The sequence below is a fragment of the Mediterranea sp. An20 genome (genome assembly GCF_002160055.1).
GTDB lineage: Bacteria > Bacteroidota > Bacteroidia > Bacteroidales > Bacteroidaceae > Bacteroides > Bacteroides avicola.
On record NZ_NFJV01000027.1, the window covers coordinates 1 to 48,118 of the forward strand.

The 48,118-nt window shown below is 52.3% G+C and carries 57 protein-coding genes and 1 pseudogene; 36 read left to right on the forward strand and 22 right to left on the reverse strand.

What is annotated here, in order from left to right; all coding sequences use genetic code 11:
• The first annotated feature begins 262 nt into the window (after window positions 1-262).
• Entirely contained in the window at window positions 263-1,324 is a 1,062-nt protein-coding gene (locus B5F34_RS13570; RefSeq protein WP_087340199.1) for a DUF1848 domain-containing protein, read from the forward strand.
• Window positions 1,325-1,379: 55 nt separating this feature from the next.
• Here B5F34_RS13570 and B5F34_RS13575 read toward each other — a convergent pair whose 3' ends face one another.
• Genes B5F34_RS13575 through B5F34_RS13640 form a run of 14 tightly spaced genes read right to left on the reverse strand, consistent with a single transcriptional unit; the run spans window position 1,380 to window position 12,662 of the window.
• Entirely contained in the window at window positions 1,380-1,874 is a 495-nt protein-coding gene (locus B5F34_RS13575) for a glycoside hydrolase (protein WP_087340083.1), read from the reverse strand.
• Window positions 1,871-2,416, reverse strand: a complete 546-nt coding sequence (locus tag B5F34_RS13580; protein ID WP_239448977.1) for a DUF3872 domain-containing protein — start codon at window positions 2,414-2,416, stop codon at window positions 1,871-1,873. The genes B5F34_RS13575 and B5F34_RS13580 overlap by 4 nt, the downstream gene beginning before the upstream one ends.
• A 60-nt stretch (window positions 2,417-2,476) precedes the next feature.
• Window positions 2,477-3,352: a toprim domain-containing protein gene (locus tag B5F34_RS13585; RefSeq protein WP_087340088.1), complete on the reverse strand. Its 876-nt coding sequence runs from the start codon at window positions 3,350-3,352 to the stop codon at window positions 2,477-2,479.
• 6 nt (window positions 3,353-3,358) lie between these two features.
• Complete coding sequence (locus tag B5F34_RS13590; RefSeq protein ID WP_087340201.1) at window positions 3,359-3,931, reverse strand: conjugal transfer protein TraO; 573 nt, start codon at window positions 3,929-3,931, stop codon at window positions 3,359-3,361.
• Between the two features lie 2 nt (window positions 3,932-3,933).
• Window positions 3,934-4,914: a conjugative transposon protein TraN gene (traN, locus tag B5F34_RS13595; RefSeq protein ID WP_087340091.1), complete on the reverse strand. Its 981-nt coding sequence runs from the start codon at window positions 4,912-4,914 to the stop codon at window positions 3,934-3,936.
• A gap of 20 nt (window positions 4,915-4,934) precedes the next feature.
• Window positions 4,935-6,227: a conjugative transposon protein TraM gene (gene traM / locus B5F34_RS13600; protein WP_087340093.1), complete on the reverse strand. Its 1,293-nt coding sequence runs from the start codon at window positions 6,225-6,227 to the stop codon at window positions 4,935-4,937.
• A gap of 4 nt (window positions 6,228-6,231) precedes the next feature.
• Window positions 6,232-6,525, reverse strand: a complete 294-nt coding sequence (locus tag B5F34_RS13605) for a TraL conjugative transposon family protein (RefSeq protein WP_087340096.1) — start codon at window positions 6,523-6,525, stop codon at window positions 6,232-6,234.
• An 11-nt stretch (window positions 6,526-6,536) separates the two neighbouring features.
• A complete protein-coding gene (gene traK, locus B5F34_RS13610; RefSeq protein WP_087340099.1) occupies window positions 6,537-7,160 on the reverse strand; it encodes a conjugative transposon protein TraK in 624 nt (207 codons plus the stop codon).
• Between the two features lie 27 nt (window positions 7,161-7,187).
• Window positions 7,188-8,192, reverse strand: coding sequence for a conjugative transposon protein TraJ (gene traJ, locus B5F34_RS13615; RefSeq protein WP_087340102.1), 1,005 nt, complete (start codon window positions 8,190-8,192; stop codon window positions 7,188-7,190).
• A 17-nt stretch (window positions 8,193-8,209) separates the two neighbouring features.
• Window positions 8,210-8,848 carry a DUF4141 domain-containing protein gene (locus tag B5F34_RS13620; RefSeq protein WP_087340105.1) on the reverse strand — a complete coding sequence of 213 codons (639 nt, stop codon included), beginning with the start codon at window positions 8,846-8,848 and terminating at the stop codon, window positions 8,210-8,212.
• A gap of 43 nt (window positions 8,849-8,891) precedes the next feature.
• Window positions 8,892-9,527: a hypothetical protein gene (locus B5F34_RS13625; RefSeq protein WP_087340110.1), complete on the reverse strand. Its 636-nt coding sequence runs from the start codon at window positions 9,525-9,527 to the stop codon at window positions 8,892-8,894.
• A gap of 15 nt (window positions 9,528-9,542) precedes the next feature.
• Window positions 9,543-12,050, reverse strand: coding sequence for a TraG family conjugative transposon ATPase (locus B5F34_RS13630; RefSeq protein WP_255376973.1), 2,508 nt, complete (start codon window positions 12,048-12,050; stop codon window positions 9,543-9,545).
• Window positions 12,028-12,363: a DUF4133 domain-containing protein gene (locus B5F34_RS13635; protein WP_087340116.1), complete on the reverse strand. Its 336-nt coding sequence runs from the start codon at window positions 12,361-12,363 to the stop codon at window positions 12,028-12,030. Before B5F34_RS13635 ends, B5F34_RS13630 begins: the two co-directional genes overlap by 23 nt.
• 2 nt (window positions 12,364-12,365) lie before the next feature.
• Window positions 12,366-12,662 carry a DUF4134 domain-containing protein gene (locus B5F34_RS13640; RefSeq protein WP_087340119.1) on the reverse strand — a complete coding sequence of 99 codons (297 nt, stop codon included), beginning with the start codon at window positions 12,660-12,662 and terminating at the stop codon, window positions 12,366-12,368.
• Window positions 12,663-13,036: 374 nt separating this feature from the next.
• Here B5F34_RS13640 and B5F34_RS13645 point away from each other — a divergent pair, with 374 nt between their 5' ends.
• Both B5F34_RS13645 and B5F34_RS13650 read left to right on the forward strand, forming a co-directional pair.
• Window positions 13,037-13,573, forward strand: a complete 537-nt coding sequence (locus B5F34_RS13645) for an SLOG family protein (RefSeq protein ID WP_087340122.1) — start codon at window positions 13,037-13,039, stop codon at window positions 13,571-13,573.
• A gap of 32 nt (window positions 13,574-13,605) precedes the next feature.
• The gene (locus tag B5F34_RS13650; protein WP_087340123.1) at window positions 13,606-14,208 is read left to right on the forward strand and encodes a hypothetical protein; all 603 of its coding nucleotides are present in this window, start codon (window positions 13,606-13,608) and stop codon (window positions 14,206-14,208) included.
• Window positions 14,209-14,279: 71 nt separating this feature from the next.
• Here the strand turns inward: B5F34_RS13650 and B5F34_RS13655 are convergent, their stop codons facing one another.
• The 5 genes from B5F34_RS13655 to B5F34_RS13675 form a co-directional block, all read right to left on the reverse strand.
• Window positions 14,280-14,612 (reverse strand): hypothetical protein, encoded by a 333-nt coding sequence (locus B5F34_RS13655; protein ID WP_087340126.1) that lies wholly within the window; start codon window positions 14,610-14,612, stop codon window positions 14,280-14,282.
• Between the two features lie 71 nt (window positions 14,613-14,683).
• Window positions 14,684-14,926, reverse strand: a complete 243-nt coding sequence (locus tag B5F34_RS13660; protein WP_087340129.1) for a hypothetical protein — start codon at window positions 14,924-14,926, stop codon at window positions 14,684-14,686.
• A gap of 2 nt (window positions 14,927-14,928) precedes the next feature.
• A complete protein-coding gene (locus tag B5F34_RS13665) occupies window positions 14,929-15,705 on the reverse strand; it encodes a DUF4122 family protein (RefSeq protein ID WP_087340132.1) in 777 nt (258 codons plus the stop codon).
• A 5-nt stretch (window positions 15,706-15,710) separates the two neighbouring features.
• A complete protein-coding gene (locus tag B5F34_RS13670) occupies window positions 15,711-16,127 on the reverse strand; it encodes a DUF3408 domain-containing protein (protein WP_087340203.1) in 417 nt (138 codons plus the stop codon).
• 5 nt (window positions 16,128-16,132) lie between these two features.
• On the reverse strand, window positions 16,133-16,885 hold the full coding sequence (locus tag B5F34_RS13675; RefSeq protein ID WP_087340136.1) for a ParA family protein: 753 nt from the start codon (window positions 16,883-16,885) through the stop codon (window positions 16,133-16,135).
• A 596-nt stretch (window positions 16,886-17,481) separates the two neighbouring features.
• On the opposite strand from B5F34_RS13675, the gene mobA reads away from it, so the two are divergent.
• The 10 genes and pseudogenes from mobA to B5F34_RS13730 all read left to right on the forward strand — a co-directional run bounded on the left by mobA (window position 17,482) and on the right by B5F34_RS13730 (window position 25,515).
• On the forward strand, window positions 17,482-17,952 hold the full coding sequence (gene mobA / locus B5F34_RS13680) for a conjugal transfer protein MobA (protein WP_087340138.1): 471 nt from the start codon (window positions 17,482-17,484) through the stop codon (window positions 17,950-17,952).
• Window positions 17,942-19,195: a conjugal transfer protein MobB gene (gene mobB, locus B5F34_RS13685; RefSeq protein ID WP_087340141.1), complete on the forward strand. Its 1,254-nt coding sequence runs from the start codon at window positions 17,942-17,944 to the stop codon at window positions 19,193-19,195. The genes mobA and mobB overlap by 11 nt, the downstream gene beginning before the upstream one ends.
• Before the next feature lie 33 nt (window positions 19,196-19,228).
• Window positions 19,229-20,218: pseudogene (locus B5F34_RS13690) on the forward strand (YWFCY domain-containing protein); the annotation flags it as partial.
• A gap of 565 nt (window positions 20,219-20,783) precedes the next feature.
• Complete coding sequence (locus tag B5F34_RS13700; protein ID WP_087340147.1) at window positions 20,784-22,589, forward strand: reverse transcriptase domain-containing protein; 1,806 nt, start codon at window positions 20,784-20,786, stop codon at window positions 22,587-22,589.
• Window positions 22,576-23,739: a TraM recognition domain-containing protein gene (locus B5F34_RS13705; protein WP_087340149.1), complete on the forward strand. Its 1,164-nt coding sequence runs from the start codon at window positions 22,576-22,578 to the stop codon at window positions 23,737-23,739. The genes B5F34_RS13700 and B5F34_RS13705 overlap by 14 nt, the downstream gene beginning before the upstream one ends.
• Window positions 23,740-23,965: 226 nt before the next feature.
• Window positions 23,966-24,283: a hypothetical protein gene (locus tag B5F34_RS13710; protein ID WP_239448974.1), complete on the forward strand. Its 318-nt coding sequence runs from the start codon at window positions 23,966-23,968 to the stop codon at window positions 24,281-24,283.
• A 20-nt stretch (window positions 24,284-24,303) separates the two neighbouring features.
• The gene (locus B5F34_RS13715; RefSeq protein ID WP_087340152.1) at window positions 24,304-24,570 is read left to right on the forward strand and encodes a hypothetical protein; all 267 of its coding nucleotides are present in this window, start codon (window positions 24,304-24,306) and stop codon (window positions 24,568-24,570) included.
• Between the two features lie 12 nt (window positions 24,571-24,582).
• Window positions 24,583-24,837 (forward strand): hypothetical protein, encoded by a 255-nt coding sequence (locus tag B5F34_RS13720; RefSeq protein WP_087340155.1) that lies wholly within the window; start codon window positions 24,583-24,585, stop codon window positions 24,835-24,837.
• Between the two features lie 10 nt (window positions 24,838-24,847).
• On the forward strand, window positions 24,848-25,204 hold the full coding sequence (locus B5F34_RS13725) for a hypothetical protein (RefSeq protein ID WP_087340205.1): 357 nt from the start codon (window positions 24,848-24,850) through the stop codon (window positions 25,202-25,204).
• 20 nt (window positions 25,205-25,224) lie between these two features.
• Window positions 25,225-25,515, forward strand: a complete 291-nt coding sequence (locus B5F34_RS13730) for a DUF4120 family protein (protein WP_087340158.1) — start codon at window positions 25,225-25,227, stop codon at window positions 25,513-25,515.
• A 285-nt stretch (window positions 25,516-25,800) separates the two neighbouring features.
• Here the strand turns inward: B5F34_RS13730 and B5F34_RS13735 are convergent, their stop codons facing one another.
• From B5F34_RS13735 to B5F34_RS17960, 3 genes are all read right to left on the reverse strand, one after another.
• Complete coding sequence (locus tag B5F34_RS13735) at window positions 25,801-26,313, reverse strand: hypothetical protein (RefSeq protein WP_087340160.1); 513 nt, start codon at window positions 26,311-26,313, stop codon at window positions 25,801-25,803.
• 2 nt (window positions 26,314-26,315) lie between these two features.
• The gene (locus B5F34_RS13740) at window positions 26,316-26,987 is read right to left on the reverse strand and encodes a DUF3800 domain-containing protein (RefSeq protein ID WP_087340162.1); all 672 of its coding nucleotides are present in this window, start codon (window positions 26,985-26,987) and stop codon (window positions 26,316-26,318) included.
• Between the two features lie 334 nt (window positions 26,988-27,321).
• Window positions 27,322-27,627 carry a hypothetical protein gene (locus B5F34_RS17960; protein ID WP_239448975.1) on the reverse strand — a complete coding sequence of 102 codons (306 nt, stop codon included), beginning with the start codon at window positions 27,625-27,627 and terminating at the stop codon, window positions 27,322-27,324.
• Between the two features lie 106 nt (window positions 27,628-27,733).
• Here B5F34_RS17960 and B5F34_RS13750 point away from each other — a divergent pair, with 106 nt between their 5' ends.
• The 23 genes from B5F34_RS13750 to B5F34_RS13865 all read left to right on the forward strand — a co-directional run bounded on the left by B5F34_RS13750 (window position 27,734) and on the right by B5F34_RS13865 (window position 47,490).
• The gene (locus B5F34_RS13750; protein WP_087340164.1) at window positions 27,734-29,509 is read left to right on the forward strand and encodes a DUF3945 domain-containing protein; all 1,776 of its coding nucleotides are present in this window, start codon (window positions 27,734-27,736) and stop codon (window positions 29,507-29,509) included.
• A gap of 48 nt (window positions 29,510-29,557) precedes the next feature.
• On the forward strand, window positions 29,558-29,818 hold the full coding sequence (locus B5F34_RS13755) for a DUF4099 domain-containing protein (RefSeq protein WP_087340166.1): 261 nt from the start codon (window positions 29,558-29,560) through the stop codon (window positions 29,816-29,818).
• 93 nt (window positions 29,819-29,911) lie between these two features.
• On the forward strand, window positions 29,912-32,014 hold the full coding sequence (locus tag B5F34_RS13760; RefSeq protein ID WP_087340208.1) for a type IA DNA topoisomerase: 2,103 nt from the start codon (window positions 29,912-29,914) through the stop codon (window positions 32,012-32,014).
• A gap of 195 nt (window positions 32,015-32,209) precedes the next feature.
• Window positions 32,210-32,446 (forward strand): hypothetical protein, encoded by a 237-nt coding sequence (locus tag B5F34_RS13765; RefSeq protein WP_087340210.1) that lies wholly within the window; start codon window positions 32,210-32,212, stop codon window positions 32,444-32,446.
• A gap of 351 nt (window positions 32,447-32,797) precedes the next feature.
• Complete coding sequence (locus B5F34_RS13775) at window positions 32,798-33,013, forward strand: hypothetical protein (protein ID WP_087340212.1); 216 nt, start codon at window positions 32,798-32,800, stop codon at window positions 33,011-33,013.
• Window positions 33,014-33,046: 33 nt separating this feature from the next.
• Window positions 33,047-34,042: a PRTRC system protein E gene (locus B5F34_RS13780; protein ID WP_087340168.1), complete on the forward strand. Its 996-nt coding sequence runs from the start codon at window positions 33,047-33,049 to the stop codon at window positions 34,040-34,042.
• A gap of 4 nt (window positions 34,043-34,046) precedes the next feature.
• The gene (locus B5F34_RS13785) at window positions 34,047-34,268 is read left to right on the forward strand and encodes a PRTRC system protein C (protein WP_087340170.1); all 222 of its coding nucleotides are present in this window, start codon (window positions 34,047-34,049) and stop codon (window positions 34,266-34,268) included.
• A gap of 5 nt (window positions 34,269-34,273) precedes the next feature.
• Window positions 34,274-34,444, forward strand: coding sequence for a hypothetical protein (locus B5F34_RS17965; protein WP_229094842.1), 171 nt, complete (start codon window positions 34,274-34,276; stop codon window positions 34,442-34,444).
• On the forward strand, window positions 34,441-35,415 hold the full coding sequence (locus B5F34_RS13790) for a hypothetical protein (RefSeq protein WP_239448976.1): 975 nt from the start codon (window positions 34,441-34,443) through the stop codon (window positions 35,413-35,415). Before B5F34_RS17965 ends, B5F34_RS13790 begins: the two co-directional genes overlap by 4 nt.
• Entirely contained in the window at window positions 35,402-36,100 is a 699-nt protein-coding gene (locus tag B5F34_RS13795) for a prokaryotic E2 ligase family D protein (RefSeq protein ID WP_087340173.1), read from the forward strand. The genes B5F34_RS13790 and B5F34_RS13795 overlap by 14 nt, the downstream gene beginning before the upstream one ends.
• A complete protein-coding gene (locus B5F34_RS13800) occupies window positions 36,097-36,885 on the forward strand; it encodes a PRTRC system ThiF family protein (RefSeq protein ID WP_087340175.1) in 789 nt (262 codons plus the stop codon). Before B5F34_RS13795 ends, B5F34_RS13800 begins: the two co-directional genes overlap by 4 nt.
• Window positions 36,886-37,509: 624 nt before the next feature.
• A complete protein-coding gene (locus B5F34_RS13810) occupies window positions 37,510-37,998 on the forward strand; it encodes a hypothetical protein (RefSeq protein WP_087340179.1) in 489 nt (162 codons plus the stop codon).
• On the forward strand, window positions 37,985-39,571 hold the full coding sequence (locus B5F34_RS13815; RefSeq protein WP_087340181.1) for an ankyrin repeat domain-containing protein: 1,587 nt from the start codon (window positions 37,985-37,987) through the stop codon (window positions 39,569-39,571). The genes B5F34_RS13810 and B5F34_RS13815 overlap by 14 nt, the downstream gene beginning before the upstream one ends.
• A 4-nt stretch (window positions 39,572-39,575) precedes the next feature.
• Window positions 39,576-40,550, forward strand: a complete 975-nt coding sequence (locus tag B5F34_RS13820; protein WP_087340183.1) for an ankyrin repeat domain-containing protein — start codon at window positions 39,576-39,578, stop codon at window positions 40,548-40,550.
• A 58-nt stretch (window positions 40,551-40,608) separates the two neighbouring features.
• Window positions 40,609-41,622 carry a DUF1266 domain-containing protein gene (locus B5F34_RS13825; protein WP_162609341.1) on the forward strand — a complete coding sequence of 338 codons (1,014 nt, stop codon included), beginning with the start codon at window positions 40,609-40,611 and terminating at the stop codon, window positions 41,620-41,622.
• A 5-nt stretch (window positions 41,623-41,627) separates the two neighbouring features.
• Window positions 41,628-42,194, forward strand: coding sequence for a LemA family protein (locus tag B5F34_RS13830; RefSeq protein ID WP_204245611.1), 567 nt, complete (start codon window positions 41,628-41,630; stop codon window positions 42,192-42,194).
• Between the two features lie 8 nt (window positions 42,195-42,202).
• Window positions 42,203-43,246 carry a DUF3137 domain-containing protein gene (locus B5F34_RS13835; RefSeq protein WP_087340186.1) on the forward strand — a complete coding sequence of 348 codons (1,044 nt, stop codon included), beginning with the start codon at window positions 42,203-42,205 and terminating at the stop codon, window positions 43,244-43,246.
• A gap of 20 nt (window positions 43,247-43,266) precedes the next feature.
• Window positions 43,267-43,920 carry a hypothetical protein gene (locus B5F34_RS13840; RefSeq protein ID WP_087340188.1) on the forward strand — a complete coding sequence of 218 codons (654 nt, stop codon included), beginning with the start codon at window positions 43,267-43,269 and terminating at the stop codon, window positions 43,918-43,920.
• A 39-nt stretch (window positions 43,921-43,959) separates the two neighbouring features.
• On the forward strand, window positions 43,960-44,418 hold the full coding sequence (locus B5F34_RS13845; protein WP_087340189.1) for a hypothetical protein: 459 nt from the start codon (window positions 43,960-43,962) through the stop codon (window positions 44,416-44,418).
• Window positions 44,419-44,432: 14 nt separating this feature from the next.
• Entirely contained in the window at window positions 44,433-45,008 is a 576-nt protein-coding gene (locus tag B5F34_RS13850) for a hypothetical protein (protein ID WP_087340191.1), read from the forward strand.
• Window positions 45,005-45,811 carry a hypothetical protein gene (locus B5F34_RS13855; RefSeq protein WP_087340193.1) on the forward strand — a complete coding sequence of 269 codons (807 nt, stop codon included), beginning with the start codon at window positions 45,005-45,007 and terminating at the stop codon, window positions 45,809-45,811. The genes B5F34_RS13850 and B5F34_RS13855 overlap by 4 nt, the downstream gene beginning before the upstream one ends.
• A gap of 11 nt (window positions 45,812-45,822) precedes the next feature.
• Window positions 45,823-46,938 carry a site-specific integrase gene (locus B5F34_RS13860; RefSeq protein WP_087340195.1) on the forward strand — a complete coding sequence of 372 codons (1,116 nt, stop codon included), beginning with the start codon at window positions 45,823-45,825 and terminating at the stop codon, window positions 46,936-46,938.
• Between the two features lie 66 nt (window positions 46,939-47,004).
• Window positions 47,005-47,490: an SMI1/KNR4 family protein gene (locus tag B5F34_RS13865; protein ID WP_087340197.1), complete on the forward strand. Its 486-nt coding sequence runs from the start codon at window positions 47,005-47,007 to the stop codon at window positions 47,488-47,490.
• The last annotated feature ends 628 nt before the right edge of the window (window positions 47,491-48,118 follow it).

The following is a 48,118-nucleotide window of genomic DNA, read 5'->3' on the forward strand; positions in this document are numbered from 1 at the left end:
AGTCTGCACTTTCATTTCCGCTTTCATTTTTCTTTACCAGCGAGATGAAGACATTCTCCGCATAGGGTTCAAGGTCCATATACGGGGCGATGGCGGAGCTCCTGCTCTCCCGGCTGCCGGAAGAGGTTGAAATACAGGAAGCGGTTCCATTGGACATGTAAGCCATCCATGCTACCTTTGCATGGGCAAAGAGAAACATAAAAACAGTCAGGACAGGCATCCGCAAGGATGTTTGTCCTTTAACCCTATAAAACAGATTACCATGGCCTGGAAAAAAGTCACATTGAATATAAACGGCCTGAGCGTGGAAGCCCAGGCTCCTGAAATCATATCCGCGAGCAGAAGCACCGACATCCCCGCTTTCTACGCGGACTGGTTCTTTCACCGGCTTGAAGCCGGATATTCCGTCTGGAACAACCCTTTCAACGGGATGAAAAGCTACGTGTCCTTCCAGAACACGAGATTCATCGTCTTCTGGTCGAAAAACCCGAAACCGCTCCTGCCTTACCTGCCTGTCCTGAAAGAAAAAGGCATCGGCTGCTATGTCCAGTTCACCCTGAACGACTATGAGGAGGACGGGTTGGAGACCGGAATCCCCCCGTTGGAGGAACGTATCGGTACTTTCAAGGCCCTTTCCGAAATACTGGGTAAGGAAGCGGTCATCTGGCGGTTCGACCCGCTGATACTGACGGACGGCATTTCCATAGACACCTTGCTGAAAAAGATTGAGCGGATAGGAACGGAGATACACGGCTGCACGGAAAAACTCGTGTTCAGCTTCGCGGACATAGCCACCTACCGGAGGGTCAAGGCCAACATGGATGGCAGCGGTATCCCGTACCGTGAATGGGACAGGCAGTCCATGGAAGAACTGGCCGGAAGACTTTCCCGCCTGAACCGCGACAAGGGCTGGCGCCTGGAACTGGCCACCTGCGGCGAGAACCTGGACCTTGGCAGATACCGGATATCGCGCAACCGGTGCATAGACGGAGACCTGATCGCGCGGCTGGCGTGGAAAGACAGGGAGCTGATGTCGGCAATGGGAATCTGTGTCCAGGAACAGCCCGGACCGGACTTCGACATGAACGCCCTGCCTTACGGCGCGGTGCTGCTCCCCGGCAACAGATATTTCATCAGCAACCACCGGAAAGACCCGGGACAGCGGACGGCTTGCGGCTGCATGGTCTCCAAGGACATCGGGGAATACAACACCTGCCCCCACCTTTGCGAATACTGCTATGCCAACGCAAGCAAGCGGGCGGCGACGGACAACTGGAAGATGCACCTGAAACATCCGACAGGTGAAACGATTACGGGAAAATGACCTGAAAAACAAGGGAGAACCAGACGGCCGCAACCGCCAGGTCCTCCCTTTTCTTCTACTCCTCAAAAAGCAGCATGTATTCCACCTTTCTTCTGCGTTCGATGCTCGGTACCACCTTGCCCCGGTAACACCGGAAGGAAACATACTCCCTGTAGATGTTCCGGTCTCCGGCTTCCAGCTTCTCCAACAGCCGGCTTTTGGGCATCTTCCCGTACCCCTTGAGGCGGTAAGCCCCCACATTGTAGGCCAATACGCTGACGAGCAGGGAATCGCGCCCCAGATAACTGAACATGCGGCACAGCTTGTGCAAATCCGCCCTCAGAATAGAATCACCCTGGGCTTTGGTGATGCTGTTGGTGAACTTTTCTCCGGGCAGTACCTTGTGTCCCCAACCTACGTAAGGCCAATGCTTCTTTTCACCATGCCAACCCTCGAACCGCTTGATGCACTCGACGGCCAGATTGAACTTGTCCTGTCCTTCCTTTACCGGATTTTCTGCCCGTAACGGCATACTCAAAAGGCAGACGGCAGCCAGTATTCCGATCCTCATGGCAGCACGGGTTTGCTTATCAGGCCGGCGGCAGGATGAAGGACAACGGCCGTATCGCCGGGCTGCACCATGACCTGGGTGCCGGTGTCCCCTTTGCCGGCGGCATCCCCGCCTTCCTCTCCGTCATCGCTCTCATTGTTGAAGTCGAAAGTCAGCAGGCAGAGCTGCGCGGGCTCGCTGTTGTCCTCGAAATAGATGTCGATGCTCTGCTGGTCCTCGCATTCCGAAGTATAGTACATGCGGAACACCTCCCTGTCCAGCGGATAGCGGTCGTTGGGCAGCAGCACCATCCCGTCGTCCATGCGCAACGTGCCCTCGCCGTCCGGCTGGAAATAACGGACGGTATAGCGGGCATCTTTGAAGCGCCCCTCGCGCTTGAGCTCGCATCTGATTTCCACGGTCTCGCCTTTCACGATACGGGCAGGAACCGGCATGGTCTCCACCGTAAAGGGGTATGACTGCTGCACGTCAAGGCTGTCCTCGCAGGAAGCGAGCAGGCACACCGCCAGCCCCGTCAGGGCCAAAAGGGCCAGAAGCCCCATCTTCTTGTTGGTCTTTTTGTCCATAATGATTCTTGTTTTAACGGTTTGTAAACTATTGTCTTATTCAATCGGGAAATTCTTCCGGAGGTATTCGTTCAGGTCCTTGCAGCCGGCATACATGTCGGAACAGTCGTCTATACGGTCTCCATACCGCTTCTGCAAAGCCTTCAGTGTCCTCCTCCCCGCATCATCGTTGTCAAGGTAGCATCTTATCTTTCCATACCTGTCAAGATAGGGATACGCCCGTTCAAGCAGCGCCACCGAATTGAGGACGATATAGTCCTCGCCGCAACTGATGCCGAGCACCATCCACGAGAGGTAGTCCATGAAGCCCTCGAACAGGTTGCAGGTGGCGGATCCGTTGAATATGCCGGACAGGTCCTTGGGCGGCAGGCACCATTTCATGAAGCGTGTCCGCAGCTCGTAACCGCCGCCCAGATTCCGGAACCCCACGGCAAAATACTTCTTTCCGTACAGCCGGAACCGCACCTCCTCGCAGTGCGGAAGGGCGATGTCCGCAGGAATCCCGCGTTCCTTCAGGTAGCCGAGCAGGGCACGGCTGTACAAAGGCCCGCAGGCTACCTCCTCGAACCGAGGGGACTCTTTCCGTTTTGCCGTCCCCGTCCCTTTCCCCGGTCCGGGCAGCTTGGAGAGAGCCGGCAGCGAACCTCCATATACTCCGGCGATGAATCGGGCCTGCTCCATGAAGCCGCCACAGCCCGCAAGTTCCCGGGCAAGGGTGAAGATATCACCGCCACGTCCGGTCCCGAAGTCATGCCAGACCCCCTTGCGGGTGTTCACATGGAACGACGGCGTCCTTTCCTCCCGGCAGGGTGACGAATACCAGCACTCGTCCCCGTGCCGTCTGACAGGCTCATGTCCCAGACGGGACAGGAATTCCTCGATGGGAATGCCTCTTATCATCTCTATGTCCATAGGCTTTTAATTGATGATGAATTTCAGTCCCAGACCGAACTGCGTCGTGAACACCCCGAGCGAGCTTCCCCACAGGGCACGCTCGCGGACATTCGCAAGCAGCACGATACGGTCCGTAATGTAAGTCTCAAGCTCCAGCGTCAGGGCACCGCCATAGACAAAGGCATCCCTGTCAAGCAGCATGGAGCCGTCGGGCATCATCCTCCCGCCCCAGTTCACCGTCTCATAGCCGGCCAATGCCGAACCGCCGACGGACAGGAAGAATGTCCTTGTCGGGTCGGACAGGAACTTCAGATAGTAACCGCCCTCCGCCGTGAAATGCGCACGGGGAATGGAATTTCCACGGTAATCATAATTCCTCTGCAGGTATTCGGCGCCGGCTACCCACCGGTCGGCCTTCTTCGTATATCCTGACACGGCGAATCCCGTGTACCAGTTCATCGGGGATTTCGAGCCCCCGGCAAAGCCTCCCCTGAGTTCCACGCCCTTCATCCCGGGCAGGTACCGTTGGGCGTATGCCTGCCCCGAGGACAGGGCAAGCGATACGCAGACGGCAAGCAAAAACAGATATCTCTTCATGGTCATCTCACTTTAAGTTCGTTGATGACCCTCGCTCTCACGATATCCTCACTCTCCACGGTGAAGGTCTGGTGCCGTCCTCCGCTCTTCTCGTGCATCTCCACCACCAGCATCTTGTCCGCCGGGATGGTGAACTTGTCGAAGACGAAGACGGTGCGCTCCTCCTTTTTCCCGGCTACGACGGTGGCATAGTTGTAGGCACGCAGCGGGAAAATGACCTGTTCCTGGATGGCCGTGCGCTTCATCACCTTCTTGTCCACGATCTTGAACGTGATGAAATCCACGTCATAGGGCACATTCGAAGTATTCCTGACCTGCGTGTGGAAATAGAGCAGGCCGTTGTGCGTGTAAAGCCCCCGCAGCAGGTACTGGATGCCGAAAGCCTGGCTGCCTACATGCTTGACGTGACGCCTGTTGTCCTTGTGGATGGCCTTGGCGATCAGGTGCACCAGCTTCGGCGACTCGCTGCCGAGCTCCTTCAGATAGATGTCCATGGCGTTGTTCGGACGGTTCACTTCACTGCCGTCATGGATGAAGTCCTTCATCTCGATGTTCAGCAGCAGCGGCTCGTCGGCATACTTCACATTGAACGTGTAGAAACTGCCGCTTTCCGTAATCACCGACATGTTGGTCTCTTCCCGGAAGTTTTTCACCGTGGCCTTGACGCGGATGACATTCTCCGCACCGTCTGCCTTGCCAGCGATCAGGTTCGGGGAACCGAGGTCCACATAGCGCACCGCCGAGGGGAAGATGATGTGGGTGGTCTTCCCGTATGTCACTTCCAGGCCGTAAGGCGGGATCATGCGGTCATAGGTGAGTTTCCGTGACAGGCCGTGGTAGATGTCCCCGTCCTCCTGTCCGGGATAGATGTCCTCCACGAGGGTGATACTGTCCGCAGCGGTCTGCGTAGAATCCGCCGTTTCCTGTGCGGAAGCGGCCGTGGCGCCCGAAATGAGGGCAAGCATTACAAAAATCTTTTTCATGTCCGTTGAATTTTAATTGGTTATTGATTATTGTCCTGATACAGCATCAGCGTATATCCAGACTTGAGATGCACCTTCTCTTCGCGCATCTTCCTGGAAATGTATTGCGACACGCCCTGTATGGCGCCCCTCCCGAGTTCGGACAGGAGCTGGTCTCCCGCCGACTGGTTGGTGATGGAGATGGTCGTGCCGAGGTTCTGTCCCAAGTTGGCGGCCACTTCCCTGACCGCGTCCGCTTCCATCGAGCCGGGAATGAATATCCCCGCCTGTCCGTCGCTGTCCAGCACGGCCAGTTCCACCGGAATGACGGTGCCGCCATACTCGACCTGGAGAATCCGGATGTCAAGGCGCTCTCCCTGGATGCGTCCTTCACCCGTGAGCAGGGTGTTCCGTGGCAGGACATGCCCGCCGACACGCATGGCCTCCAGCAGCCTGAGGCGCACGCTCTGCCCGCTGATGACGGTCTGGTCGCCGTGCACACAGGCACGGATGGTGTTCCTGGCCGCTTGTGTCCCGGCATCGCCCACAGCCGTGTGGAAGCCCGCATCCGCTGCGGAAAGCAGTCTCGTAAGCTGTACCGAATCAGTGACAGGCTGAAGAAGGAATGACACCACCGGAGCGGAGACCAGCCCTACGGGAACGGCTTCCGCCTTCCTGCCCTTTGACGGACTTTCCTCCTCAGGGTTGTCCGCAGTTCCCGTACTGCCGCCCGCCGGCATGTACCTGGCGGCCAGCTCGTAGGACTTCTCCAGCAGGGCCACCTGCTCCTCGTAGCTCGGTCCGGCGTTCTGCTGCGCAGCCGCCTGGCGGAGCTGTTCCACCTCGGCTTTCAGGGCCTCCTTCTCCGGATCTTCCTCCGGACTCTCGTAAAAACTTCCGAGCGTGGCGTTGATGTCGTTGTAGGCCGAGGCGGAAGAAGCGAAAGCTTCCGCCCTGCCGTTCCCGCCGCCCCGGTGCTGCCGGCTTCCGCTTTCACGGACGGCATCCTCCGCCATATCCGGTTCCGGGACATTCTCCTGCCTGCGTTCATCTGCCAGGGCGGAGAAGTCAGCCAGCGTGCGCATCTTCTCCTCCTGCCTGCGTCTCATGTCATCCAGTTCGTAGGCGGCCATCTTGTCCGCCTCGATGCCGGTGCCCCTCGGGGCGGGAAGCTCGGCATTGAAGCCCGTCTTCCTTTCCTCTTCCTGCCTGTCCTTTTCCGACGGTGCGAAAATCAGCCACATGCATCCGAGGAACAGCAGGAACATACCGGTGAAAACCAGATATTTCCTGACTTTCTGCTTCTGTTTCAATCTTTCTGCGTCCGTACTCATGGCCTTACCTGTTGAACTGGTTAAAGAATTCCTCCATCTCCCGTATCCGCCCGTCGGAAAGGGAATCGGCCGGGACAATATCCGGAATGTCGAGAGGCTCTATCCTGATGACCTCCCTTCGGGCATCCTCCCGTCCGATGTCATATACCGCACGGAAAATCATATAGAAGTTGCCCAGTGCGAAAAGTGCGGCCGCCACGAGAACGGTCGCCGTTCTCTGCCGGGGGCTGAGCCTGTCGCACAGGCCGCGCAGCCTGCCCCCGATGAAATCCTTGATTCTTACATACATTTTTCCCATGATTCTTGATTTTATCTGTCATACATTCTGATATCCCTGTTCTCCAGCACGCGGAACGCCTCCAGGATGAACCCGTGCGGGTTGTTGTCGCTGCGTGTGGAATTGAGCAGCCGTCCCTGCGTCACGAGGCTCCGCTCCGTGACGCTTTTCTCCCTGATGATGAAAAGCCGGGCATAGGTAGTGACGCCATACGGGTAGGCGTTGAAGTCGCACCTGACGCTGTCCACCTTGATTCGCTGGTTCACATTGCCCGAGATGACGCGGTTGTAGTACCCCTGTTCCGCCAGGTCCACATAGTGGGTATAGGCTGAACGGTCGCTCAGGAACATGGCCCGCTGGATGTTGCTTTCGATGGCATCCTTGTCGGGCGCGAGCGAGTAGAACAGCTCATGAAAGCGTCTGACATGCTCCCTCGCTTCGACGGGACGGTTCTGTTCCAGGTCCTGCGAGAGGGCGAGCATGAGCGACTTTCCCTCGTCCAGCACATAGATTTTCTGACGCTGGGCTTCGGCGAAACTGTAAGCCTTCCATACGGAGAAGCCCACAAGCAGGGTGCATACACCCAGATAGACGATTCCGAAAAGGCGCAGATGCCGGAAGCTGGTCTCGATATTTGTCAATGATTTGAATTCCATTCTTTTGCTGTTTTAGATTGTTTGTCATTACTTGAACAGCCTTCCTGCCACGTTGCCCACGGCGGCACCGGCGGTGCCCGCCACCACGGCCCCCGTCTTGGATGCAGTCTGGCTCACGTTCTTCCCATAATTGCCTGCCCCTCCGCCTGCCTGCACGATCCAGTTCGCCACGGTCGGGATGGTGAAATACCCGATGATGCCGATGATGAGGAACGTGATGTACACGGCGTTGGAGCCGTCCGGTATGAATGTGGGGTCGGACAGCTGCTCGATGTCCTTCTGGAGCATCAGCACCTGGATGCGGGCCAGGACGCTGCTGAACAGGTCAGAGACGGGCAGCCACAGGTAGATGCTGATGTAGCGCACGAACCACTGGGAGAGCGAGGCCTGGAAGCCGTCCCAGCAGGACAGGGCGAACGAGATGGGACCCAGTATGGAAAGCACGATCAGGAAGAATGTCCTGAGCGTGTCGATGACCAGCGCGGCGGCATTGAACATCAGTTCCAGCAACTCGCGGAAGAAATTCTGCACGGACTTCTTCATGTTGTACATCGCGCGGTCCACATACATCCCGCAGGCCTCAATTGCGTCCAAAGCTCCCAATTCGTCCAGCTTGTTGTCGAACGCCTCCTTGTCCACCAGGTAGGCCGTCTCGGGATTCCTCCGCATCGCCTCGAACTCCAGCCTGTCCTTCTGCTCCCTGTACTCGTTCATGTCGAAGGTCTGCGTTTCCAGTATCCTGTGCGTTCCGGTCACAATGGGCGACAGGACGCTGTTGAGCGTGCCCAGCACGATTGTCGGGAAGAACATGATGCAGATGCCCAGGGCGAACGGACGGAGCAGCGGGAACACGTCCACCGGCTCGGCCCTCGCCAGCGACTGCCAGACGCGGTACGCCACATAGAACAGGGCGCCCAGTCCGGCAAGGCCCTTGGCCACTCCGGTCATCTGCGAGCAGAGCGGCATCATGTCCGTGTACAGGCTCTGCAGGATCTGGTGCAGATTGTCAAAACTCACAGCCAACAATACCATAAGCCATACATCTTGAATTACCAATAGCGTTCATTGGGTGAGCCGTAGAGGGCCATCACGCGGTCCAGGTCGTTCTGCTTCTTGGCACGCAGGTAGGACACGCCGATGTTCTTGTTGGTGTAGTACTGCACCAGGCTGCGGTATTGCAGCATGTCCGTATAGCACCGGTCGATGATGTCCATGCGTTCCTTGTCGTTCATCGAGAGGCCGTTCTCGTTGACCACCGTCTTCAGGTCCGTCAGCAGGTGGGCGCTCTCCTCCAGAAGCTTCGTGTAGCCGAGGGCGATGGCGCTCAGCTCCTCCGGCGTGAAATAGGGGTCACTCAGCATACGCTCATAGCTGGTCACGTAGATTTCCGTGATGTCGCCGACCATCAGGATGGTCTGCTGCACCTTGCGGGCGTCCCGCACGAGGTTCTTCACTTTCCTCAGCCCGTCATAATACTCCTTGCCCTGCTGGTAGATTTTCACGGTCTCCTGAAAATTCTTCAGCATGTTTCCGGCCGTCGAGGATGTGTGCACGATGTTCTTGGCGGCGTTGATGATACCCTGGGCAAGATTCCCGGGATCTGTCACCACCCACTGGGCGTGCGCCCTGCCCGCCGACAGCAGGCAGAACAGGCATAATGCCGTAATGATTCTTGTTTTTGTATTCATTGTCATCTGATTTTAATTGTTGGTAAATCGGTTTGCTGTAAATTCATAGTCCCCGTTTCCGCCCTTTCGTCCCGGGCCTGATGAAAATCCGGGGTTTCCTGCGCGGGGCGGCGTCACGGGATGCGGACTGTTCCGCCTTGGCCCGTTCTCCTTTGAGCAGGTGGAAGAACTCGTCGGCATACGGCCTCCGGCCGGTCATCTTCACGAAGCGGGCGTCCAGTTCCCGGTACGCCTTTTCCGCCTGGCGGGATACGGCATCTCCCGGACTTCCCTTGTCAATGCCGTATTTGGCAAGAAAGGACGGGGTGACATGGATGATGTCGTGGACGGAATCCGGAGAGGCGGCAATCCTTCCCAGACATTCCAGTTCCTCGTTCAGCCTGTCAAGATACGGGTCGGGAGGACGGCGGCAGACGCTCTCGAAGGCTTTTTCCACCGCGCTGGTCAGCCTCGCGTCCACCTCCAGCACGTCCGGGAGCCGGCCTTCCTGCCACTGCCTGCGGTATTCGTCGCAGTCCATCCCGTTGATCTTTTCATAGAGCAGATAGTCCCCGTCGAACCCGAAATGTTTCCGGACCGGTTCCGGGATTCCAGCTCCCATTGTCAGATACGCATAAAGATATTCCGCAGCGTTCCTGTCAAGCCATTTCCATGTGTCTTTCTTTGAATTGTTGTCCATAGTTGAATTTCCTTTTTAATGTTTGTCATTCCGTCTGTCAGCCGCCAGTTGCCTGATGGCCAACTCTATGTTGCCTCCAAGTTTTCGGGTAAGCCGCACCAGCTCAAGCTTTTCCGTTTCCTCGGTCGTGTACGTATAGTACTCTTCGGGCGATACTTCGGTGGCATAGACCGCCGATTGCGTCCCGCCCAGCCCGATCCACACTTCCTTGTATTTCCGGGAAGGGCTGTTGGCCATGTTGATGGAGAGGATCTGTGCCCGTTCCTTGTCGGTAAGGCCGAGCAGGGACTGGATCTCGTCAAACTTGTTCATATACTTACGCTGGTCCAGCAGGATCTTGCAGTCGCTGTTGTTGATGATGGTGCCCTTGACGATGGGAGACGAGATGATGTCCTCCACCTCCTGTGTGACCACCACAGCCTCGCCGAAGAACTTACGGACCGTCTTGAACAAATAGCGGATGTAGTTACTCATATTAGCGGATGCCAATGCCTTCCAACATTCCTCAATAAGAATCATCTTCCGGATTCCTTTCAGTTTTCGCATCTTGCTTATAAAGGTTTCCATGATGATGATGGTGACAACAGGTAGCAGTACTTTGTTGTCACGGATGTTGTCCAGTTCGAAAACGATGAACCGCTTTCCGAGCAGGTCGAGCTGTCTGTCGGAATTTAACAGGAAGTCATACTCGCCGCCCTTGTAATAAGGCTCCAGCACGTTCAGGAATCCCCACACGTCAAAGTCCTTCTCGCGGGTGCGTTTGTTCTTCAGGATTTCCTGGTACTCGTCACGGATGAACTCATAGAACGTGTTGAAGGACGGGATGACCGTACTGTCCGTGCGTATCTTTTCCAGAAAGAGATTGACCGCATTCGAGAGCGCCACCTCCTCGGCGCGTGTCGGCGGCTCGTCGTCCCGTTTCCACAGGGTGAGGATAAGCGTCTTGATTGACTCCTTCTTTTCGATGTCGAAGACCCCGTCCTCTACATAGAAAGGATTGAAGGCGATCGGGTCGCTCTCCTCGTAGGTGAAATAGATGCCGTCCTCGCCGTGTGTACGCGCATGGATAAGGTCGCAGAGCCCCTGGTAGGAGTTTCCGGTATCCACCAGCAGCACATGGGCTCCCTGCTCGAAATACTGGCGCACCATGTGGTTGGTGAAAAAAGACTTCCCGCTGCCGGAAGGCCCGAGGATGAACTTGTTGCGGTTGGTGATCGTTCCGTTCTTCATGGGCAGGTCGGAGATGTCCAGATGCACGGGCTTTCCGGTCAGGCGGTCCACCATACGGATGCCGAAGGGCGAGAGCGAGTCCCGGTAGGAAGTCTCCCCGACGAACAGGCACAGGGCCTGCTCGATGAAGGTGTGGAAACTCTCCTCCGAGGGGAAATCGCCCGCATTGCCCGGTATCGCCGCCCAGAACAGGGCCGGCACGTCCACGGTGTTGTGGCGGGGCTTGCACTCCATCAGGGCGAGCTGGCTGCCCACGTCGTTCTTGATGCGCTTGAGCTTCTCCCTCTCGTCGCTCCAGGCAAAGACGTTGCAGTGCGCACGCACGGAAGTGAGTCCCTTGCTGTGCGCCTCGTTCAGGTATTCGTCTATCCATTCCTTGTTGATCTGGTTGGAACGGCTGTAGCGGGAAAGCGAGTGCATGTTCCTGGCGGTCTGCTCGAACCTTTTCAGCGTGTCGGCGGAATTGTCGATGAAGACATACTGGTTCACGATGTGGTTGCACGTGAGCAGGATGCCTATCGGCGCGGCAAAGGAGAGGCGGCAGTCGCTGCGGTCCGTGGACAGCCGTTCATACCGGCTGTCCGTACCCACGGACGACGGCAGGTCTTCCGTCCCGGACAGCGTGTGCAGGCAGAGCAGGCTGTCCCCGACCTTCATTTCCCCCGCTCCGAGGGTGATGTCCTGCAGGCAGGCCGTGTCGTCCTGCGAGAGCGAGAAATACTTCTCGATGATGCCCGCCGAAGTTTCCGTGCCGGTAATCTCCCTGTCTGTCAGCCGGACCATGCGGACCAGGCCGCTGTCGTTCACGATGCGCTCGAACTGCCCGCAGCATTCCAGGAACCGTGTCACGGTATCCTTGTCCTGAATCTCCTTGGGGATGATGAACCCGCGCGTGAGGGCGTTGAAGCTGCTTGTCGTGCGGCTGTGCTCCTTCGTGGTCTTGGTCAGGAACAGGTAGCAGGTGTGGTTCAGGTATGGCCGCTCATTGAAGTGCCTTTCAAAACTGCGGCTGAGGAAACTCCGGTCCTCCCCGCAGGTGTCCGGCCTGTAGCTCTCCTCGATGAAGATGTCCTGCTTGTGCACGATGCTGTAGTCCGGCAGGACCTTGACGGCCTTTACCCAGGTGGAATGAAGGGCCTCATACTCGGCGCGGGTCAGCGTGAACACCTCCGGAAGCTCCACCCTGTAGGCCACGGTGATATCCGCGTCCTTGCTGATGATGCACCCGTGCTCGACGGCCATCAGCGGGAAGCGGCTTTCATGATGTTTCTCATACGTTTCTTCTTTTTTGATGGTTCGGGAAAAACAGCCGGAAGAAACTCCTCCGGTTGATGATGTAGCGGGGATGGCGGCGCAGCGCCCGGAGCTTCATCAGTCCCCATTCACCGTACTTCGCGTTCAGGCGGAAAGTCACCCATACGAGCGCCGAGGCGCAGACGGTGCCGAAACCGATGCACACCCACTGGTCGATGCCCGCCATGTACATGATGACGAACACCACGAACAGGGCGAGCAGCCCGCCGGCGAAGATGAACAGGTACTGGCTTTTCAGCCCCTTGAACTCCGGGCTGCGCCCGATCCCCTTGTTGACCGTGTACTCCGACATAATCACAGGAAGAATGAGCGGAGGATGGTGGCCGCCACGATTAAGAATATACAGGCACCGAACCATGAGGCCGCCGTCTTGGAAGTGTCCGGGTCGCCGGACGAGAACTTGGAATAGACCTTCACGCCTCCGATAAGGCCGACCACGGCTCCTATCGCATAAATCAGCTTGGTTCCCGGGTCGAAATAGGAAGTGACCATGTTGGTGGCTTCCGTGATGCCACCGATACCGTTACCCTGGGCGAAAGCCCCTGTCGTTGCAAGCAGCAGCGCGGCTGCGAAAATGAATCTTTTTTTCATGCGTCGAAACTTTTAATTGGTGAGACAAAAAATGATTTCGACTGCGAATATATAGCGTGTAATTTGTTGATTTACAAGTCTGTCGATATGTGTCACCAGGTGTCGTCACGTTACACCGACAGGGTACTCCCGGCAGGAGAAAACAGTATGTAAGACGTCCTTTAATATCCTTACCGCAAAGGTATCCCCGTGTCCTGACGGATGCGGCAAGGCGGACCGGTACCCGGCTGCCTGGGAGAAAATCTTCCGCGCTCCGCTTACGGTATTTTCTCCCGCCAGGCCTTGCCGCATACCGGACACGGGGCTGTAGGGCCGGTAAGGAATTAAACTCCGGCAGACGCCGGGGCAGGTTAAACTAAAAATAACAGAAGCGTATGAACATGGAAGAAAGGAAAGTGGCGGCGTTTACAGGCCACAGGACGAAAAGGATGCTGCGGGGCGATGCGGACAACCGGGTCCTGGCCGGGCAAATCAGGGAAAAAGTCGCGGACATGGTCATGTACCTGTACGGACAAGGATTCCGGGAATTCTATTCGGGGTTTGCCGAAGGGTTCGACATGACGGCGGCGGAAGCGGTCATAAAACTGAGAGAACACTATGAAGATATAGTGTTGGTGGCGGCGATTCCTTTCAGGAGCCAGCCCGCATGGTTTGACCCGCAGGACCAACTGCTTTACCGTGAACTGCTCGGACAGGCGGACAGGGTGGTCATGCTCTCCGAAAATTACTACAGGGGGTGCTACCTGCGCCGGGACGAGTACATGGTCAGCCGTGCCTCCCTCGTGATAGCCTATTGGGACAATGTCCGTGAGGGCGGCACTTACCATACCGTCAGGAAGGCTGTGGAAAGGGGACGTACAGTCATCAACCTGTACACGGGCGAGGAAATAACCAAAGTGACGGACTTGTAAACCGGAAAAACATGAATAAATACTGTGTAAATATGAGAAGAACAGGCAATCGGAAATTCATACATCCGCAGGAACTGCTCCGGCAGGTGGAAAAACAGCTGGTGTCCGCACTCTGTCGCATTGGGAAAAAGCCCGAAGGATGGCTGCCGCATACCGTATTCGTGGAAGAGGAAGGCGACAGTCCGGTATATACCATGTACCGCCTGCTGGACATCCGGAAGGACGGAAACTGTACATTGTACAATCCGCAGACGGGGGAACGCTTCACTTCCAGACACCTGCGTGAAATCAATATCGAATGGCTCGTCACCCTTTGGGAGAGGTATCTTGAACTGTGCCCGGAAGAACGTGAGGGTTCCGTTGCGGAAACTTGGCCGGAGAAAGGGACGGACATCCGTGCCTTTGTATGGAGTTGCGGCCTGGCGGGACGGGATGTGCCCGATGAAAAGTTGGTCCGGATGTGGCAGGAGTCACCGGTCCGCAATACGGACGACCCGGAAGACGGGACGCTTTATGAGGTGGAATGCCTGACACCGGATGAACTGGCGGAACGCATCAATGATGACGGTTTCGCCTATGCGGAGGATTATGTCCGCTTCATCGATATGGGACACCTGCAAACCGACGTGGAATGACATGAAAATCCCCCTGCTTTTCTTGGGCTAAAAAACAGGGGGATGAAGTCAGCATTTTCCACATACGCGGCTTATTCTGCCGCAGCGGAAGAGGCGGCATCCCGTTCCTTGCGCCGTCTGTCCTTTTCCTTTTTCCGCTGCTGTTTCTTGATCTCCATATCCTTTAACATCTGCTTCAGCGGCCTGACCGTTTCCGGCTCCTCACGCTTGAAGCGTTTCAAATAGATACTCTCAATGAACTGCGGCAGGGGAGCTTTCCACGGCTCCTGCCTGTGGTTATCAATCTTCCCGAGTTTGTCAGGATTCAGACCAAGTTCACGTGCCATCTGCACATGCCTGTCCGACAGACGGTGATGCTTCTGAGCAACCACCCATTTTTCCAATATCGCTTTTGTTACTGCCATAAACCTTTCTTTATCTGATTGCAAAATAACGACAAATTATCCCGAACCAATGATATATAGGGCTATTTAACTTAAACATATTTTCCAATATCAAATGACTCATCCGAATTGTCCGTGACATATTCCGGTACCTTATTGATTTGATCCATCATATTGTCCAACGACACTCCTATTTTCTGCATATTCTCCTTTTCCTTTCTGACAAAATCCTGAATATCATCATCCGACAATATCAAGACAGCTCTATGTCCGGCTGAATTTTCTGACGAAGGGTTTTCAGAACCTGTGCCTTTACGTTTAACAGTCTGTTCCATATTTACATATACTTGTTCCAATCAATGACATTCCTTTTTGAATTCCGCTTTGAAACTTCCGTTTCAGACAGCAGTCGTCCAGAGGAGTCCAGATGCTCCTTCAGCAATTTTTCGACCTGGGCGGTTGTACTTATCTCAGTGGAAAAGAATCCGAACAGATCCGTATCCTGAAGACGGTACAGGGTTTCTGCGGCAGCCTGAATGTTTTTCCGGTCGTCCGTGGCGGACATCAATACCTCTGCCACATTATTCAGTTCCTCAAAAGTAAGAGGCTTGGAGAACTCAGGGTCAGGTATGGAATCCTCGGAAGCCATGAGGTCCTGTCTGTCCGATTCCGTCAATCCGTTACCGGGACCGATTCCGTTTTCCACGTCATCCGGGTTAATCTCTTCATCCTGGTCGATTGCGACCTTCTCCAGTTCCATAGTACGTACAGGTATCCTGCGGGCCATATCCGGGTCCTCCAGATATACAATGTTTGTCTTTCCGATCACGTCATCGTTCGTATCATTGTCCACCCGTGCAGGCGAGCCTGTATCATCCTTTACAGCCGCACCCCGGCTGTCTCCGGCAAAGGTTTTCCCGGAATTCTTTCCCGCTTTCTCCACGATGCGCTTTTTCCGTTTCCTCCACAGTCCAACACGTATACGGCGGACATGACGAAGAAGCCTGTCCCAGAAATCATACGACACAGGGCAGAAAATGATTGCCCACACTTTATGCAATATGTAGATGGCTGATACCAACTTTACTGAAAAATAAATTACTGACATTTCCATAACTTTCAAATTTTAGGGGGTGAAAAACGTTCCTTATACATTTGGGTAATTTCATCTATGTTAAGTTCGATATGCTCCGCAATGATATTGCTGATATAACTTGAAATGCTAACCTCCGGAGCTATAACATGAAGATAGTTCTTTATCTCGTCGTACAGCTTACGGTTAAGATACACCTGAATACGTCCCGGCATGGGGGTATTCACCAGATATTTCTGTCGGAAGCCACTGTCCGACTCACGTTTCCTGCGCGTCTTCGGTCTGTCCGGCACGGTATCCCCGACAGGTTCCGGCCCGGACTCCACATCAGAAGATGTATCCTCTTCCCTGGCATTGTCATTCCTGCCGGGCTTGTCGGTCATGGCGGCTACCATATACCCACGGACAGCATCCTCATCCACTTTCACGATCTTCTTTGCCATATTCATTAAAAATTAAGTTTTACAATCAATTCGTCGGCCAGTTCCTGCAAACCGCTGCCCTTGAGCTGTCCTGCCGGAGGAGGCAGAAGAGAACAACGGAAAAATGTCCTGGAGGACGAGGAAAGCTCCTTCTCATAACGACACAAATCAGGGATGGTGGAATCCAGAACTTTAAGTCCCTGTTTCTTCATCAGTGCCATGTAATTGTTGAGCACTTCGGTATTGCTTCTCCTTCGGACCTTGGTCCAGAACAGAAATACATCTTTCAAGGGAATATCCTTCCGTTCCCTCGTGAACTTCATGACACTGCTTGCAAAACTGAAACTGCTGTCCATGACAAAATTGTCGGCGGCAATGGGAGTCAGCACATAGTCCACATTGAAAATGGTCTGCAAGACACCTGACACATCCATTGTCCCTGGCAAGTCTATGAAAATGATGTCATAATCACCGGTTTCCGCAAGTTCTCCGGCAATCTGACGTGCATCCTCCGGCCTTGCCCTTCGGATAGGATAAATCCTGCGGCCTCTAAGCCTCTGCTCATCAAGCTGGACCATATACCTTTTGTTCTTCTCCACCATTTCCATATCACGTTCCCTCAGATTGAACAGGCTGCGCTGGGTGGAATCACAGTCAACGATGGCGATATTCCTGTCCATCGAATAGTTCAGGAGACTGGCAAGCGTTACAAGCATCGTACTTTTGCCTACTCCTCCTTTCTGGTTGCTCACGGCAACGAATAACGGGTTCTTCTTCATAACTGATTGTTTTAATTGTTTGTTACACGGTTGTCTTATCTGTCTGTTGTCTGCTTGCTTGGTGATACGGTTGTATGGTGCGCACCAACCGACAAACCAAACGTCATCGGTTGCAACAGACCAATAACCCGATCAATGTCTGTCTGTGCACTGCAACAGCCGGTTACACAAACCGACAGAACAACAGGGAAACAGGTACTGACCTGTCTGTTGCAACCGTCCGCACTGCAAATAAAAGGGGATTTTTCCGAATAACCACCATCATCCGGAGGTGGTGACGACCTGTGTCACCATATGACATTATATTACATATAACACGCTATTTTACAGCAAGATAAACCGCCATAACTTTGCACCGGAAACGGAAATGGATACCGCTGCGGGGCAATCCCGAAGCCGAAGAATGAGGCCGAGGGTCAAAACTCAATTTGACTTCAGGCAAATTCATGTTCAAGCGAACATAGCAAGTTGTGTTTCGGGCAGCCCGAAATGATTCGGGCATCCCGAAACAAACTTGCCGCTCGCCTGGCGGCTCGGGAGGGATTTCCTCCAAAGTCGGAAATCCATGACGGAAGATACAGCAACAGAAAACACCAATGCGTATGGAAGAAAACAGTAAAAGAAGGACAAGAAGAAGCACGGGCCGGAAGCCGAAGACCGACCCGGCAGTATTCCGTTACGGCATCAAGCTGACCTCGGAAGAGAACGGAAAATTCGAGCTGCTGTTCGAGAAATCGGGCATGAAACAGCGGGCAAGATTCATCAAGGCGATGATTTTCGGACGCGAGATGAAGATTGTCAGAATCGACAAGGCGGCGATGGACTACTACATCCGCCTGACGAATTTCTACCATCAGTTCCAGGCCATCGGCAACAACTACAACCAGACGGTGAAGGCCGTCAAGTCCAATTTCGGGGAAAAACGGGCGTTCGCCCTGCTCCGCAATCTGGAGAAGGCCACCATCGACCTGGTGGTGCTGGGCAAGCGGATCATCCTGCTGACCCGGGAATTCGAGGAGGAGTACCTTATAAAAAGAAAAAAGGAGGAACAGCGGGATGGTGGCTAAAATCAACAGGGGTGTATCGCTCTACGGGGCGGTCGCCTACAACCAGCAGAAAGTGGACGATGCCACCGCCCGCATCATCGCGGGCAACCGCATGATTACCGACCTCACCGGAAATCCCCACAATGTCATGCAGCAGACGCTGTGGGCTTTCGACAGCTACCTCGCCGCCAACAGGAACACGGAGAAGCCGGTGCTGCACATCTCACTGAACCCGTCCGTGGACGACCGCCTCACGGACGGGCAGTTTGCTGAACTGGCCCGTGAATACATGCGGAAGATGGGTTACGGCGACCAGCCCTACATCGTCTATCTGCACGAGGACATCGGCCGCAGGCACGTCCATATCGTCTCCACCTGCGTGAAGGAGGACGGCGGGAAAATCAGCGACGCCTACGAATGGAACCGCTCGATGAAGGCCTGCCGGGAATTGGAAAGCAAATTCGGGCTCAAACCCGTGGCGGACAAGCGGAACGAACTGCTGGAACCGTATCTTAAAAAGGCGGACTATAGGGACGGGGACGTGAAACGGCAGATTGGCAACATCCTCAAAAGCGTGTTCTCCGCCTACCGCTTCCAGACATTCGGGGAATACAGCGCCCTGCTGTCCTGCTTCAACATCGAGGCGAAGCCAGTCAGGGGCGAGTTCGAGGGTATGTCTTACAACGGTGTCGTCTATACCCTGACGGACGACGCGGGCAAACCGTTGTGTACGCCTGTCAAGTCTTCCCTTATCGGCAAGCGCTTCGGCTACGAAGGCATAGAGAAACGGATCGCCCACAATGTCCGCGATTTCAGGAACCGGAAATGGCAGCCGAAGATACGGGACGATGTGACACTGGCCATGCACGGCTGCCGGGGCAACCGGGAGGACTTCATCCGGCTGCTCGGAGAAAAGGGCATTGATGCAGTGTTCCGGGAGAATGAGGAGGGACGCATCTACGGCGTGACCTTCATCGACCACAGGAACAGGGAAGTTTATAACGGCTCGCGTCTGGGAAAGGAGTTTTCGGCCAATGCCTTCGAACAGCTCTTTAACAGGCCACAGGAGTTTCCCGGGTCGGAAGTCCACGGACAATATGCCGGCGAACGGGAGAGCCTTTCCGACAGTATGGAGAGTGCCATCGAGCAGGCTTTCGGGATCTTCAGTCCCGATATCAACGGCCCCGACCCGCAGGAGGAGGCACTTGCCCGCAGGCTACAGCGCAAAAAGAAAAAGAGACGCCGTTCACGCGGCATATCCTGATTGTCAATTACCAACCATCAAAATTTTTAATTTATGCAACAAGAAGATGATTTGAGGGGACTGGCCAAAGTCATGGAGTTCATGCGGGCCATATCCATCGTGTTTATGGTCGTCCATGTCTATTGGTTCTGCTACCGGTCATTCGTGGATATGGGCATCCATATCGGCGTAGTCGATAGAATACTCCTTAATTTCCAACGGACGGCGGGACTTTTCAGCAACCTGCTGACAACGAAAGTCTTTGCCGTCATATTCCTTGCCCTGTCATGTCTCGGGACAAAGGGCGTGAAGAACCAGAAAATGACCTGGAGGAAGATATACGCCGCCTTCCTTTCGGGACTGGTGCTGTTCTTCATGAACTGGTGGATGCTTGACCTGCCGTTCAGCCCGACGGTGAATGCGGCCGCATATACGCTGACGCTCACCGCAGGCTACATACTCCTGCTCATGTCGGGGGTATGGATCAGCCGGATGCTGAAACACAACCTCATGGAGGACGTGTTCAACACCGCCAACGAGAGCTTCATGCAGGAAACAAGGCTCATGAAAAACGAGTATTCCGTCAACCTGCCCACAAAGTTTGTCTATCAGGGCAGGGAATGGGACGGCTGGATCAATATTGTGAACCCGTTCCGTGCCTCCATCGTACTGGGAACACCGGGCTCGGGAAAGAGCTATGCAGTGGTGAACAACTACATCAAGCAGCAAATAGAGAAGTCCTTTGCCATGTACATTTACGACTACAAGTTCCCGGACTTGTCGGAAATCGCCTACAACCACCTGCTCAAGCACAAGGAACATTATAAGGTGAAGCCGGAGTTTTATGTCATCAACTTCGATGACCCTCGGCGCAGCCACCGGTGCAATCCCATCAACCCGAGATTCATGGCGGACATATCCGATGCCTATGAGTCAGCTTATACAATAATGCTTAACCTGAACAAGACCTGGATACAGAAACAGGGTGACTTTTTCGTGGAGTCACCGATTATCCTGCTGGCCGCAATTATTTGGTATTTGCGGTGCGCCCATAAGGCAGTGTAATAAATATCTATTTAGCAATAGATTAGGTTAGAGTTCTATGAAAATAAGACCTACTGTCATCCGACTTATCCCAGAGGGAAACCCGAGGGGGAGTGTAGCATGTCGGAGAAGCCATAAGTCAGCTAACTGCCATGCTGCGACTGAATGGCAAGACAGAACGACAGACATGAGGATGAAGCCTGAATTGGTTGAACAACAATCCAGTGGCACATACCAGAGCTGTGGCGGAAGGCAGTTACCAACGCCACATCGCATGTACCCCAGCAAGTGCATAGATTGTTTGGGGCGAAGAACTGACTGCGACACGTCTGCGATAAGCAGATTAACGGACGAACGTTGCATCCGACAGTCTGTCATGCTTGTTATTACACCCGCTAAATGGGGATTGCCTAAACCGAAACGCCGTAAGGCTATAGAGACTGCTCTTGAATATTCGGCATGGCAACGGAGCTTCCATAGTAGTCCGAGCAGGATAACGCCCTGCACACGGCGAAGGGAAGCAGTTATATAATCAATATAGTCAAAGGAAAATGTGAGAGACATTATGAGAAGTCCAAAGAATGTATTGAACAACTTAGTGAAACACAGCAATGTATCGGGCTATAAGTTCGAACGGTTATATCGTATTCTATTCAATGAACAAATGTTCTACACCGCATATCAGCGTATCTATGCCAAACAAGGCAATATGACCGCTGGGACAGACGGCAAGACCATTGACGAAATGAGCATTCAAAGAATAGAAAAGCTAATTTTCAGTCTTAGGGATGAAAGCTACAAGCCCAACCCTGCAAGAAGGGTTTATATTCCTAAGAAGAACGGAAAGAAACGCCCTTTAAGTATCCCGTCTTTTGAAGACAAGTTGGTGCAGGAGGTGGTACACATGATACTGGAAGCCATATACGAGGGTAGTTTCGAAAACACCTCACATGGCTTTAGACCACGTAAGAGTTGCCAAACTGCATTAAACCAAATTCAAGATACGTTTCTCGGAACAAAATGGTTTATAGAGGGGGACATAAAAGGCTTCTTCGACAACATAGACCATAACGTTCTGATTGGCATACTCGAAGAACGCATAGCGGACGAGAGGTTCATAAGGCTCATCCGTAAATTTCTGAACGCTGGGTATATTGAAAATTGGAAATACAGACACACGTATAGTGGAACTCCGCAAGGCGGCATCATTAGTCCCATACTGGCTAATATTTACCTTGACAAGTTCGACAAGTACATGGAGGAATACGCCCAATCTTTCAATAAAGGCGCAAGCAGAAGATTGGATAAGGATTACCGTCGGATTAAAGACCGTAAGAATAAGCTGGAAAAGAAACTGAAATCCGAAACCGATACAAAGGTACGGAAAGACCTTATTGATAAAATCAAAGGGTATTACCGACAGATGCAACAAATGCCTTGTGTCATGGAAATGGATGAAGAGTACAGACGGTTGAAATATGTCAGATACGCAGACGATTTCTTGATTGGGGTTGTCGGCAGTCTTGAAGAGTGTGGGCAAATCAAAGCGAATATCACGAAGTTCATGAAAGACAAGCTCAAACTTGAACTGTCGGCAGAGAAAACGCTTATAACCCACGCGCAAGAAAAAGCTAAATTTCTGGGATATGAAATCACTGTACGCAATTCCAAAGCTACCAAGAGGGATAAGAATGGAGTTCTCAAAAGGATGTTCAACCGTAAGGTTGTGCTTCTGCTCCCGAGAGATGTAGTCAAGAACAAGCTGATTGACTACAAAGCCATGAGGGTTATACAAACCAATGGCAAGGAGGACTGGAAGCCAAAGGCACGCAGTTATATGATGAACTGCAAACCGGAGGATATTGTAGCCCAATTCAATAAGGAGATAAGAGGATTCTACAATTATTACTCGATAGCGAACAATGTATCTACTCTTTGCAAAAGGTTCGGTTATATTATGGAATACAGCATGTACAAAAGCATCGCCAAAAAGCAAAGCAGCAGTGTACGGAAGATTAAAAAGAAATACTCGAAAGATAAAGACTTTGTAATCAGTTACACGGATGCAAAAGGGCAATGCAAATGCCGTGTGTTCTATAATGAGGGTTTCAAGAGAAAAGACGCTCAATGTGATGCTAAATGCGACATAATTCCAAACACCAATTTTCTGCCAGCCTCGAGTCTTGTTGAGAGACTAAAGGCGGAACAGTGCGAGGTATGCGGAGCGCATGGCAAAACAGTGATGCACCATGTTCGTGCCTTGAAAGATTTGACAGGCAAGAACGAATGGGAACGCATCATGCTCAAAATGCACCGCAAAACATTGGCAGTCTGTCCAGAATGTAATGCTAAAATACATGGCAATGTATAACACTAAGTTGAATTATAACGGAGAGCCGTGTACATGGAGACATGTAAGCACGGTTCGGGGGCAGGCTCTCGGAAACCTACCGCAGAAATGCGGCAAGGCGCCGAGTGCCGAGCCTACGATTTACAAGGACGGAAAGTATTGTACGTTCCCTCATGCGATCGAATTTCTGAACAAGCCGTATGCGGACATCTTCACCATACTGACCTCTTATCCGTCCCTCGAAAACTACCTTTCCCCGTTCATGGACGCCTGGCAAGGCGGAGCTCAAGATCAGCTCCAGGGCCAAATCGCAAGCGCGAAAATCCCGCTTTCAAGGATGATTTCGCCACAGCTGTACTGGGTGATGACGGGGGATGATTTCACGCTGGATTTGAACAATCCCGAACACCCGAAGATCCTCTGCGTGGGCAACAATCCGGACAGGCAGAATATCTATTCAGCCGCATTGGGACTTTACAACAGCCGTATCGTGAAACTGGTGAACAAGAAAGGGCAGCTCAAGAGTTCCATCATCATCGACGAGCTGCCCACCATCTACTTCCGTGGCATTGACAACCTGATCGCCACCGCCCGAAGCAACAAGGTGGCCGTCTGTCTCGGCTTCCAGGACTTCTCGCAGCTTGCACGCGACTACGGGGACAAGGAGGCGAAGGTCATCCAGAACACGGTGGGCAACATCTTCAGCGGACAGGTGGTCGGCGAGACGGCAAAGAGCCTGTCGGAGCGGTTCGGCAAGATACTCCAGCAGCGGCAGTCCCTCTCCATCAACCGGCAGGACACCTCCACATCCATCAACACGCAGATGGACTCCATCATACCCGCCTCCAAGATCGCCAACCTCTCGCAGGGCACCTTCGTGGGCAGCGTGGCCGACAACTTCGGGGAGGAGATAGAGCAGAAGATTTTCCATGCCCGCATCATCGTGGACAGCGCGAATGTGTCGGAGGAGATGAAAGCCTATAAGAAAATACCTGTCATCAACGAATTCAGGGACGCGGACGGAAACGACATCATGCAGCAGCAGATAGAACGCAACTATTCGCAGATAAAGGCCGACGTGCTGCAGATAATCGAGGACGAGATGGAGCGCATAGCCAATGACCCTGACTTGAAGCACCTGATTCCAAAAGAAGAAGGGGATAAAGAATAATATCCGACATGCCGTTTTTTTATTTCCGCCTGCAAAGGTAGGCCCGTGCCTGTCAGGATTGAGCAAGGCCGGGCCCTCGCGGGTTTCCGCAAAAATCTTCCGCGCTCCGCTTGCGGTATTTTTCCGGAAAGCCTTGCACAATCCGGCACGGGACGGTATGGCAGGCAAGAAATAAAATATCGGCTCACGAGCCGGTAAATGTTTAACAGAATAAAATCAAAAAGTTATGGACAAGACAAAAACGGCCAATATCCGTAAGAAAGCCTGTGAGACGTACCGGAAGGAATACATGGTGGCTGAAAACGGAAACAGAATAACCCTTGGACAAATCCATTGGAAAGGACGAGCCTACCCCGTCAGAGAGATTGATGCCTGCAACCGCACGTTCAGGGTGTCGGTGGAAAGCCTGCGCGATGAACTGATAACCGATATGCGCAGCGGTATTTACGAGGCGATGGAGGCATGCGAGGAAATCGACGGATTCTGTACCGGGGAGGAATTGCGTACACTGCCGGATGACGAGTTATATAAAATGTACTGTTAAACAAATTACAGGAAAGAAATATGAAAAAGAGAAGCAACTTCACACCGATGGAAAGATTCCAAGAAATTATCATCGGACACGGTCTGAACGCGATGAATGTAGGGATTAACCATATCCGAATCTTCAAGGATGGCAGGAAACTTTTTGACTATTATCCGCTGCGGATGAAACTTTTCGATTACCACGGCTGGCACCAGCTGACTTATCCCTTTGCCGGAAACGGTAACAGGACATGGGAGACGGAACTTGAGAACATTATTCAAAAACTGGCGGCATCACCGCAATAAGCATTCCGATGTATGAAGGAGAACAATTGCACGACGCTCGTTTGGGACAACATTCCCGAATGGGCGGTTTTTTCATTGGAATACGGTGTCAAAGAAGAGTTCTTCCTTTCCGATAAGGACAAGGAAATGATAACACGGTTCATTGCCGAAAATTTTCCGAACGGATACACGATGAGCGTGGATTGGGATTCATACAAGGAGTTTGACCGTTATCCGGCTTTCGGGAAACCGTGCAAGACTTACAAGGTCATATTTTGCAATATATAAATGAATGGAAATGAGAAAAATAACATTAAACGGCTGCAACGCCGTCCCGGATGATTATCGCACCATCCGAACAGTCATGAAAAAGCCGGAGGAAATCCGAAAGGAAATCGACAGCCTGTACATGGAATACCGTTCCGAAAACGGGCATGAGCCCCATTATGCGGACTGTGTCATCCGATGGCGCGACGACTTGGAAACGGAAGAGGTCAGAATTGCCCTGGCTATGGATTCCGATACGGAGATGGACGAGGAAATTTTCTTTTATTGTGACAGTATAAACGATTTGAAATCACTGGCTGACAATGGAAAGGGGGACTTTATTATCATCGGATGCCTCGATTTTGGAATATATGAAGAGTTATTATAATCAACTTAAAATTATCGGATATGAAAATCAAATGCAAGGAACACTACGACAAGGTGGCGGAATACGCAAAAAGCATCGGAGACAAAACCTTGCAGCGGCGCATTGAAGAACTGAAGCAGTGGGAAAAGAACTCCAACGGAAAATGTGAGATTGAACTCTATTGGGACACCGCGCCTTATTCTTTCGGATTCGCTGAAAGGACACCCGACGGACGGACAGGCATCGTCGGAGGGCTGCTCTATCACGGCAGGCCGGACGAATCCCTTTCCCAAATGCTGGAGCCGTTCCACGGCTGGAGCATACACACGTAAGAGAAAGGCATAAAAACAAGAAGTCCCAGCCGTAATGACCGGGACTTCTCTACTTCCTTTTTATAGTGCAGATACGACGACCAAGCTCGTACGGACACTTTTTACATTGCAAATGTAAGTATAACTTTTGTTCCGCCAAACAAATATATGGTTTCGCCCAATAATTTTTTCCAAGATTTTTTTGCAGATAAGAAAATAACCTTTACCTTTGCATACGAGTTCATCCCTCATTTGAGGGAAGGAAATCGAAAAACGCAAGCCATAGAAGCTCTGCGTTTTTTGCTTTTATAACAGTTCCGGCAGTCTGAGCCGGTTATATTTCCTCATTATTTTATCGCGGGCGTAATCCTTCCCCTCCAGACGATATGCCGTCAGAAGGTAATACGATGACCGGTCCCTTCTGGGTTCAAGTACAATGACATAATGCTCGTCAATGTCGTATATATAAGTCCGTTTTCCTCTCGGTTCACTGACAGAAAAATACAGCATCCTGTCAGCTTTGTTCTGCTCCACATGGTATCTGATCCAATGCAGCCGCTGTGACCGGGACATATCGAATTCCCGGTGATGTTCCTCTTTGTCCGTCTCTTTTCTTGTAAGATGATTGAACAGGACTTCCATGGCTATGGCACCGTCTTCTTCAAGGGTCGGATATATGGGCTTGCCGTTGAAACTGAAATTCGGATTGTCCTGAATATCCCGGTTGAAGACCCCGCGTAGCGACCGTATCCTCTCATGCTCTGACATACCGAGCAACTCAAGCAGATCATTATATTTCTTCATTAAATTAAACGGCATGGCTATTTCAGATTAATGAAGAAAAGGTTCAACTTCTCAGAATGGTTTGTCATGTCCAGATTCTGGGTATGCAAATGCTTCTTTATACGCTCGATTATCATCACCTTCGCCATATTCTTATGCTCCTTGTCATTCACATTATAAGATACGGCTCCCATGATAAGGTCTGCAAGCTGCATAAGCAGACTCTCGTGAGAACAGATATTCTGCACATTACGGAACACTCCATATTCAGTATTCAGAATCTCTTTCAACTTGCGCACTTTCTGGGCACTGAACGAGTCCTTGATGTCAAGGTATACATTATAGCAATCAAGCGTGTCAATCTTGTAATTGAGCAGCAGATAATACATCTTGTAGAAGAAGTCATCGTATGAGTATCCCATTTCATCGCATTTGATCTGCGATTTTTTTATTCCTATTGCCCGGAATCTCAAATCAGTATCGAAAAAATAATCAATCAAGTCCAGATAAAATCTGACTTTTGACATTGAAACTTTGCTCCACTTTATTTCAGCATAAAAATTATGCTCCTTTTTAAGTTCATCTATCCGCTTGCAATGTCTCCGGACCTGCGGATAGGCACAGCTCACCGACCCCAAAAACATATAGTCCTTGTGGTCATGCTCAATATGGCAGCTCTCATCGCAATAAATATTGAAGGTCTTGTTCATAATGGAAACAAAGGTACTCTTTTTATTTGAATCGGATGTCCTTTGTCCGCATTACTTTACAATATACGGTTCTTTTTCCACATTCATCTATAAAATGGCATCATAAGCCCCGCTTCACTTGGCAAGTCCCCCGGAGAAGATAACTCGGAGGGCGAATACCTCCACGTTCAGGCCTCCGGTTTTCGGGACAGAAAATTCCCTGCGGTAATTTTCCGCCCGAAAAAACGCTCCGGTATTGCCGTCCGAGTTGGGGAAAGGATTGGGACTTGGCAAGCGAAGCGACCTACGACGCATAAGTACAGGGTCAAAAGGAAAGAAACCGGACGGGGATATTTTATTCCAGCCCGCCGTCACAATGCAAACGGAAACATATCCGGCACCATGTAATGCGTCTGCCTCCTGTCTCCAGGAACATATCAGGACGGGACAAGGGCTTCGCTCGCTCCCAACTCTGCATATTACAGATTTTGTTTTTGTTTCCGTTCCGTCCGGCCATTGTCCGCCCGGCTGTGGCGTTTCCCGGATTTGTCCCCTTGCTGTCCCATTCCTGTCGCCCCCTTCGTCCGGCGGTGCTGTTTCCCTTCCGTTTCCCCGCTTTTTCCCTCTCTGTTCCGGCTCCTGCGGTGAAATAGGATGACATACAGTGTAATATATATCCTAACACATTGCAAATCAATTATTTATCAAAATAAGTCCTATATATTTGCACCGACAACATCAGTATTAACGCTAAAAAACTTTCAGTTATGGCAAAGAAAAATGCAAGGGAAGAACCCCCAAGTCCGGGGCCGCAGGTCAGCGAGAACGTCCAGATGAGCGACATCGTCTTCATCCTTGACAAGATGGAACTGCTCCTGAAGGCGGTGTCCGAAATCGGGAAGGACGGCAAGTTCAAGACGGTACCCGCAGACAAGGAGCACAGCAACTCCTTCCTGAAGATCGACCGCTATGCGGACATCTTCGAAAATTTCATCAAGAACTTCTGGAGCCAGTTCAAGGACCCGACCCGCTTCGGCATCCTCTCCGTCAGGGAAGGAAGCCTTGACGACCCGGAAGTACGGCAGGCGGTGGAGGACCTCGCCGCCGGAAAAAAGACGGAAGCCGTGGAAGAGTTCCTCAAGAAGTATGAAATCATCCCACGGAACAAGGAAAACCAAAGTATCAACCCACAAAATCAAGAAGAAATGGCAAAGAAAACCGAGACACAGCAGCCGGTTGCCGCAGAAGGCGGCCAGCAGCAGAACACCAACCGTTACAACGAGTCCATGATCAACTGGGAGCAGTTGAAGAACTTCGGGCTGTCCCGCGATTACCTCCAGGAGCGCGGGCTGCTCGACCAGATGCTCAGGGGATACAAGACCAACCAGGTCGTGCCTATCACCATGAACTTCGGCTCAGCCGTGCTGCGTACCGATGCACGGCTGTCTTTCCAACAGTCCAGGAACGGGGATATAGTGCTGGGCATCCACGGAATCCGCCAGAAGCCCGACCTTGACCGTCCGTATTTCGGGCACATCTTCTCCGACGAGGACAAGCAGAACCTGCTGGAGACGGGCAACATGGGGCGTGTCGTGGAACTGAAAGGACGCAACGGGGAGTACATCCCTTCCTTCGTCAGCATCGACAAGCTCACCAACGAGGTGGTGGCCACCAAAGTGGACAATGTATTTATCCCTAATGAGATAAAGGGAGTGGAGCTGACCGAGCAGGAAAAGAACAACCTGCGGGAAGGCAAGAAAATCTATATCGAGGGCATGACCGCCAAGTCGGGGAACGAGTTCAACGCCTTCATCCAGGTCAACGCGGAGCGCAGGGGCATCGAGTACATCTTCGAGAACGACAAGCTCTTCAACCGCCAGACGCTGGGAGGCGTGGAACTGACGCAGAAGCAGATCGAGGACCTGAACGCCGGCAAGGCCATTTTCGTGGAGGGGATGAAGCGCAAGGACGGCGAGGTGTTCTCCTCCTTCGTGAAGCTGGACGAGGCGACCGGAAAGCCTGCCTATACCCGCTACAACCCGGATTCCCCGGAAGGCGCCCGTGAAATCTACATCCCGAACGAAATCAACGGGGTGAAAATTACACCGGAGGAGAAGAAGGAGCTTCTGGCGGGAAGACCGATCTTCCTCAACGACATGGTGAACCGCAAGGGCGAAGAATTCTCCTCGTTCATCAAGGCAGACCTGGAGACGGGGCGTCTGAGCTACTCACGCACACGGGACGGCTTTGACCAGCAGTTGGAGTTCAAGATTCCCGACAAGGTATGGAACGTGGAACTGACCCGGAAGCAACGCGCCGACCTGCAGGACGGCAAGGCGGTGCTGGTCGAGGGCATCAAGGGCTATGACGGCAATACCATCGCGCAATATGTGAAGGCGAACTTCAACCAAGGCCGTCTGGACTTCTATAACGAAAACCCGGACCGCAAGCGGGACGCCTCGCAGCGCAACGTGGTGGCTGCAGCCCAGAAGCAGGGGCAGGAACAGGGCAGCCGCAAGTCCAGAGGGGTAAGCGTTTCCTGACATGATAGGCAAGAAAAAACAAATGTCTGACTTAAAAAGAACAAGAAGATGAACAAAGAAAACAACAATACGCCTTTCAAGGCGGAAGACGTGAACTGGGACGAACTGGCAGCCATCGGTATCCTGAAGGACGAGCTGGAGATGGCCGGAGAGCTTGACACACTCCTTAAAGGGGAAAAGACCGGCGTGATACCACTGAGCCTCGTGCTCCTCGGCGTGGACGTGGTGATGGACGCCACCCTGCAGCTGGTACGCAAGGGGGAAGCCCCCCTGCTTGAAATCCAGGGCGTCACCCCTTCGGGCAGATGAGCCTGCCGCAGCATTAAACAAGAAAATGTCTAACAGCCGTTTCCTGTCTTCCGCATGGAAAACGGGGAACGGCTTAAATTTTATCCGAACAATATGATAGCAATCATCGCAGAAAAGCCGAGCGTAGGCATGGACATAGCCCGTGTAGTCGGGGCTGATACAAAGAATGACGGCTACTGTTCCGGAAACGGATATATGGTCACATGGGCATTGGGACACCTTGTGTCACTGTCCCTGCCGGACACATACGGCTATACAAGAACGGCTGCGGAGGACCTGCCGATGCTGCCGGAGCCGTTCCGGCTGGTCTCCCGTCAGGTACGCACGGACAGGGGCATGGTACCGGACCTCGCCGCCACAAAACAGCTGAAGGTCATCGACGGGGTGTTCAACCGGTGCGTCAGTATCATCGTGGCCACCGACGCCGGGAGGGAAGGCGAACTTATCTTCCGCTGGATATATGACTACCTGGGCTGTACCAAGCCGTTCAGACGGCTGTGGATCTCCTCGCTCACCGACGAGGCCATACGGAAAGGGCTGGAGGAACTGAAAGACGGTGCCGAATACGACAGCCTGTACGCCGCAGCGGACAGCCGCGCCAAGGCGGACTGGCTGGTGGGCATGAACGCCAGCCGTGCCCTGACCATAGCCTCCGGCACTCCGAACAGTTCCATCGGGCGGGTGCAGACCCCGACACTGGCCATGATATGCGCCAGGTTCAAGGAAAACAGGGGATTCGTCTCCACCCCTTACTGGCAACTGCATGTCACCCTGCAAGGGAAATGCACACACCGCCGTTTCTTCCATGTCGGGAACTTCAACGACAAGGCGGAGGCCGAAGCAGCATACAGGCATATCCCCTCCGGCTCCGTGGCTGAAATCACGAAAGCGGAACGCAAGGAAACCGTGCAGCAACCGCCGCTGCTCTACGACCTTACGGCACTCCAGAAGGACTGCAACGTGCATCTCGACCTGCCGGCGGACAAGACGCTGGACATCGCCCAGGCCCTGTACGAGAAGAAGCTGGTGTCCTATCCGAGGACGGGAAGCCGCCATATCCCGCAGGATGTCATGGCGCACATCCCGGAACTGCTGGAAAAGATTTCCGTCCTGCCGGAATTCCGGGAATACGGGAAGGCGTTCGACCTTTCCACCCTGAACACCCGCAGCGTGGACGACACGAAAGTGACCGACCATCACGCGCTGGTCACGACCGGTGTCACACCGGAGGGACTTTCCGAAGCGGAAACCGCCGTCTATACGCTGATAGCCGGACGGATGCTGGAAGCGTTCTCGCCACCCTGCGGGAAGGAGACACTGCGGATGGAGTGCCGTATCGGGAACATGGCTTTCCGCTCGAAGAGTTCCACGGTCACCAGTCCAGGCTGGCGCGGGGTGTTCGGCAGGAAAGAGGACAAGGAGGAGGACGAGGAAGGGCTGAACGACGGGGAAGCCGTCTTTGCCGTAGGGGACAGAGTCCCGGTATCGGGCCACGGACTGGTGCAGAAGAAGACCATGCCCAAGCCGCTCTATACCGAAGCCACGCTGCTTGCGGCCATGGAGACCTGCGGAAAGGACATCGCCGACGGACAGGCGCGTGAAGCCGTCAAGGATCTGGGGATCGGCACGCCCGCCACGAGAGCCGCCATCATCACCACCCTGTTCAAGAGGGACTATGTCGAGCGGAACGGGAAAAGCCTCGTGCCCACGGAAAAGGGACTTCTCCTCTACGGAGCCGTGAAAGACATGCTGGTGGCGGACGTGTCCCTGACCGGAAGCTGGGAAAACGCCCTGGCGCAGATAGAACGGCATACGCTCGACCCGGAAATGTTCATGGCGTCCATCAGGGACTATACCCGCAAGGCCACCGGGGAGATTCTGAAACTCTCCCTGCCGGCGGCTCCCGTCCGCACGTTCACCTGTCCCAAATGCAAGACGGGCCATGTCATCCTCAGGGACAGGACGGCAAAATGCGACAATGAAGGCTGCGGCCTGCTCGTGTTCCGCAAGTTCCTGAACAAGGAACTGACGGACCAGCACCTGGAACAGCTTTTCTCTTCCGGCTCCACCCGGCTCATCAAAGGGTTCAAGGGCAAGAAAGGGATAGCCTTCGATGCGGCCCTGGCTTTTGACGCGGGTTTCAACCTGACCTTGTCGTTCCCGAAAAACGGGAACGGGAAGAAACAGAAGCGGTGAAGCCATTCCGGTTCACGGGGCGAAGGTCGCGGACCGCCTGTTTCCACCGGCAAGGCCGGGCCGCGGGCGGTTTCAGGGAAAAATCATCCTCGCCCGGAAGGGCTGCGGTATTTTTCCCGAAAGCCTTGCCCGTGGAGACGGTCCGCAGGAAGGCCCCGGAAACGGGAATGGCATTCCCTTAAAAACATGGAGATTATGAAAACGATAGAACGGATCAAGAAAATAACCGGCAACCGGTGGGCAAAGACTGCCGCACTGGCCGTCACGGCCGCCATTGTGTTCAGCTGGCTTTACTCGCACGGCATATCCCCCATATGGACCGCCGTGGCCATCGTATGTTTCAGAGGACTGTTCAGGTTCCTCTACCGGATAGCCTGTTTCCTCGTGGCTCTCGCCATCATCCTGTGCATCCTGAGTTTTCTGGTCTTCTAAGATCTGACAAAGTGGAACATAGCGGATTTTACATTTACAGTTATATAAGGAGCTGTCCAGATGAGGACGGCTCTTTTTTTATCGCCATGTCCGTTGCTCAGAAAAAAGGGAAAGACAGGAATGGAAGACGCAGACATCGGCAGTCCGAGGAACTACAGGGCAAAGTTGGCGTATGCTTCTTGTCGGACGGCAAGGTCGGGCCGCAAGCGGTTTCGGAAAAAATCATCCTCGCCCGGAGGGCTGCGGTATTTTTCCCGAAAACCTTGCCTTTCCGGAAGCATTCGCCGCCGGGCCCTCGTAGTTCAACGGGCTGCCAAAGCCCGAGTATTCACAATTAAAACAATAAGGATCATGAGACAAGCGATCATCACAAGACAACCGTCACAGGCTCCGATGCGGATGCCAGTGGCAAGAAAACCCAGAGTGCAGGTGCCGGAACCGGCCATGAAGTTCCCGCCAAGAGGAAGCGGGCCGGTACATATCTCAGCCCTGCTGAACCCGATACTGGAAATCAGCCGGCATCCGGACAGGAACAGGCTGCTGGCGGAGTTTTTCAAGGACGCATGAAACCTATGTCTAATCATTTTAATACAAAAGATTATGTTCTTTACACAGTTCAACCAACTGATGACCGGAAGCGTGGACGTCACGATGGTCATCCGCAAATCAACCACGGGCATGACGGTATCCGTGCTGCCCAAGTCGAACGGTCTCAAGGACGAGGCCCAGAACCATATCGTGCCGCTGACCCTGTCCGGAACACCGGAAGAGCTTGACAACGGCTTCTTCCAGACCATCGCAAGACCCGTACAGAAAGTATCAGGCCTGCTGGCCAACATGGCAGAGTTCGAGAAACAGGCGGACAAGGCAGCGAAAGACAGCAAGGCGGCCAAGGATATGAAAGCGAAAGAAACCAAGGAGGAGAAAGAGAAACGGGAAAAATATGAAAAACTGATGAAGAAGGCGGACGAGATGATTGCGGCAAAGAACCACAAGGAGGCCGTGGCCGTACTCGGACAAGCCAAAGCGTATGCCAACCCTCAGCAGGTAAAGGAAATCGAGGAAAAGATCAAGGCGCAGACCGCTGAGCTCAACAAGGGCAGCCTGTTCGGCATGGAGGCCTTTGACCAACAGCCGGCTCCACAGCCGGTGTCACAGCAGCAGCCGCAACAGGTACCGCAATCCCGTCCGATACAAAGACCGGCTCCGGGAAACATTCCACAGCAGCCGCATCCGGCAAGCCAGGGACAGCAACCTGTCAGACAGCCGATACCGCCGCGACAGCCTGTACAGCAAACGGCTCCTTATCCCGGGCAACAGCCATACCACGCGCAGCCGTATCCCGGACAGGGAGGGCAATATCCGCAACCGGGCGCATACGGGCAGCATCCGGCTCCACAGCCATCGCAGCCGGTAGCATGCTTTGAGGAAAACATGCCGCAGTACGACGGATATGCGGCGCAGGAAGACGGGCTGTCCGCTTATGGACAGGACGAGCCGGATTACAACCCGGAAGAGTATGCGGGATATCCCGACTTCCCGATGGAAATGCTGAAAGGCGGAAACAGATACCAGACTACCAACCCACAAATGTAAGATTATGGCACTCGAAGTAAAAGGAATGACACGCTCATTCAAGTTCAAGAAAGGAACGGAGTATGTGACCCTGGCGGACCCAGGCACGGATTTCACCCCGGATATGGTCATGAACTACTATTCCAACATGTACCCGGAACTGACCACGGCAACCGTGCACGGGCCGCTCATCAAGGAAGATATGGTTGAGTACGAGTTCAAGACAACCATCGGAACAAAAGGATGACGGATATGGCAAAGAAAAATAAAAAAGGAAAGGAAGAATCATGCAGACTCTTAAGCGAATTTCAGATGGAACAGCTTGCAAGGTTCATCATACAAGGAACCGGACAAGTCTACCATTACGGAACCGAAAAACGGAAAAGGATTGCGGCGCCCAGCGGTGCCGTAATCGTTTTTTGAATACGGTCTTCTCCAGCTGCGTGCCCGGATTCCTTGTAAAGGACTATGAGGGGAAACCGTTCAATATCCTGACGGAAGACAACTACGAATACCTGCTCGGCTCATACCTAAGATACGCGGAACTCACGGGGGTAAAAGCCCGGCATGTCCCCGGCAGGAATATCGGAGAAAGCATAGACCAGCTGGTCTATGACATGGAAACGCTGCTCAAGGACGATGTCGGTGTCAATATAGAACAACAGGGACAACGTCTGTACTTTAACTTGTGGAAATGTCATGAATGGGGAGAATATACGCTGTACTATTTCCCCGTGAAATTTGTGGAAGAACTGACCCCTGTACTGAGACGCATCGCCATATCGTTCATCAACGGTATGGCGAATGCCAACGGGATAACCACGATTCTGGACGGTGACGATACGGAAACGGTGCTTGACTGGATTGAAACGGATGACCGGGATGAACCGGAAGACGATACACGACGCAGGAATGCCATCGTCAGCTCATATAGGAACGGGAAAATCAGAAGGCTGCTGCAAAGGGTGGAAAGCACATCCTATTACAAGAACCTGCCAGCCGCCATACAAAGATATTCCCCGCAGGACGGATGGGAAGCGGTTTTGCTGGAACTGATGGAAGAGGGGCTGCAGTTCCTCTTCCCGGAAAAGCCGATCATGCGCTACTGTTATGACCCGTTCTTCGAGGAGGAACCGGATTACCGGCCGATGGATCTTGACAGGCAGATACGCATAGCTTATGACATCCATGACATTGTGACGGAAAGTCTTGAGGAACAATATAATTCCGAGAGGCTGGAGACATACGATCTGATTCCGGTCACCACAATGGCCCTGTCTCCGGAAACGGACAGCCTGTTCAAAATGGAGGACGACTACCCTGAACGCTTTTTCAAATGGTCGGACAAATTTATAAACCATATATCAAATAATAAAGAAGATGGGAAAAAATGAACTTACGAATATGATACATGCCACCCTTTGTCCCCGTGCGGTACTGATAGCCTACACTTATGAAGGGGATAAAAAGTATTTCCTGGAACAGCGGTCCATTGACGGGAAAGGAAAGATGGGCGAAGGACATCCCGTAACGGTCGAGTTCATGAACGAGCTGGTACGGAACTATTCGGAGACACACAGCAGTACGCCATACGGCAGGCTGCCGTCCAACCTGTTGTATGCCGATTCCCGCAAAGGAAGCGAAAAATACATCTGGTATAATCCTCCCGGGAAACGGATGATGTATTTTGTCAGCGGCCTCGGGATCGAGAATGCGGAATACAACCTGCCGGGAATCATCTACGAAGCCAGGGACTCGCAGCTGGACGTTTATGCCTACAAGGATGACCGGCCTGACAGGGAGACGGACCTTTATGCGGCACCTTTATTCAATGTGACAGGCTCAAGCGTATGCCTCGGTTCGGCCAAGATAGAAAAGCCACGGGACATGACTTACTCGAACCTGCTCGAATACTGGGAAAGAAAATTCTGGCTGACAGAGTTTTCCCACTTAGGGGGCCACGGGAATCCGACCAGATCAAATCTCGTGCTGGTGACAAAGGCCGCACGGGACAAGGCTTTCGACCTCGGAGAATTGAAATCATTACGAAATCTCAAACTTAAAGACATCCTGAAATGAAAAGAGTACACTACACAGACAGCTATCTCATCAACCCGCAGCATCCGGTGACGGTGAACCTCATCGGTGCGGGAGGGACAGGCTCGCAGGTGCTGACCTGCCTGGCAAGGCTTGACATAACGCTCCGGGGCCTCGGGCATCCCGGACTTTTCGTGACGCTCTATGATCCCGACATCGTGACGGAAAGCAATATCGGGCGCCAGCTCTTCAGCCCTTCAGACATGGGACTGAACAAGGCACAATGCCTGATTACGCGGATAAACAACTTCTTCGGCAACGACTGGAAGGCGTCTCCGGAGATTTATCCGGTAATACTGAAAGACACCAGGCGAGACAACTTGGCCAACATCACGATAACCTGCACGGACAACATCAAGTCACGCCTTAATCTGTGGAACATCCTGAAGGCAGTGCCGATATCGGAATACAGGTCATATGAGACCCCCCTGTATTGGATGGATTTCGGGAACACACAGACATCCGGGCAGGTTGTCATAGGGACAATACCCAAAAAGATCAAACAGCCTGAATCCGGACTGTATGAGACAGTGGCTTCCCTGAAAGTCGTTACCCGTCTCGTGAAATATGCGAGGGTGAAAGAGAGTGACTCCGGTCCGAGCTGCTCTCTTGCAGAGGCCCTGGAAAAGCAGGATCTTTTCATCAATTCCACATTGGCGCAGCTCGGTTGCAACATCCTTTGGAAGATGTTCCGTTACGGGATGATCGAGCATCACGGGCTATATCTCAATCTGGAAACATTGAAAACCAACCCGATACCTGTATGACGGATATCAAGATTTGAAAAACAGTGCGCAAAGCGCAGAAGTTGTGTGAACAAAATATAAAATCAAGACATCGCGTAATTTTTGTCTGAACTTTTCTACTTCCGGATAAAAATTTTGCCTACATTTGTATTTGGCAAATTGTATCTTTATGAAACATACAGGTAAAATAGGACATTTATCTTCCATTTTTATGATGGAGAACGGACTTCCTCCCCATGCCGGGATGTGGGACGGGCTGGCCTTTCCCATGTGCCTTAAAAGCCTGATTTATAATCATAAAAATACTGAAAACAAGGTGTATTATACGGCTGAAAATTTGGAAAATCAGGAAATCCGTATAAACACACACACACACACACACAGGAACTCGCGCGTCAAGATATTACAAAACATTTAATTACCAAAGGATTACCGGGAACAATTCTGTCCGGTTATTCCCGATGTCCGATAATCATTTATCAGAAATACAGCGTTCCTCCGTGTTTTTCGGAACAAGGCGGAACGGAACTTTTGTCCGGCGGCATTCGTTCAGCGGGTTTCCCGTGTCCGAGTGCCGCTGTCTTTTTCCGTGCGACCTTCCGACAAAGACCCCGGCATTCCTTGAACCTAAAATGAAATCGTGCCATGAAGACTATTCCCGTAAATAGACCGGAGATACCTCCGCCAAACCTGGAACAGCTGTTCAACTCCGCTATCGGATATATGTATGGCGGGGAATACGCCTTTGCCTACCGATGTCTTGACCGGACGGACCAGTCCGATTTGTACCTGTCCTACAACAAGGCTTTGTGCTGCTACCGTGTGTCGTGGTTCAGCGAATGCCGTAATCTACTCTTGGAAGCGGAAAGGCAGCTTCCGTCCCTGACGGATATCCGTATGGACGATTTGCCTGATGATTTCCTCCGGTGGGAACATGAGGACAGTCCCGACCTGTGCCCGATGCCGTATGGCACACTGCCTTCTATAGCCGCCGTACAGATACTGAAACTGAAAGCGTACAATTCGTACCAGTTGCACCTGTACGGCGAAATGAGGGATGCGGCCTCCCGGCTGGGCGGAAAATACAAATCCATCAATGAACTCATAAAAGAAACATATCATGGTAACATGTAACGATATTTATTCAATGTACCAGACCCGGAAGCCGGAGGCTGAGATACTTCAGGCTTTCAGGGAGGTTCCGGTGGATGATCGGGACAATATCATCGAAAACCGCACTCCGCTCCACCTGGCCTGCTACATCGCCAACGAGGAAGCTGCCCGCATCTGTATTTCGCGTGGGGCAGATGTGAATGCCAAGGACTACAACGGACGCACACCCTTGTTCACGCTGGCCAATTTCATGTGTGAAAATCATTTGGAAGAAGACAGCAGGGCTTCCATAGCCGCCCTGCTGCTTGAGCACGGGGCGAGGCTGTCACGTTCCGCCCCGGACTCGACCGCCCTGATAGAAGCCGCCCGGCGGGGACTTTTCCGCTTGGCGACGGTCATCGTCAATTCCGGTTGCAGGATAGACCAGACAAACGGCAGCGGCATGAACGTGCTGCACGCAGCCTGTGAAGGGGCCGACGTGAAATCTGACTTGCGTCGAGCTGTGCAGGCCTTGCAGGAAATCCGCTCACGCACCACCTTGAGCGAAGACGTGCGGAAACAGAAAGAGTCCGAATGCGAAGAAAAGGTGGCATATTATGAGGGGAAAGACAAGGAATCGATGGATTTTGTCCGCCTGCTGCTGGCCAACGGACAGATAGACCCGGACGAGAAAACCAATTTGGGAACCACCGCATGGGACTGCGCCATCAGTCGCAAAGCCATGAAGATAGCGGCGTTGCTCACCGGCAGCAATCCTGAGGAGGATGAACTTGCCGCCCTGCACGGCAATATGGACGTGTTCCAGGCCATATACAACCAAAACCTGACGGCACTGGAAGCCCTGTTGCGCTCGGGCGTGGAGTTGCAGACCGTCTGCGAGCATAAAGGAGACCTGAGCGGTTTTTACGGGCTGTCCCCGCTGGCGTGCGCCATGTCATGGTTCGACAGATACCCGGAACCGGCGGACATGCTGCTGGACGCAGGAGCCGATCCGAATTACCGTTTCGGGAACGAGGACACCGCCTTTGAAATCGCGAGCAAGATAAGGCAGAGTTCGACGCATATCGAACGATACACCGCTTTTCTGGAAAAAATGCTGCGCCACGGATGGGACATCGGGATGCCTGCCGACAAGGAGGGGAACACGACCTTGGGACTTGCCTGCCGCAACTGCACCTGTAACTGGGGAAGGGCCGCCATCCCCATTCTGCTGAAAAACAAGGCCGACGTGAATACGGTCAACCGCTGCGGACAGACCCCGCTAATGCTGCTGTACGGTGCCCGTTCTTGGGATGGCAAAAGCCCTTACAAGCCCTACGATGGACATGTCTGTGGGAATGAAGAGTCGGATGTGCTCGAAATGCTATTGGAGGCCGGTGCGGACACCGGCAAGAAGGACATCTGGGGCAATACACTACTGCACTACATTGCCGGAAGCTGCTTGGACAGCGGAGTGAAAAAAGGAACGGACCTGTTGCTCGACTTCAGCCTGCCAGACGTGAACGCGGTGAACAATGAGGGGCTGACGGCGCTGGACATAGCCACCGAAAAAAACAGTGAGATAATGGTAAAATTTCTGATAAAATATTCCTGACGATATGGACAACAGCCAGACTTTTATTAACGCCTGCCGTAACGGGCAGAAAAGCATCGCCCAGATATTCCTGAAAAAAGGAGGAATAGACGTGAACAGGCGGGATGCGGAAGGCAACACGCCGCTGTACTACGCCTGTCTGAAGGGCTACCGGGACCTGGCGCTCCTCCTTCTGGACAACGGGGCTGACGTGTCGGTAGTGAACAACCGTTCGGAAACGCCTCTCCACGCTGCGGCAAGGAGCGGCAACAAGGAAATCATCGGGAGGCTTGTCACGAACGGCGCGGACATGAACGCCACGGACGCCGCCGGCAGGACGCCCCTGCTTTGCCTGCTGGACAACAGGCGCACGGACGCCGCCCTCTTCCTTATCGGCAAGGGGGCTGACACGGAAATCGCCGACAGCGACGGACACAAGGCCATAGACTATGCCACCGCACACGGGCTGCGGGAGGTAGTGTCCCGTCTTTCGACGGACAGCACCAGCGACGTATCCGGCAACACCCCGCTTCACCAGGCCGTCTATAACGGACAGGGAGAAATCGTCCGTTCCCTGCTTGCCTCGTCGAAAGCAATGCTGGACGCTACCAACGACAACGGCGAGACCCCGCTGGTCATCGCCTGCATGACGGGAAACCTCATGATGGTCAGCCTGCTGCTCGATGCGGGAGCCTACCCGGACAAAGCCCTGCTGGACGGCAACACGCCGCTGCATTATGCCGCATCATCGGGCAACCGGTTCATCGGCGATGCCCTGCTGAAAGCCAAGGCCGGTGTGGACATGCAGAACCGCAACGGCGAAACCCCTCTGATTGTCGCGTCAAGGGGCGGGCATAACGAGTTTGTCGCATTGTTGGTGGAAAATCACGCCAATGTCAATATGGCGGACAATTCCCAGCACACGGCTCTGTATTACGCCGGTGAACGGGGATATAACGAGATCGTAGAAACGCTCCTTGAGCATGGAGCAGAAGGATGATGACAATAATTTATTAACTGTTTGATACGAAAATATGTCAAAAGAAACAAACAACTCGATGAGTCCTGAAGAAATGGCAAAAGCCAGTCAGGACGCTATCAAGGCCGCAATGGAACAAGCTCAGGCATTGTACGGGAATATTCCTGGATTTCAAAGTTTCGACCTTGCCAAAATGCAGGAAAAGCTGATTGCGGATGCGGCGGCCAACATTCCCGGCATGGAAGGGAAAGTACAACAACCGGAAATGGAGGACACCTCCGCCATGAGTCCGGAAGAGGTAATGAAGATGTACTCGCAGGGGCTGGATTTTGTCGGACATGCGATGGTGCAATGCGACCCGGACATGATGAGCGACGACATGAAGGACATGCTCGCCGGCATGGACGATATGTTCGATTTCGAGTGGGAAATAGAGCGGAAAGATGACGGAAAACTGACACCCACGCAGCAACGGCTGCTGGCTTTCGGTGCCCCGTTGCTCGTACTCAGCAGTGACTATGTGGATTCCATAGAGACCTCGCATGAGATGTACAATCTGAAGGAGATGCTCAAAGATTCGTGGGATGTCACGGACAGGACATCCGCATTGGAAACCATCGGCTGGCTGCTGCATGAAGGACACCATGAAAAAGTGGACAAAGTACTGGCTGAAGTCGTCGCCAAAGGTTTGGATAACCTGTCCGAAGAAGAGCTGCAGGACGAGGAAACGAAAACAGCCGAAGTCTGCACGACCATTGAAAAAATGCTTGAAGACGGCTATTGTTCTGCCGAAGACCTGCCTGCCACAGCATTGGCATGGGACCTTGTCCGCGCGGTAAACATGGCAAGATGGACTCACCTGTTCGGCTATATCAGCGAGGAGGAGATGTGGCAGACCATGCAGGCTGTGGCAGAGTCGGCCGGGGAACACTTTGCGTCATGGAACGCATACGGACTGAGCTTCGTGCTTGGCCGTGGCGCATGGCAAGGAGATTCCGACCAGTGCGAAGGAGCCTATGAGATCGTGTCCACCCTGCTGGAAAAGGCAGAATCCCCGTGGATGCAATTTGAGTTCAACCTCTCTAACGGATAAGTGTCATGGCAGCCATTATCATAGCATCTGTTTTCGGACTTGTCGTCCTGCTCGTGGTGACATGGGGGATCGTGACCTCGAACAGCCTTATCGCGAAGAAGAACCGTGTAAAGCAATGCAAGAGCGGCATCTGCGTGGCCTTGAAGCAAAGGAACGACCTGATTCCCAATCTTGTCGCCTCCGTCAAGGCATATATGGGGCATGAGAACGAAATACTTACCCGCATTGCCGAATTGCGTTCCAAGGTTTCCAACGCGTCCGAATCGGAACAGATCAAGGGAGGTACGGAGATTTCGTCCCTGCTGGGCAAGCTGAACGTGGCGGTGGAGGACTACCCGGAGCTGAAAGCCAACGAACAGTTCCACCACCTCCAGTACCAGATAGCGGAAATGGAGAATGAGATCCAGGCCATCCGCCGCACCTACAATGCGGCCGTGACCGACTACAACAACGCCATCGAAATGTTTCCGTCCTCGATAGTCGCATCGTGGCGCAAGCATGAGCAGCAGGAACTGGTCGAGTTCCCTGAAACCGAGATGGCTGCGGTGAATGTAAAGGAAATGTTCAAATAGCGGAAAGTATGGAACAGAACCCCATAGATTTCAAGGCCCTGTCGCAGCATCTGCGGAAAGGGCTGTCCCGTGTCCGCCGGTTGCGGCGGGTGGTGCGGTGTCTGACAATCATTGTCTATACCGCTACCCTGTGCTGGTTTGCCTTCTGCCTTTTCGGGAGCCTGTTGGTCAACTACGAGACGACAGACTACGAAACCTCGATGAACAACTGGAAGTATATCATGGCCGGCTTCATTGCGTTCTGCATCTTCCATTACGCCTTCATGAAAAGCTTCAACGCCTTGAACCGCCAGGAAAACGGACTGATGGCCGGTATCCTGGCCGCCCTGTTCCCCTCGGCTCGGTATGCGCCGACCGCAAGGATGAACCCGAAAGCCTTGGAAAACAGCCGGCTGTTCGCCACTCCGGGTTCGGACGTCCCGATCAGCTCGACGTGCTACGGCTATGTGGAAATCCCGTCCGGCGACCGTTGCATTACCGTGGCCGACGTGGGCATCACATCCTCTAACAAGAAGGATTTCTCTTTCTTCAACTTCCTTGAGGTGCCCTACCAGTATTTCATCCGCCCAATCTTCGGTAGCCGTATTGAGAGCACCATGCACAGCTTCCGGGGCATGTTCGGGTGCTGTGCGCTCCACCGCACCTTCCGGGGATATGTGATGCTACTGCCCGACCATCTGGAGGGCAAAGTCGGCTATCTCGCGCAAACGGTGCAGGGCTTCAAGGACAAATACGGCGCGAAGTTCGTACATCTGGAAGACCCGGAGTTTGAGAGGCTGTTCGTGGTTTATGCGGACGACGAGGTGGAAGCCCGCATGATACTCACCCCGGCGATGATGAGGAAACTGACGGAACTGCGTAAGTCGTTCGACCGCGACCTGATGCTCTCGTTCAACGGCAACATGCTCTATTACGCATCGGAAACGCCGGACGGATTCCTGCGTCCCGGACGTAAGTCACTGGACGATGAGCAATTGCTGGAGCAACTGTACAAGGAAGTGAATTTCTGTTTCCTTATAGAAAGTGAGATAAACAATAAACCCAATTACTAACAAATAAAAAGAATTGTAACATGAGTGAACTCAAAAATTTATCAGCCGTCCTCGAAGGAGGCGCTATTCCTGCCGGATATGACGAAAAGGCTATCGGCAAACTGTCAAAGACATACCTGAAGTTAGAGGGGCGTAAAATAGTGAATATCTATCCTATCCGAACCGTGATGCACGAAGACAGCCGGTATTGCCTATACGCCTGTCCGATAAAAGGCACTGAGATTGACGATGCCACCCTGCAGAGCATCAAAGCTGAAGTCGAGATGCTGGAAATCGGTGAAATCCGGTACGATTCAGTACAGTCCAGCGGATATGACTACTACATCATCGATCCCGATACCGGACGACACATAGTGGAAAAAGAGGAAGATAGAGACTCTGTTATGGAGATAAGTGACCACTATGACGGCATTATCCTATTTACTAAAATGGTCTTGTCGCCAAGAAAGGCATATCAACTTGACTGCCACCATGCCCTTGTTGGAGTGGAAAAGCAACCCAACCAATTCAAGATAGAGACTATTTCAAACAAGATGATAGGACAAGCGCCTACCATACTGGAATTTGAGGCACCACAGGAATCTCCGGCTGTCGAGAAATACAAGTCAGCCATGACGGTTCTGTCTATAATCATCACTGTGGCTCTGCTTATCTGGTACTTTTTCATAAAATAATGTCACCGAACGGATTACTTCACTAATTAATATCTGAATATGACGACATTCAATTATTCTTCCAAATCGTCCATCAAAGATAATCTGACAGAAATCCTTATCGGTGCCGCGCTGATAATAGTTCCGATAGTTTATCCTTTCGGTATAAAAATTGGTACTGCCCGTATTCTCGGTCCATTGCCGACAGCCATCATCCTTGCCCTTGTCGGTCTGTATCTCGTGTTCAAGGCATGGAGAAAGATACGGCAAGCCGGGAAATTGTCTGCAAAGAGCGGTGTCATCACAGTTGACGGAAACAATGTGACCTATCCCGTCATCAGCAAAGGGAAGGTCGAAATGCGTTCTTTTACATTGTCAGAAATATCCAATGTAGATTATAATTACGACAACGGTATTCTGGCAGTATCGTTGGCAAACGGTTCTACCATCAGGTTCGACCTGGACTTCTTTGACGGATTACCCCAGCTCAAAGAGTTTGTAGCCCTGTTGAAGAAATAAACAGATAATAGGATATGGAATGGCATGACAGGCTGAAGGACTTATCCGTATTTGCGGAACCGGAATCCCACTGCGGCTATTTGGCCGTGGCGGGTATTCCGTTCCTGTGGCTTGTCGAAACCATCTGTCGCCGGGAGATAAAACATTTCAGTAAGGGGGAAAAGATGAGGAAAAATGCCGTTATACAGCTATCTTTAACCTTCATTTCTGCTACAGGGCGAAAAAATTCTATACCTTTGTATTGGGACAGTTATATCATAATGGACTATGACGGCACAAGATGGAACAGCAGGCAGTTATTTCTTATAGATGATACAGCCTGTGCTGCCATTCCCCAAGGGGATGACAGAAGAGATTCCTTATCTCCTGTCCCTGTCCGGTTATCCCCGACCACCGATTACCCTCATCAAAGAAACAACATTCCTCCTTGTCCGTGTGAGCAAAGCGGAAAGAAAGCCATGTCCGGCGGTATTCATTCAACGGGTTTCCCGTGTCCGAATGCCGCCGGATTTTGTTTGTACCCTGACAGGAAGAGTAGCGTGACGGAGGTAGCCGGGTATTGTCCAACGAAAAAAACAGGAAGGATATGAAAACAAAAATCATACTGGCAGGCATCCTCTTGCTGCTGTGTGGCAGCAGCTTCGCACAGCAGATTGTAGCGTACAGCGACTTGCGTACCCTTACGGATGCGGAAGATGGAACGGTCGTCCATTACCTGAAAGACGGCAAGTGTCCGCTATCGGGTGAATACCGCATCCTGCGGGGACCGGACGAAGAAAGCGTACACTTCTCGAAGGGAGTCAAGCAGGGCGAGTACAGGCGCTACCGTGACGGCGTGCTGCGGGAAAAGGGCGCGTATGCCGACGGCAAACGGCACGGACTGTTCGTCACCTATTACCAGGACGGGAAGACCCCGCAACGCGAGGCTCCCATGCAGCATGGGAAAATAGAAGGCACGGTACGGACCTGGTTCGCCGATGGCAAGCCTGATATGATACAGGAATACAAGGAGGGAAAGAAAAACGGCAAGGAACAACGTTTCGCCCCTAAAACCGGCCAACTGATTTATGAGGTCAGTTATATTGACGACCGAAAAGAGGGAAAGCAATGGGAGTTCAACGAGGACACCGCCCGAGGATGGCGCAGCGAAACCGTCAGCCATTACAAGAACGGCGAGCTGGACGGCATCTACTCATACACGGCCCACCTGCACGGCAAACTGTACGCCTACAAGTGCGGCTCATTCAAGAACGGCTACAAGCATGGCGACTGGACGGAAATAGACGACAGAGGAATCGTTACCCAAGGCGAATACACCGACGGGCGCGAGACCGGGCACTGGATGCGCTTCGACCACTTGAGCGGTGAAATACTGAACGAGTGGGACAAATAAAACTGACAGAGATGGAAACATACCGAGCAAAACCCCGAATCAGGCTTTCGCCTACCGTCAGGTACGGCAGGAAGTTCATTGAGGTAGCCTTCGACCACGACGGCCTGCGCCTGCCGCTGTCGAAGGAGGAAGGCGTGCAGCTTGTCGGCGGCAGGGCTTATCTGCCGGAAGAGAGCTTCGTGCTTGCGGAGTTCTTCGACCGCTATGTGAAGATGGCGTTTATCGACTACTCCGCCATAAAGGGCTACACGCCCCGGAAAGAGGAGGACAGCCGTCCGCCGCTGCCCGCCGGCTATCTGGAGAAGCTCCGTCAGGTGCGTTACAGCGACCACACGGTACGGGTATATACCGGTTACTTCCGGGATTTTCAGGAGCATTTCAGGGGGCGGGATGTAAAGGCTATCACATCCGACGAGATAAACGGCTATCTGCTGTATCTCATCCGTGAGCGGAACATATCCTCGTGCCAGCAGAACCAGCGCATCAACGCCATCAAGTTCTACTACGAGAAAGTGCTCGGCCAGGAACGGCGGTGCTACAAGGTGAACCGTGCCAAGCGCGAGAAGACCCTGCCCGACGTGCTGAGTAAGGAGGAAATCAAGCGGATACTCGATGTGGCGGCGAAAGACCTGCGCTTCTTCTGCATGTTCTCCATCCTTTACTCCGCCGGCTTGCGCATCAGCGAACTGCTGGAACTGAAGCCGGGAGACATCAACGAGTCCCGCAACCTGATACGGGTGCGGCAGGGCAAGGGCAAGAAAGACCGGTACACGCTGCTGTCGAGGCCGCTGATGAAGAAACTGGCGGAATACAACCGTCTGTATAAGCCCCAAGTGTGGCTCTTCGAGCGCAGGCCGGGCGAACCCTTTACGGAAAGCATTGTGTCGAAACGGCTGAAAGCCGCCGCACAGGAGGCGGGCATCACGAAACGGATTTATCCGCACCTGCTGCGCCACTCCTTTGCCACGCATCTGCTGGAGCAAGGGACGGACATCAAGATTGTGAAGGAATTGATGGGACATAACAACATCAAGACAACGGAGCGGTATGTCCACATCGCTGACACCTATAAAAGCAATATCAAGAGCCCGTTGGACGACTTAATAATGGAGGACAACGAGACTTGATACTTAAAGAAAATAACAGCGGATTTCGCTGATAGTATAACGTTATTCACTCTAAAATAAATTGGTATGGAAATTATAAACAAACTTCATTTTTATTCTTTTAATCCTGCAAAAGAAGTAGATGAAAAAGATTTTCGAGCTTTAGAACTTATAATCCAAAGATCATTACCATTATCATATAAAGAATTTTATATTGCGAATAATGGAGGAAGAGTTAAAGAGAATTTTTTTTACAGAAATCCAAATGATGAATTTGAGGCATTTATTGTGAATGATTTTTACCACATTGATAGTGACGAAGAAAATGACAAATACGGTAATAATATATTTACGATAATAAAAAAAAGGAATTGGAAAAATTGGGGAAAATGTAAGATTCTCCCATGGGGACACGATGGCTCAAATAATCTGCTATATCTTGATTTCAAAGATAATGAACCTAAAGTATATGCTGATTTTTATGACGAGGGGGAAAAAGGTGTTTTACTGGCAGATTCAATTGAAGAATTTCTTCTGAAATTAAAAGAAGATCCCGATGGTCCGATAATTTGATCAATATTGTATTTTCCAGAATTCTATAATTAGAAGATTACAGATATGTATGGAGCAATCAATGTAATGTTAATCAATTTCCTGAAATGATAAAATGAGTGAATAACAAGTGGCTCAACCTCCCCGAAAAGTCGGTTAGCCACCAAACATTAGCAACCAATTAAAATAATATGATACGAAAATTCATTTCATATATAAAAAAGCAACTGAACAATCAATCATGTACATACACAATACATGAAAATACGAAATATGTACATAGTATGTATGTTGATATTGATAGTGATACTAATTTAGGTCGTGTAACATTATGGGATGACAATTCTTGTGTAATGGAAATTCTTAACATTGAAACCGAGAATTGCCTGCTTTGCGAAAGATACGAGTTTACGTCGTTTGATGAATTGATTGAGAAATTTAATAATTTCTATTCCATATTATCTACACAATAAATTAAGAATGGTTGCTAACAAACAGCAAACCGACTGAATAAGCGGAACGCTGCCAAACATTATCCGCAATAGTAAAACAATTAAAAATTAAAAGATTATGGCAACAACAGAAGAAAGAGACATCTTTGCTAATGAGTATGTCCAAATTTACACAAATGGTTCTGGAAACATCGTTT

Bases quoted from the DNA above. Each gene is read 5' to 3' on its own strand.
- B5F34_RS13660 (WP_087340129.1), bottom strand. From the start codon at position 14,926: ATGGAACAGACTGTTAAACGTAAAGGCACAGGTTCTGAAAACCCTTCG.
- B5F34_RS13705 (WP_087340149.1), top strand. From the start codon at position 22,576: ATGGCAATGTATAACACTAAGTTGAATTATAACGGAGAGCCGTGTACA.
- B5F34_RS13785 (WP_087340170.1), top strand. From the start codon at position 34,047: ATGGCACTCGAAGTAAAAGGAATGACACGCTCATTCAAGTTCAAGAAA.
- B5F34_RS13725 (WP_087340205.1), top strand. From the start codon at position 24,848: ATGAGAAAAATAACATTAAACGGCTGCAACGCCGTCCCGGATGATTAT.
- B5F34_RS13840 (WP_087340188.1), top strand. From the start codon at position 43,267: ATGAGTGAACTCAAAAATTTATCAGCCGTCCTCGAAGGAGGCGCTATT.
- B5F34_RS17960 (WP_239448975.1), bottom strand. From the start codon at position 27,627: ATGTCATCCTATTTCACCGCAGGAGCCGGAACAGAGAGGGAAAAAGCG.
- traJ (WP_087340102.1), bottom strand. From the start codon at position 8,192: ATGGTATTGTTGGCTGTGAGTTTTGACAATCTGCACCAGATCCTGCAG.
- B5F34_RS13570 (WP_087340199.1), top strand. From the start codon at position 263: ATGGCCTGGAAAAAAGTCACATTGAATATAAACGGCCTGAGCGTGGAA.
- B5F34_RS13800 (WP_087340175.1), top strand. From the start codon at position 36,097: ATGAAAAGAGTACACTACACAGACAGCTATCTCATCAACCCGCAGCAT.
- B5F34_RS13670 (WP_087340203.1), bottom strand. From the start codon at position 16,127: ATGGCAAAGAAGATCGTGAAAGTGGATGAGGATGCTGTCCGTGGGTAT.
- B5F34_RS13720 (WP_087340155.1), top strand. From the start codon at position 24,583: ATGAAGGAGAACAATTGCACGACGCTCGTTTGGGACAACATTCCCGAA.
- B5F34_RS13605 (WP_087340096.1), bottom strand. From the start codon at position 6,525: ATGGGAAAAATGTATGTAAGAATCAAGGATTTCATCGGGGGCAGGCTG.
- B5F34_RS13750 (WP_087340164.1), top strand. From the start codon at position 27,734: ATGGCAAAGAAAAATGCAAGGGAAGAACCCCCAAGTCCGGGGCCGCAG.
- B5F34_RS13730 (WP_087340158.1), top strand. From the start codon at position 25,225: ATGAAAATCAAATGCAAGGAACACTACGACAAGGTGGCGGAATACGCA.
- B5F34_RS13740 (WP_087340162.1), bottom strand. From the start codon at position 26,987: ATGAACAAGACCTTCAATATTTATTGCGATGAGAGCTGCCATATTGAG.
- B5F34_RS13820 (WP_087340183.1), top strand. From the start codon at position 39,576: ATGGACAACAGCCAGACTTTTATTAACGCCTGCCGTAACGGGCAGAAA.
- B5F34_RS13760 (WP_087340208.1), top strand. From the start codon at position 29,912: ATGATAGCAATCATCGCAGAAAAGCCGAGCGTAGGCATGGACATAGCC.
- B5F34_RS13620 (WP_087340105.1), bottom strand. From the start codon at position 8,848: ATGAATACAAAAACAAGAATCATTACGGCATTATGCCTGTTCTGCCTG.
- B5F34_RS13635 (WP_087340116.1), bottom strand. From the start codon at position 12,363: ATGTCGGAGTACACGGTCAACAAGGGGATCGGGCGCAGCCCGGAGTTC.
- B5F34_RS13665 (WP_087340132.1), bottom strand. From the start codon at position 15,705: ATGGAAATGTCAGTAATTTATTTTTCAGTAAAGTTGGTATCAGCCATC.
- B5F34_RS13780 (WP_087340168.1), top strand. From the start codon at position 33,047: ATGTTCTTTACACAGTTCAACCAACTGATGACCGGAAGCGTGGACGTC.
- B5F34_RS13700 (WP_087340147.1), top strand. From the start codon at position 20,784: ATGAGAAGTCCAAAGAATGTATTGAACAACTTAGTGAAACACAGCAAT.
- B5F34_RS13815 (WP_087340181.1), top strand. From the start codon at position 37,985: ATGGTAACATGTAACGATATTTATTCAATGTACCAGACCCGGAAGCCG.
- B5F34_RS13830 (WP_204245611.1), top strand. From the start codon at position 41,628: ATGGCAGCCATTATCATAGCATCTGTTTTCGGACTTGTCGTCCTGCTC.
- B5F34_RS13625 (WP_087340110.1), bottom strand. From the start codon at position 9,527: ATGGACAACAATTCAAAGAAAGACACATGGAAATGGCTTGACAGGAAC.
- B5F34_RS13775 (WP_087340212.1), top strand. From the start codon at position 32,798: ATGAGACAAGCGATCATCACAAGACAACCGTCACAGGCTCCGATGCGG.
- B5F34_RS13795 (WP_087340173.1), top strand. From the start codon at position 35,402: ATGGGAAAAAATGAACTTACGAATATGATACATGCCACCCTTTGTCCC.
- B5F34_RS17965 (WP_229094842.1), top strand. From the start codon at position 34,274: ATGGCAAAGAAAAATAAAAAAGGAAAGGAAGAATCATGCAGACTCTTA.
- B5F34_RS13810 (WP_087340179.1), top strand. From the start codon at position 37,510: ATGAAGACTATTCCCGTAAATAGACCGGAGATACCTCCGCCAAACCTG.
- B5F34_RS13855 (WP_087340193.1), top strand. From the start codon at position 45,005: ATGAAAACAAAAATCATACTGGCAGGCATCCTCTTGCTGCTGTGTGGC.
- B5F34_RS13675 (WP_087340136.1), bottom strand. From the start codon at position 16,885: ATGAAGAAGAACCCGTTATTCGTTGCCGTGAGCAACCAGAAAGGAGGA.
- traN (WP_087340091.1), bottom strand. From the start codon at position 4,914: ATGAAAAAGATTTTTGTAATGCTTGCCCTCATTTCGGGCGCCACGGCC.
- traK (WP_087340099.1), bottom strand. From the start codon at position 7,160: ATGGAATTCAAATCATTGACAAATATCGAGACCAGCTTCCGGCATCTG.
- B5F34_RS13835 (WP_087340186.1), top strand. From the start codon at position 42,203: ATGGAACAGAACCCCATAGATTTCAAGGCCCTGTCGCAGCATCTGCGG.
- B5F34_RS13735 (WP_087340160.1), bottom strand. From the start codon at position 26,313: ATGCCGTTTAATTTAATGAAGAAATATAATGATCTGCTTGAGTTGCTC.
- B5F34_RS13575 (WP_087340083.1), bottom strand. From the start codon at position 1,874: ATGAGGATCGGAATACTGGCTGCCGTCTGCCTTTTGAGTATGCCGTTA.
- B5F34_RS13640 (WP_087340119.1), bottom strand. From the start codon at position 12,662: ATGAAAAAAAGATTCATTTTCGCAGCCGCGCTGCTGCTTGCAACGACA.
- B5F34_RS13825 (WP_162609341.1), top strand. From the start codon at position 40,609: ATGAGTCCTGAAGAAATGGCAAAAGCCAGTCAGGACGCTATCAAGGCC.
- B5F34_RS13845 (WP_087340189.1), top strand. From the start codon at position 43,960: ATGACGACATTCAATTATTCTTCCAAATCGTCCATCAAAGATAATCTG.
- mobB (WP_087340141.1), top strand. From the start codon at position 17,942: ATGGTGGCTAAAATCAACAGGGGTGTATCGCTCTACGGGGCGGTCGCC.
- mobA (WP_087340138.1), top strand. From the start codon at position 17,482: ATGCGTATGGAAGAAAACAGTAAAAGAAGGACAAGAAGAAGCACGGGC.
- B5F34_RS13650 (WP_087340123.1), top strand. From the start codon at position 13,606: ATGAGAAGAACAGGCAATCGGAAATTCATACATCCGCAGGAACTGCTC.
- B5F34_RS13585 (WP_087340088.1), bottom strand. From the start codon at position 3,352: ATGGACATAGAGATGATAAGAGGCATTCCCATCGAGGAATTCCTGTCC.
- B5F34_RS13715 (WP_087340152.1), top strand. From the start codon at position 24,304: ATGAAAAAGAGAAGCAACTTCACACCGATGGAAAGATTCCAAGAAATT.
- B5F34_RS13755 (WP_087340166.1), top strand. From the start codon at position 29,558: ATGAACAAAGAAAACAACAATACGCCTTTCAAGGCGGAAGACGTGAAC.
- traM (WP_087340093.1), bottom strand. From the start codon at position 6,227: ATGAGTACGGACGCAGAAAGATTGAAACAGAAGCAGAAAGTCAGGAAA.
- B5F34_RS13580 (WP_239448977.1), bottom strand. From the start codon at position 2,416: ATGGGGCTTCTGGCCCTTTTGGCCCTGACGGGGCTGGCGGTGTGCCTG.
- B5F34_RS13645 (WP_087340122.1), top strand. From the start codon at position 13,037: ATGAACATGGAAGAAAGGAAAGTGGCGGCGTTTACAGGCCACAGGACG.
- B5F34_RS13590 (WP_087340201.1), bottom strand. From the start codon at position 3,931: ATGAAGAGATATCTGTTTTTGCTTGCCGTCTGCGTATCGCTTGCCCTG.
- B5F34_RS13860 (WP_087340195.1), top strand. From the start codon at position 45,823: ATGGAAACATACCGAGCAAAACCCCGAATCAGGCTTTCGCCTACCGTC.
- B5F34_RS13710 (WP_239448974.1), top strand. From the start codon at position 23,966: ATGGACAAGACAAAAACGGCCAATATCCGTAAGAAAGCCTGTGAGACG.
- B5F34_RS13865 (WP_087340197.1), top strand. From the start codon at position 47,005: ATGGAAATTATAAACAAACTTCATTTTTATTCTTTTAATCCTGCAAAA.
- B5F34_RS13765 (WP_087340210.1), top strand. From the start codon at position 32,210: ATGAAAACGATAGAACGGATCAAGAAAATAACCGGCAACCGGTGGGCA.
- B5F34_RS13850 (WP_087340191.1), top strand. From the start codon at position 44,433: ATGGAATGGCATGACAGGCTGAAGGACTTATCCGTATTTGCGGAACCG.
- B5F34_RS13655 (WP_087340126.1), bottom strand. From the start codon at position 14,612: ATGGCAGTAACAAAAGCGATATTGGAAAAATGGGTGGTTGCTCAGAAG.